Origin of the sequence: Pedobacter psychrophilus (assembly GCF_001652725.1) — a bacterium.
In the GTDB taxonomy this organism is placed as follows: domain Bacteria; phylum Bacteroidota; class Bacteroidia; order Sphingobacteriales; family Sphingobacteriaceae; genus Pseudopedobacter; species Pseudopedobacter psychrophilus.
Genome location: NZ_LWHJ01000011.1, coordinates 230,687 through 288,357, shown reverse-complemented (window position 1 = coordinate 288,357; position 57,671 = coordinate 230,687). Strand labels below are relative to the sequence as shown.

At 33.1% G+C, this 57,671-nt stretch carries 62 protein-coding genes and 1 pseudogene (2 of these 63 running past the window's edge); 9 read left to right on the top strand and 54 right to left on the bottom strand.

Going from position 1 to position 57,671, the window contains the following annotated elements; translation table 11 throughout:
* From A5893_RS01890 to A5893_RS01865, 6 genes are all read right to left on the bottom strand, one after another.
* Positions 1-1,052, bottom strand: partial view of a T9SS type A sorting domain-containing protein gene (locus A5893_RS01890; protein ID WP_068820845.1) — the 5' portion only. The gene continues 3,958 nt to the left of window position 1, outside the view; 1,052 of the gene's 5,010 nt are visible here — the first part of the coding sequence; the start codon lies at positions 1,050-1,052; its stop codon lies beyond the left edge, outside the window.
* A 206-nt stretch (positions 1,053-1,258) separates the two neighbouring features.
* Positions 1,259-2,023 (bottom strand): hypothetical protein, encoded by a 765-nt coding sequence (locus A5893_RS01885; protein WP_068820844.1) that lies wholly within the window; start codon positions 2,021-2,023, stop codon positions 1,259-1,261.
* A 40-nt stretch (positions 2,024-2,063) separates the two neighbouring features.
* Positions 2,064-3,050: a hypothetical protein gene (locus tag A5893_RS01880; protein ID WP_068820843.1), complete on the bottom strand. Its 987-nt coding sequence runs from the start codon at positions 3,048-3,050 to the stop codon at positions 2,064-2,066.
* A 289-nt stretch (positions 3,051-3,339) separates the two neighbouring features.
* Positions 3,340-4,005, bottom strand: a complete 666-nt coding sequence (locus tag A5893_RS01875; RefSeq protein ID WP_082911270.1) for a response regulator transcription factor — start codon at positions 4,003-4,005, stop codon at positions 3,340-3,342.
* Between the two features lie 40 nt (positions 4,006-4,045).
* On the bottom strand, positions 4,046-5,809 hold the full coding sequence (locus tag A5893_RS01870) for a tetratricopeptide repeat-containing sensor histidine kinase (protein ID WP_068820842.1): 1,764 nt from the start codon (positions 5,807-5,809) through the stop codon (positions 4,046-4,048).
* Positions 5,796-7,952 (bottom strand): tetratricopeptide repeat-containing sensor histidine kinase, encoded by a 2,157-nt coding sequence (locus A5893_RS01865; RefSeq protein WP_068820841.1) that lies wholly within the window; start codon positions 7,950-7,952, stop codon positions 5,796-5,798. The genes A5893_RS01870 and A5893_RS01865 overlap by 14 nt, the downstream gene beginning before the upstream one ends.
* A gap of 157 nt (positions 7,953-8,109) precedes the next feature.
* On the opposite strand from A5893_RS01865, the gene A5893_RS01860 reads away from it, so the two are divergent.
* Positions 8,110-10,626 carry a M1 family aminopeptidase gene (locus A5893_RS01860; protein ID WP_068820840.1) on the top strand — a complete coding sequence of 839 codons (2,517 nt, stop codon included), beginning with the start codon at positions 8,110-8,112 and terminating at the stop codon, positions 10,624-10,626.
* Positions 10,627-10,949: 323 nt separating this feature from the next.
* Here A5893_RS01860 and rplQ read toward each other — a convergent pair whose 3' ends face one another.
* The 34 genes and pseudogenes from rplQ to A5893_RS01695 form a co-directional block, all read right to left on the bottom strand.
* Complete coding sequence (gene rplQ, locus A5893_RS01855; RefSeq protein ID WP_068820839.1) at positions 10,950-11,549, bottom strand: 50S ribosomal protein L17; 600 nt, start codon at positions 11,547-11,549, stop codon at positions 10,950-10,952.
* Positions 11,550-11,656: 107 nt separating this feature from the next.
* Positions 11,657-12,649 carry a DNA-directed RNA polymerase subunit alpha gene (locus A5893_RS01850; protein WP_068820838.1) on the bottom strand — a complete coding sequence of 331 codons (993 nt, stop codon included), beginning with the start codon at positions 12,647-12,649 and terminating at the stop codon, positions 11,657-11,659.
* A gap of 73 nt (positions 12,650-12,722) precedes the next feature.
* Positions 12,723-13,331: a 30S ribosomal protein S4 gene (gene rpsD / locus A5893_RS01845; protein ID WP_068820837.1), complete on the bottom strand. Its 609-nt coding sequence runs from the start codon at positions 13,329-13,331 to the stop codon at positions 12,723-12,725.
* Positions 13,332-13,396: 65 nt separating this feature from the next.
* On the bottom strand, positions 13,397-13,786 hold the full coding sequence (gene rpsK / locus A5893_RS01840; protein WP_068820836.1) for a 30S ribosomal protein S11: 390 nt from the start codon (positions 13,784-13,786) through the stop codon (positions 13,397-13,399).
* A 16-nt stretch (positions 13,787-13,802) separates the two neighbouring features.
* Positions 13,803-14,180 (bottom strand): 30S ribosomal protein S13, encoded by a 378-nt coding sequence (gene rpsM, locus A5893_RS01835; protein ID WP_068820835.1) that lies wholly within the window; start codon positions 14,178-14,180, stop codon positions 13,803-13,805.
* 24 nt (positions 14,181-14,204) lie between these two features.
* Positions 14,205-14,321: a type B 50S ribosomal protein L36 gene (ykgO, locus tag A5893_RS17425; RefSeq protein WP_081701372.1), complete on the bottom strand. Its 117-nt coding sequence runs from the start codon at positions 14,319-14,321 to the stop codon at positions 14,205-14,207.
* 1 nt (position 14,322) lies between these two features.
* Entirely contained in the window at positions 14,323-14,541 is a 219-nt protein-coding gene (gene infA, locus A5893_RS01830; protein WP_017257530.1) for a translation initiation factor IF-1, read from the bottom strand.
* 71 nt (positions 14,542-14,612) lie between these two features.
* A complete protein-coding gene (map, locus tag A5893_RS01825) occupies positions 14,613-15,398 on the bottom strand; it encodes a type I methionyl aminopeptidase (RefSeq protein ID WP_068820834.1) in 786 nt (261 codons plus the stop codon).
* Positions 15,399-15,406: 8 nt separating this feature from the next.
* Positions 15,407-16,741, bottom strand: a complete 1,335-nt coding sequence (gene secY / locus A5893_RS01820; RefSeq protein ID WP_068820833.1) for a preprotein translocase subunit SecY — start codon at positions 16,739-16,741, stop codon at positions 15,407-15,409.
* Positions 16,742-16,744: 3 nt separating this feature from the next.
* Positions 16,745-17,191: a 50S ribosomal protein L15 gene (gene rplO / locus A5893_RS01815; protein ID WP_068820832.1), complete on the bottom strand. Its 447-nt coding sequence runs from the start codon at positions 17,189-17,191 to the stop codon at positions 16,745-16,747.
* Between the two features lie 5 nt (positions 17,192-17,196).
* A complete protein-coding gene (gene rpmD / locus A5893_RS01810; protein ID WP_068820831.1) occupies positions 17,197-17,376 on the bottom strand; it encodes a 50S ribosomal protein L30 in 180 nt (59 codons plus the stop codon).
* 4 nt (positions 17,377-17,380) lie between these two features.
* Entirely contained in the window at positions 17,381-17,899 is a 519-nt protein-coding gene (rpsE, locus tag A5893_RS01805; RefSeq protein WP_068820830.1) for a 30S ribosomal protein S5, read from the bottom strand.
* A gap of 12 nt (positions 17,900-17,911) precedes the next feature.
* Positions 17,912-18,268 (bottom strand): 50S ribosomal protein L18, encoded by a 357-nt coding sequence (gene rplR / locus A5893_RS01800; RefSeq protein WP_068820829.1) that lies wholly within the window; start codon positions 18,266-18,268, stop codon positions 17,912-17,914.
* Positions 18,269-18,273: 5 nt separating this feature from the next.
* A complete protein-coding gene (rplF, locus tag A5893_RS01795; RefSeq protein ID WP_068820828.1) occupies positions 18,274-18,831 on the bottom strand; it encodes a 50S ribosomal protein L6 in 558 nt (185 codons plus the stop codon).
* Between the two features lie 15 nt (positions 18,832-18,846).
* Complete coding sequence (gene rpsH, locus A5893_RS01790) at positions 18,847-19,245, bottom strand: 30S ribosomal protein S8 (protein WP_068820827.1); 399 nt, start codon at positions 19,243-19,245, stop codon at positions 18,847-18,849.
* 132 nt (positions 19,246-19,377) lie between these two features.
* The gene (gene rpsN, locus A5893_RS01785) at positions 19,378-19,647 is read right to left on the bottom strand and encodes a 30S ribosomal protein S14 (RefSeq protein WP_068820826.1); all 270 of its coding nucleotides are present in this window, start codon (positions 19,645-19,647) and stop codon (positions 19,378-19,380) included.
* The gene (gene rplE / locus A5893_RS01780) at positions 19,640-20,209 is read right to left on the bottom strand and encodes a 50S ribosomal protein L5 (RefSeq protein ID WP_068820825.1); all 570 of its coding nucleotides are present in this window, start codon (positions 20,207-20,209) and stop codon (positions 19,640-19,642) included. The genes rpsN and rplE overlap by 8 nt, the downstream gene beginning before the upstream one ends.
* Complete coding sequence (gene rplX / locus A5893_RS01775) at positions 20,209-20,544, bottom strand: 50S ribosomal protein L24 (protein WP_068820824.1); 336 nt, start codon at positions 20,542-20,544, stop codon at positions 20,209-20,211. The genes rplE and rplX overlap by 1 nt, the downstream gene beginning before the upstream one ends.
* Position 20,545: 1 nt before the next feature.
* Positions 20,546-20,914, bottom strand: a complete 369-nt coding sequence (rplN, locus tag A5893_RS01770; protein WP_068820823.1) for a 50S ribosomal protein L14 — start codon at positions 20,912-20,914, stop codon at positions 20,546-20,548.
* Position 20,915: 1 nt separating this feature from the next.
* Complete coding sequence (rpsQ, locus tag A5893_RS01765; protein ID WP_068820822.1) at positions 20,916-21,170, bottom strand: 30S ribosomal protein S17; 255 nt, start codon at positions 21,168-21,170, stop codon at positions 20,916-20,918.
* Between the two features lie 14 nt (positions 21,171-21,184).
* Positions 21,185-21,397: a 50S ribosomal protein L29 gene (gene rpmC, locus A5893_RS01760; RefSeq protein WP_068820821.1), complete on the bottom strand. Its 213-nt coding sequence runs from the start codon at positions 21,395-21,397 to the stop codon at positions 21,185-21,187.
* 11 nt (positions 21,398-21,408) lie between these two features.
* Positions 21,409-21,829 (bottom strand): annotated as a pseudogene (gene rplP, locus A5893_RS01755) (50S ribosomal protein L16).
* 37 nt (positions 21,830-21,866) lie between these two features.
* Positions 21,867-22,670, bottom strand: coding sequence for a 30S ribosomal protein S3 (gene rpsC / locus A5893_RS01750; protein ID WP_068820819.1), 804 nt, complete (start codon positions 22,668-22,670; stop codon positions 21,867-21,869).
* Positions 22,671-22,676: 6 nt separating this feature from the next.
* Positions 22,677-23,042, bottom strand: a complete 366-nt coding sequence (gene rplV, locus A5893_RS01745; protein ID WP_068820818.1) for a 50S ribosomal protein L22 — start codon at positions 23,040-23,042, stop codon at positions 22,677-22,679.
* 3 nt (positions 23,043-23,045) lie between these two features.
* On the bottom strand, positions 23,046-23,312 hold the full coding sequence (gene rpsS / locus A5893_RS01740; RefSeq protein WP_068820817.1) for a 30S ribosomal protein S19: 267 nt from the start codon (positions 23,310-23,312) through the stop codon (positions 23,046-23,048).
* Complete coding sequence (gene rplB / locus A5893_RS01735; protein WP_068820816.1) at positions 23,312-24,136, bottom strand: 50S ribosomal protein L2; 825 nt, start codon at positions 24,134-24,136, stop codon at positions 23,312-23,314. Before rplB ends, rpsS begins: the two co-directional genes overlap by 1 nt.
* A 7-nt stretch (positions 24,137-24,143) precedes the next feature.
* Positions 24,144-24,434, bottom strand: coding sequence for a 50S ribosomal protein L23 (gene rplW, locus A5893_RS01730; RefSeq protein ID WP_068820815.1), 291 nt, complete (start codon positions 24,432-24,434; stop codon positions 24,144-24,146).
* Position 24,435: 1 nt separating this feature from the next.
* Complete coding sequence (rplD, locus tag A5893_RS01725) at positions 24,436-25,065, bottom strand: 50S ribosomal protein L4 (protein ID WP_068820814.1); 630 nt, start codon at positions 25,063-25,065, stop codon at positions 24,436-24,438.
* The gene (gene rplC, locus A5893_RS01720; protein WP_068820813.1) at positions 25,065-25,682 is read right to left on the bottom strand and encodes a 50S ribosomal protein L3; all 618 of its coding nucleotides are present in this window, start codon (positions 25,680-25,682) and stop codon (positions 25,065-25,067) included. Before rplC ends, rplD begins: the two co-directional genes overlap by 1 nt.
* Before the next feature lie 537 nt (positions 25,683-26,219).
* Complete coding sequence (locus A5893_RS01715) at positions 26,220-26,657, bottom strand: VOC family protein (RefSeq protein WP_068820812.1); 438 nt, start codon at positions 26,655-26,657, stop codon at positions 26,220-26,222.
* An 827-nt stretch (positions 26,658-27,484) separates the two neighbouring features.
* On the bottom strand, positions 27,485-28,393 hold the full coding sequence (locus A5893_RS01710; RefSeq protein WP_068820811.1) for a helix-turn-helix domain-containing protein: 909 nt from the start codon (positions 28,391-28,393) through the stop codon (positions 27,485-27,487).
* Positions 28,394-28,448: 55 nt separating this feature from the next.
* Positions 28,449-29,486 (bottom strand): aldo/keto reductase, encoded by a 1,038-nt coding sequence (locus A5893_RS01705; protein WP_068820810.1) that lies wholly within the window; start codon positions 29,484-29,486, stop codon positions 28,449-28,451.
* A gap of 290 nt (positions 29,487-29,776) precedes the next feature.
* Complete coding sequence (locus tag A5893_RS01700; protein ID WP_068820809.1) at positions 29,777-30,562, bottom strand: sterol desaturase family protein; 786 nt, start codon at positions 30,560-30,562, stop codon at positions 29,777-29,779.
* Between the two features lie 64 nt (positions 30,563-30,626).
* Positions 30,627-31,115 carry a Crp/Fnr family transcriptional regulator gene (locus A5893_RS01695; protein WP_232456784.1) on the bottom strand — a complete coding sequence of 163 codons (489 nt, stop codon included), beginning with the start codon at positions 31,113-31,115 and terminating at the stop codon, positions 30,627-30,629.
* A 1,068-nt stretch (positions 31,116-32,183) separates the two neighbouring features.
* Here A5893_RS01695 and A5893_RS01690 point away from each other — a divergent pair.
* Positions 32,184-34,304 carry a hypothetical protein gene (locus tag A5893_RS01690; protein WP_068820807.1) on the top strand — a complete coding sequence of 707 codons (2,121 nt, stop codon included), beginning with the start codon at positions 32,184-32,186 and terminating at the stop codon, positions 34,302-34,304.
* A 24-nt stretch (positions 34,305-34,328) separates the two neighbouring features.
* Positions 34,329-34,997, top strand: a complete 669-nt coding sequence (locus A5893_RS01685; protein ID WP_068820806.1) for a hypothetical protein — start codon at positions 34,329-34,331, stop codon at positions 34,995-34,997.
* Between the two features lie 230 nt (positions 34,998-35,227).
* Here the strand turns inward: A5893_RS01685 and A5893_RS01680 are convergent, their stop codons facing one another.
* The 6 genes from A5893_RS01680 to A5893_RS01655 form a co-directional block, all read right to left on the bottom strand.
* Positions 35,228-36,085 carry a DUF5694 domain-containing protein gene (locus A5893_RS01680; RefSeq protein WP_157687355.1) on the bottom strand — a complete coding sequence of 286 codons (858 nt, stop codon included), beginning with the start codon at positions 36,083-36,085 and terminating at the stop codon, positions 35,228-35,230.
* Positions 36,086-36,588: 503 nt separating this feature from the next.
* Positions 36,589-37,758 (bottom strand): glycoside hydrolase family 16 protein, encoded by a 1,170-nt coding sequence (locus A5893_RS01675; RefSeq protein ID WP_198342238.1) that lies wholly within the window; start codon positions 37,756-37,758, stop codon positions 36,589-36,591.
* Positions 37,759-37,956: 198 nt separating this feature from the next.
* Positions 37,957-38,829, bottom strand: coding sequence for a hypothetical protein (locus tag A5893_RS01670; protein ID WP_068820803.1), 873 nt, complete (start codon positions 38,827-38,829; stop codon positions 37,957-37,959).
* Between the two features lie 430 nt (positions 38,830-39,259).
* Positions 39,260-40,378, bottom strand: a complete 1,119-nt coding sequence (locus A5893_RS01665; protein WP_068820802.1) for a glycoside hydrolase family 1 protein — start codon at positions 40,376-40,378, stop codon at positions 39,260-39,262.
* Complete coding sequence (gene glf, locus A5893_RS01660) at positions 40,362-41,504, bottom strand: UDP-galactopyranose mutase (protein WP_068820801.1); 1,143 nt, start codon at positions 41,502-41,504, stop codon at positions 40,362-40,364. The genes A5893_RS01665 and glf overlap by 17 nt, the downstream gene beginning before the upstream one ends.
* Positions 41,501-42,583, bottom strand: coding sequence for a glycosyltransferase (locus A5893_RS01655; RefSeq protein ID WP_068820800.1), 1,083 nt, complete (start codon positions 42,581-42,583; stop codon positions 41,501-41,503). Before A5893_RS01655 ends, glf begins: the two co-directional genes overlap by 4 nt.
* Positions 42,584-42,833: 250 nt before the next feature.
* Here A5893_RS01655 and A5893_RS01650 point away from each other — a divergent pair, with 250 nt between their 5' ends.
* Complete coding sequence (locus A5893_RS01650; RefSeq protein WP_068820799.1) at positions 42,834-43,364, top strand: YciE/YciF ferroxidase family protein; 531 nt, start codon at positions 42,834-42,836, stop codon at positions 43,362-43,364.
* 45 nt (positions 43,365-43,409) lie between these two features.
* Complete coding sequence (locus A5893_RS01645; protein WP_068820798.1) at positions 43,410-44,564, top strand: glycosyltransferase; 1,155 nt, start codon at positions 43,410-43,412, stop codon at positions 44,562-44,564.
* On the opposite strand, the gene A5893_RS01640 is transcribed toward A5893_RS01645, so the two are convergent.
* From A5893_RS01640 to A5893_RS01615, 6 genes are all read right to left on the bottom strand, one after another.
* Positions 44,548-45,144 carry a class I SAM-dependent DNA methyltransferase gene (locus tag A5893_RS01640; protein WP_068820797.1) on the bottom strand — a complete coding sequence of 199 codons (597 nt, stop codon included), beginning with the start codon at positions 45,142-45,144 and terminating at the stop codon, positions 44,548-44,550. The genes A5893_RS01645 and A5893_RS01640 overlap by 17 nt on opposite strands.
* A complete protein-coding gene (locus A5893_RS01635) occupies positions 45,144-45,869 on the bottom strand; it encodes a PIG-L deacetylase family protein (protein WP_068820796.1) in 726 nt (241 codons plus the stop codon). The genes A5893_RS01640 and A5893_RS01635 overlap by 1 nt, the downstream gene beginning before the upstream one ends.
* A gap of 17 nt (positions 45,870-45,886) precedes the next feature.
* Entirely contained in the window at positions 45,887-47,029 is a 1,143-nt protein-coding gene (locus A5893_RS01630; RefSeq protein ID WP_068820795.1) for an acyl-CoA dehydrogenase family protein, read from the bottom strand.
* A 148-nt stretch (positions 47,030-47,177) separates the two neighbouring features.
* A complete protein-coding gene (locus A5893_RS01625) occupies positions 47,178-48,197 on the bottom strand; it encodes a helix-turn-helix transcriptional regulator (protein ID WP_068820794.1) in 1,020 nt (339 codons plus the stop codon).
* Positions 48,198-48,470: 273 nt separating this feature from the next.
* On the bottom strand, positions 48,471-49,694 hold the full coding sequence (locus A5893_RS01620; protein WP_157687351.1) for a glycosyltransferase: 1,224 nt from the start codon (positions 49,692-49,694) through the stop codon (positions 48,471-48,473).
* A gap of 22 nt (positions 49,695-49,716) precedes the next feature.
* Positions 49,717-50,073: a lysozyme inhibitor LprI family protein gene (locus A5893_RS01615; RefSeq protein ID WP_068820792.1), complete on the bottom strand. Its 357-nt coding sequence runs from the start codon at positions 50,071-50,073 to the stop codon at positions 49,717-49,719.
* Between the two features lie 534 nt (positions 50,074-50,607).
* Here A5893_RS01615 and A5893_RS18230 point away from each other — a divergent pair.
* Both A5893_RS18230 and A5893_RS18225 read left to right on the top strand, forming a co-directional pair.
* Positions 50,608-51,765, top strand: a complete 1,158-nt coding sequence (locus tag A5893_RS18230; protein ID WP_068820791.1) for a DNA polymerase III subunit gamma/tau — start codon at positions 50,608-50,610, stop codon at positions 51,763-51,765.
* Positions 51,766-52,090: 325 nt separating this feature from the next.
* On the top strand, positions 52,091-52,402 hold the full coding sequence (locus tag A5893_RS18225; protein WP_157687348.1) for a hypothetical protein: 312 nt from the start codon (positions 52,091-52,093) through the stop codon (positions 52,400-52,402).
* A gap of 301 nt (positions 52,403-52,703) precedes the next feature.
* Here A5893_RS18225 and A5893_RS01590 read toward each other — a convergent pair whose 3' ends face one another.
* Complete coding sequence (locus tag A5893_RS01590; protein ID WP_068820787.1) at positions 52,704-53,102, bottom strand: hypothetical protein; 399 nt, start codon at positions 53,100-53,102, stop codon at positions 52,704-52,706.
* Positions 53,103-53,305: 203 nt separating this feature from the next.
* Complete coding sequence (locus A5893_RS01585; RefSeq protein ID WP_068820786.1) at positions 53,306-55,525, bottom strand: NADP-dependent isocitrate dehydrogenase; 2,220 nt, start codon at positions 55,523-55,525, stop codon at positions 53,306-53,308.
* A 255-nt stretch (positions 55,526-55,780) separates the two neighbouring features.
* On the opposite strand from A5893_RS01585, the gene A5893_RS01580 reads away from it, so the two are divergent.
* The gene (locus tag A5893_RS01580; protein ID WP_068820785.1) at positions 55,781-56,698 is read left to right on the top strand and encodes a mechanosensitive ion channel family protein; all 918 of its coding nucleotides are present in this window, start codon (positions 55,781-55,783) and stop codon (positions 56,696-56,698) included.
* A protein-coding gene (locus tag A5893_RS01575) for an APC family permease (protein ID WP_068820784.1) crosses the window boundary here: on the top strand, positions 56,695-57,671 show its 5' portion. 820 nt of this gene lie beyond the right edge of the window; 977 of the gene's 1,797 nt are visible here — the first part of the coding sequence; it begins with the start codon at positions 56,695-56,697; its stop codon lies beyond the right edge, outside the window. The genes A5893_RS01580 and A5893_RS01575 overlap by 4 nt, the downstream gene beginning before the upstream one ends.

Genomic DNA, 57,671 nt, shown 5'->3' with positions numbered 1-57,671 from the left:
CTATTGAAAGTTAATGTTCCGTTAAACAAATAATATCCAAAAGCATTTACTGGATATTGGTTTATTAAACTGGTATATGGTGCATTAATTGGTTTTACTCCAACATTTCCGTTGGTATAGCCAATATATAAATCACCTGTGGTTGGATTTACTCCTGTTAATACTGTTATTCCGGCAGCAGCTGGTATAATGAATTTTTTTGTTCCATCCGGTTTTAATGAAATAACTACGGTATACTGAGAATTTACATAATTAGACATTTTTGAAGAAATTTCCTCTCCGTCAAAATAGAACTGATTGCTAGTGTTGTTGATAGAAAAACTTACGCTTCCATCATTACTCACAAATTGATCTGGTTTTGAAAAACCAGTAAGTAAAGCTTTAGAAAAGAAATCATTATGCCATACTTCATTTCCGTTAGCATCAAATTTTATTATTCTATGAGGATAAACATAGCCAGGAGCTACAGCTGTGGTTTGATTATTAGCATCTATGGTTACAAATAAATTTCCATCTGGAGTAAATTGCATTCCTTGAATATTAGCTAAAGCAATTCCGCTATTACCATATTCAACATTAGAGCCTGTGTTTACTTTTTTAATAAACTGCCCAAGTCCCGCATTATTTAACTTAACTAAATAAGTACCCCAAGCATTGTTGGTAATTCCATTTCCGTAATCAGCTGTAAGATAATTACTACCAGTCATAAAGAAATATAACTCTCCATTTTGATTGATTGAAAAGCCAGTTCCTCCATTCACTATATCTCTTAAAATTGTTTGTGTTCCATCACTACTTACTTTACAAAAAATGGTTTTAATGTTTGGGAAGCTACCTAAAGCACCAGCATCAATTTGTTGTCCTGCAAAAAGCGCTCTCCCATAAATTGTTACTACAAAATAAGTATCTCCATTTGTAGTTTTAGTTAATGCTTTAACTTCTGCCCCTGCTCCACCAAAGTTAAAGGCGCTATCATAACCGCCACCAATTTGGGCTTTTGTACTTAATGCCATAACCACAGCAAACAAGAATAAGAGTAATAATTTTTTCATGATTTTTTCTTTTTGATTGATGAATCAAAAAGACATAAAATGAGCTTTTAAAAACATACGCAGAACTGCGTATTTTTCGACTATCCTAAATCTTTAATACAACTGATTAGGAACTTCTTTTTAAATTTAATATCATTGATTTTCAAAAAAAATGGGAAAACCTCCGGTAGAGATTTTCCCATATTAATTGTTTATTTAAGTTTTATTTATTTGTAATAATATTTAATCCCCTCTGCAGCCGTTTGTTTAGATGAGGTAGGATAACCAGCATCATTGTAGGTATAAGTGGTGGTTTGTGTGCCAAATGATGATTTTACAGTTAGGCGGTTGTTTTTAGAAATTGGATCGTAATTTCTGCTATAAATATAATCCATAAAAATACCTCCTTCATAGTATGGATTTTTCTTATCATCGTAAGTATATTCCTGACTACTTGCCACATTTCCGTTAAATAAATATTCTTTTTTAGATACGTTATCGCCTGTCCAAGTGTAGTTATAATTGTAAGTATCAGTTGGTCTAGAGCTATCTACAAAACTTAATTTAGAGATTTTTCCTGCTGTATTGTATTCGTAATTTTTTGTTAAGGTATTACTAACGGCACCTGTTTGTTGGTAAAATGTAGTTACAATTTTACTTACTTTATTGTTAGTGTAAGTGATTTCATGTAATTGAGAGTTTACTGGGTAATTTGCTGCTTTAACTAAAAATTTAGCAATTGTAGCGTTAGCGTTCAATTCTACAGTTGTGGTATTTCCTCCACTTTTAAAACTTTCAAAAGCACCTTTGCTATCATAAGTTACTTCTTCAAAGGTTGATTCTACACCCGATGTCGGATTCCAAAAGGTGGTTTTTATTAATAATTGTGCCGAAGTTCCACCACCGGTTGTAGTTGTATCTTCGTCTTTTGCACAGCCTATTGTAAATAATACTGCCGCAAATAGTAACATAGTTTTGAATTGATTTTTCATGATTATTTTGGTTAAGTTGAATAACTATTTTTCATTCTGATTAATTGGTAAACGGATTATAAATTTCGTCGCCCATAAATTTCCAAGTGTTGGTTACTTTTCCGCTAACAGCATCAATTAAATCACAATTTGTGTAATCATTTACCGAGCCTTTTGGTGAAGTAAATTTGCCGTAGCTTACCAAAATGTTTTTTGTCCCATTAACAAATTTTAGCGACAGTGTGAATTCACTTGCATCAGAAGGAATGTTTAGAGTGTATAATACAGTTGAAGTTGGTGCATCTTTTACTACATTTTTTATCCTTATTTCGTACTGACCAGCAGTTGCAGTCTTCTGTGCGAAGGTTAATTTAGAAGCATCGTTAGAAAGGCTTAATTGTTTGATTTTTGTTTGGTCTTTCTCTTCGTTTGTTAAAACATTGAAACTGTTGCGCTCGTCAAATGTACCGTTAACTATTACAGCGAAATAACCTCCGTTGAGTAAAACTCCTTTACCATCTGCGCTTATTAAATCAGGATCGGATGTGCTAGCATAAACTTGTTGGGTAATTTCTGTTTCTCCAGTACCATCTGCTTTTATAGAAAAGGTTTTTGAAGGCGTTTGGTTAGGAAATGGTTTTCCCGGGAGGGTATAAAAAATTTGTCCGTCGCTTGTTGCTTTTAATAAACCAATTTGTGTAAATGCCGGGAAGGTTTTGATTGTTTTTTTATCGCTACCGTCTAAATTACAAGTTTTTAAAAAGAAAGGTTGGTCATACTTTTCGGTATAAATATAAGCTAGCCTATTTGAGGTTGGTACATAAACCGTAGCAATAATATAGTTGTTGCTGGTGCTATTACTCGGCCCTTCGCTGGTTACTAATTTTCTACTTCCACCTTTTAAATCGGTGCTGTAAATGTTAAAAGTATCGGTGTAAAATACAGTCGTACTTTCTTCAGAAGAAACTGAGGGATTTGAATCGTCGCTTTTAGAACATGCTAAAAATGAAAGGCTGGCGATAGCTAAATAAAAAAATGTTTTTTTCATGATGTGTTTTTAAATTAATAGTGTAAAGTTGGGTGAAATACACAGGCTAAACCATACGAAGAACTTCGTATTTTTGAAAGAAATTGTTATTAACTATTGGGAAAAGGCAAGTTAGATTATCAGGAGTGTTAGTTCACTTCTTTATACTCTTTGTAAGACTGTTGCTATTATAAAATTTAGTAAGATTTGACTTTAATTATTAAATTAAATATCAACAACCCATTGTTAGGATAACACTATGAAATTACCCTTATTTAAAATATAGCTAATAACTTAAAGATTATCTCTACTAAATCAACCTGTTTTTAGTAGCAACATCAATTGCATTTACTTTATTATTTACTTGTAATTTGCGGTATATATTTTCTATGTGCTTTCTTACTGTGCCGTAACTTATGTATAGGTTAGTGGCAATCTGCTCATAACTTAAACCATTTTTAAGCTGGGTAAGTAGCTCAATTTCTCTTTTAGTTAAACCATAATCTTGCACATTTGATTGATGCTGAGATGGCGGATTTCTTAATAAATTCAAAACCCTTAATGCCACCCCTGCCGACATTGCTGCACCACCAGAAAGAGTTTCGAATATTGATTGGCGCAAGTTGTCCGAATTCTCTTCTTTTAACAAATATCCGTTTGCACCAGCCATAATCGCTTTAAAAATATTTTCATCATCATCAAAAGTAGTGAGCATTAAAATTTTTAAATGAGGATGATTTTGTTTGACTAATCGAGTAGCATCAATGCCATTCATACTAGGCATTTGTATATCCATTAAAATTAAATCGACAGGTTTTTTATTGATATTTTGAAGCAATTCTTCGCCGTTAAAGGCATTCATTACCACCTTAAACTCCGCATGTGGTGCAAGTTTATCTAAACAAGCTTTTAAAGCAAAGCTGTTGTCTTCGGCAATGGCAATGTTTACAGGCAATTTTATATTTTTATCAAACATGCTGCTTATTTTAATTTTATAAAATACGATGAACTGCGTATTATACCGGAATATTCAATTTCACTTGTGTTCCCTCACCTATTTTAGATTCTATTTGATGTTTGCCGTTAATGTTTTGAACTCTCGAATGGATATTTTTTAAGCCATAACCATTAGCTTTCGTATTCACATCAAAACCCTTCCCATTATCGGTAATCAATAATTCCAAATCTTCATAGTTGTTTCTGAATAAAATGTTTAATGCAGTAGCATCGGCATATTTTATGGCATTATTTACTACTTCTTGTATAATTCTAAATAAATTGGTGGCTATAATTGGCTGTAAAATCACATTTCCTTCAAATTCATCTTCAATTGTTATATGCGGCTTCCCAGTATGGTAAGGTTTAACATAGTCTCTTAATTTTATTACAAATTCATCTAAACTAAACTCTTGCCCATTAATTAACCAAACTGTACTTCGTAATTCTCTGATGGTATTTTGAGTAATAGTTTGGGTTTCTTTTAATTGGATGTTTTCTTTATCGATAGCGGATAATGTACTTATAGAACTATTGATGAAACTTAATTGTGCCCCAATATTATCATGTAATTCTTGAGAGATACGTAATTTTTCTTCTTGAACTTGATTTTTTGTTTCGGCTGTTGCAAGTTTCAGTTTACTTTCTTGATTTAATTTATACCTACTAAATATGAGAACACTGATAATTACAAATACAAAAAAAGCACCTATAATTAATCCTATTGTTGTGTTCCTTTTTACTAAAGTTAATTGCTGAATTTTCCCCTCTTTATTTAATATTTCAATTTGTTTTTGTTTTTTTACCGCTTCAAATTGCTCTTGCAAGAGAGCTACCTCTTTGGTGTTTTCTGTATTAATAAATTTATCTTTTTCGGTTATCATTAACTTCATATAGTCAAATGCCTTTTTAAAATTGCCTATTCTTGTTTCGTTATTGACTAAATTTTCTAAAGTTTCCGGAATTAATTCGCCTGCTTTAATTTCTTGTTCCAATTTTAAAGCAATTAACAAAGCCGCATCACCTTCTTTGTAACGCCCCATTTCGCTAAGCAAATTTCCTAAATTATTCCCTATCGCAGCGGTTAGCCATTTACTATCGGCTTTTGCCGCGTAATCAACAGATTTTTGGTAATAATTTGCAGATTGATTGAAATCTTTTTGAACCTTAGATAAAATTGCTAAGTTGTTATAGGTTAAACAAATCCTATCATTAATTCCATTATTCAGATAATATTTTAATGCTTTTTTATAATTGCTATTGGCTTTAACAAACTGAAATTTTTGCTCGTACACTGCACCTTTATTGTTAGCCAAATCGGCAATCATTCTTTCATCTTTTGCTTTAATGGCATAATCTTCGGCAATTAAATCATATTTTAAAGCATTATCTAGCTTTTTCCAGCTTAAGTAAAGTGCACCAATATTTTTGTTAATGGTTGCATTTAATAGATTATCGTTTTCTGGCACAAATTTCAAACCCTCTAAATACGATGTTAAAGATTTTAGATTCTCGCCCATATCTGCATATAAATTTCCAATCTCATTTAGTGTTTCAGCTTTCACTATTCCACTATCAGTAGCTAATTTTAAAATATTTTGATAAACAGAAATAGCTTCTACACTTTTGCCATCTTTAACTAGCTGAATAGCTACAGCATTTAATTTTTTTAAATCACCATTAACAGATTTCTTTTGCGCAAACACATAGCTATTAAGTAAGAGCAATATTGTAAATCCAATAAAAATATTTAAGCGCATATTTTTAACATTAAATTGTGACATTTAATTTAGTCTTTGTTCCTTCTCCAATTTTTGATGAATTTTGAATTGTTCCTTTAATATTTTGGATTCTCGCATTGATGTTTTTTAAGCCATAACCATTAGCTTTTTCATTAATATCAAAACCCTTCCCATTATCAGTAATCAGTAATTCTAAATCTTGATGATTGCTTTTAAAATCGATAGTTAGCAAACTAGCGTCAGCATGTTTTATGGCATTATTTACCACTTCTTGTATAATCCTAAATAAATTTGTGGCCAAATTTGGTTGTAAAATTATATTCCCGCTAGTTTCATCTGTTATGTTAATATGCGGTTTACCAGTATGGAAAGGCTTTACATAATCTCTAAGCTTAACCACAAACTCATCTAAACTAAACTCTTGCTGATTAATTAACCAAACTGTACTACGTAACTCTCTGATGGTGTTTTGGGTAATAACTTGGGTTTCTTTTAATTGGATATTTTCTTTATCGTTTGCCGAAAGTGTACCTATAGAGCTATTGATAAAACTTAGCTGTGCACCAATATTATCATGTAATTCTTGTGATATACGAAGCTTTTCTTCTTGCATCCTATTTATTTCATTCAGTTGCCGCTTTTTATAAAACTGATAGCCCGATACTCCTAAAACCAACATGGTAAAAAAAGTAGCTGCCAGATATATATTTTTTTTAGTAATTTCTAACTCCTTAATTTCCTTGTCTTTGGCTAACAATAATATTTGCTGACTTTGCTTAGCCGTTTTGAATTTTTGAGATTCTATTACTTTATTTTTTAAATTGATATTGATGCGGCTATTATCTAACTCTAAAGCTCTTTGGTTTAAGGTTAATTCTTGATTTTCTAAACCCAGTTTTTGCAGGCTATTCTCTTTGGCTAGTAACTTAATTTGTTGTTCTTTTTTCTCGGTTTCAAACTTGGTTAGCATTTCTGCAATGTTTTCACTGCTTTCGTTATTATTTAAAGAGTCTTTTAATTTCATGGCATTTTGCATATAAGGAAATGCCTCTTTCGATCTATTTAAACCATCCAAAACCTCGGCTAGGTTGTAGTTGAAAGCCATTTTCTCTTCAATACTACCCTCTTTTATACCGTAATCATAGGCTTTTTGTGCAAATGGTAAAGCTTTTTCGTATTGCTCTTCATTCATGTATAGTAATGCCAAATTTGTTTCTATAATTTTTATAGCGTTTGTTCTATTAAATTTATTGGCTATTACTAAGGCTTCTTCATATTTTTTAATGGCTAATGTATTTTTATTTTGCTTGTTATAAACCACCCCGATGTTAATCAATGGGTTTAAACCTAAAACAGGTCTATTCATTTGTGTGGCTAAATCATAAGCATTTTTATAACTTTCTAAAGCTAAATCGTACTGCTTCTGATTTTTATAAATGATGCCTAAATTATTATACACGTTAGACATCCCTAAAGAATCTTTAATTCCTTTTCTTATATCTAAAGCTTTTTTGTAATAAAATATAGATTTATCAAACTGTTTAGCGGTTTCTAAAACTAATGCGGTTTGATAGTTACCTGAACCAATTTTAGCAATATCACCAGAAGATTCGTATAATTTTAAAGCTTGTAAACTTAATGAGATAGCTTTTGGGTAATTACCCATTGCTTCTAATAATCTAGAGTAATTAATAAGTGCATTACCATACCTTATTTTATCGTTCTTTACGTAAGGAATTGATTTGTTAATTGCTGACTCTGCTTCTTTATATCGCTTTAAATCGGTTAAAACACCCACTAAATTAGAATAAGCAATTCCTGTATCCTCATTTGATTTATTGTACTCATAGACTTTAATTGCTTTGTAATAATAATTAACCGCTTTATCATCTTCATAGGTATCATAATATGCCAGCCTTGCCAATTGCTGATAATAGATACCTCTTTCTAACTGATTTGGTTTAAATGCATTGCTATCGATTTTTACTAAGATTGCTTTAGCTGCTGGGTAGTTTTTATTAGTTATTTCTAATGTTAGTTTATTTAAATAGCTAACATTAGTTTTATTTACTTGTGCATGTAAATCTAAATATGATAACGCAACTAATAAAAGACAACTAAATATAAAAATCGCTAAAAACTTAAAACGCATATAAGGTAATATAGGCTGTATTTTTTTCGCCATAAAGGTTTGATTATGTGCGATAAATATATCTTTAATTTCGTATTATTTCTTAATTAGAAAAAGATAAAGATTATAATGGATATTAAAACTTATCTCACAAATGATAGTTTGTTATATTTGTTACTCAAAAAAAAGTAAAGTTTAAATATTTATCCAAATGAAAATAACCCAAATTAGTAAAGCTTTTTCTATTATATTTTTATCATTAGCCACTTTAATAGGCAACGCTCAAAATAAATCTATAGACAGTACCCAAAACGAAGAAAAAATTTACAGGGCAACTCCAGATAAAATCAACGATTTAGTGCATACTAAACTTGATGTAAAATTTGACTACAAAAAATGCTATTTGTACGGCAAGGCATGGATAACCTTAAAGCCTCATTTTTATCCAACAAATTCTCTTACGCTTGATGCAAAAGGTATGGATATAAAAAATGTTTCCATCAATAACGGAAGCATTAACAGCCCTTTAAAATTTACATACGATAGTCTTCAACTAAAAATAAACTTAGGTAAAACATATAAATCTTCAGAAAATTATACCATTTACATTGCTTACACTGCTAAACCAAACGAGTATAAAGCAAAGGGAAGCCAGGCAATCACAGATGCAAAAGGTCTTTACTTCATAAATCCAGATAGTAGCGTAAAAGGTAAACCCGTTCAAATTTGGACCCAAGGAGAAACTGAAGGATCTTCCGTTTGGTTCCCCACTATAGATCATCCAAATCAAAAAACCACTGAAGAAATCATCATGACAGTTCCTTCAAAGTATGTTACTTTATCTAATGGGGCATTAATATCACAAAAGAAAAATAATGATGGTACACGTACTGATACCTGGAAAATGGATAAACCACATTCTCCATATCTTTTTATGATGGCTGTCGGCGACTTTAAAATCTATCATGATAAGTACAAAAATATTCCTGTCGACTATTATTTAGAACCCGCTTACGCTTCATATGCTAAAGATATATTCGGAAAAACGCCAGCAATGATTGATTTTTATTCTAAAAAATTAGGAATAGAATATCCTTGGAATAAATATGCACAAATAGTGGTAAGAGATTATGTAAGTGGCGCAATGGAAAACACCACAGCTACTTTACATGGCGAATATGTTCAACAAACTAAACGTGAGCTTTTGGATGGAAGCAATGGAGAAGAAACAATAGCACATGAGCTTTTTCACCAATGGTTTGGTGATTATGTAACTACAGAAAGCTGGAGCAATTTATCTGTAAATGAATCATTTGCCGATTTTAGTGAGACGTTATGGGCAGAACATTCAGAGGGAAAAGATGCTGGAGATGCGCATAATTATGAGTCGATGCAAGCTTATTTAGGTACCCCAGATGCAAAATTAAAAAATTTGATCCGCTTTAATTATAAGGATAAAGAAGATATGTTTGATGTAGTCACTTACCAAAAAGGTGGGCGTATTTTGAATATGTTAAGGAATTATTTAGGTGAAGATGCTTTTTTTAAAGGCCTAAATTTGTATTTAAAAACAAATGCTTATAGTAATGGAGAAGCTCAACAGCTACGTTTGGCATTAGAACAAGTAAGTGGAAAAGATTTGAATTGGTTCTTTAACCAGTGGTATTATGGTGCTGGTAATCCTGATTTAAACATTACTTATAAATGGGATGATAAAAATAAAACCCAAACTGTTTATCTAACTCAAAAACAAAAACTAGATGCTTTTATTTTACCCATGAAAATTGATGTTTATGCATCAGGTAAAAAAATAACGCTAGAACATTGGATGCTCTCTAAAACTGATTCTGTTTGTTTCCCATTAGAAGTAAAACCTGATTTGGTAAACGTTGATGCTGATAAAATACTCTTAATGAGTAAAAAAGACACTAAAACCGTTCAAGAATTTGCCTTTCAATATAAAAATGCTCCTTTATATGTAGATAGATTAGAGGCGGTTGAAGCTGCTATCAAAAAAATAAATACAAAAGAGGCACAGGAAATATTAATTGCGGCTTTAAAAGACCCATTTTATGGTTTGCGTATTGAGGCAATCAATAACTTGAAATTAGATAATGAAGAATTAAAGAAACAAATATTGCCAAGCATTATTAATATAGCTAAGAACGATGCCAATACATTAGTTAGGGCTGCAGCAATTGAATCAATAGGTAATTTACAAGACAAAACTTATTTGCCTGTATTTATAGAATCAATAAAAAATCCATCTTATGCAATTGAAGGGGCAGCCTTAAATTCAATCGCGGCAATTGATATGTCGCAGGCAAAAGCTCTTGCTAAAAATTTAGAAAAAGATAGCAAAGGTCCATTATCTTCTGCCATTGTAAATGTTTATAGTGTTGAGGGTAGCGATGCTGAATTTCCTTACGTGTACCAATCTTTTACCGAAGCAGGGATACAATCTAAATTTCAATTAATTCCTGGTTTTGCTAGTTTATTAATGAATGTTAATAATATAGACAATCTAAAAAAGGGTCTTGTCGAATTGAAATCTATGAGTAAACAGTATAAAAATTATGGGGCAGATAAATATATAAATGTGATGCTTAATAATGTGCTAAAAAGCAAGCAAAACGATTTAGATAAAGCTGCCGCAAATGATAAAGCAAATCTTCAAACTCAAATACAAGAAATCGAGAAAACTATTAATGATATAAATATGCTATAAAATATAATTCATTATTCTTAACCTAAAAATACAATTGGTTAAGAATATTAAATTGATTAGGAAAAGGAACTTTTATACTATTTAATTTCCGACAGTCTGGCTTTTTGTTCATACTGCACAGGCATTAGCCACAGGCCGGTATCCTCTTCAATCCAGTTTATTTAACACAGGTATTATTCATTTAATATTGTTTAAAGTTTTTATAAACTATTTATTCTATGGCATAAATTAGCCTATATCACATCCAATAAAGTGAACGTTGTTCCAATAAAAAAAGCCTCTAACAAATAAATGTTAGAGGCTTTTTTGTAATAAGTCAAATATTATTCAGCAGATTTTTCTTCTTCTGAATCAGCACCTTCTTCAGTTGCTGGAGTTTCTTCAACTTTAGCTTCTGGAGTTTCAATAACTTCTTCCTTTGTTTCAGGAGTAGCTTCAGCTACTACCTTTTCATTTTTATCTTCTGCTTTTGTTGGTTCAGTTTCATCAGCTTTTTTAGCTTTAGAACTAGCACCTCTTCTACGAGTAGTTTTCTTTTCTACTTTAGCGTCTTTATTGTAAATCTCATTAAAATCTACCAATTCAATTAATGCCATTTCAGCATTATCTCCTAAACGATTTGGTAACTTAACAATACGAGTGTAACCACCTGGGCGATCAGCAACTTTCTCTGCAACCTCACGGAACAAAGTTGTTACTACCTCTTTATTTTGTAAATAAGCAAAAACAGTACGACGAGAATGAGTAGTATCTTTTTTTGATTTTGTAATGATTGGTTCAACATAAACACGTAGTGCTTTAGCTTTTGCTAAAGTTGTAGTGATACGTTTGTGTTCAATAAGCGAAGAGGCCATATTTGCCAACATTGCTTTTCTGTGGGCGGTTTTACGACCTAAGTGATTAAATTTCTTTCCGTGTCTCATTATTTTATTGTTTGCGCATACCGTCAGCTCCAGCCAAAATGGCGAACCGGGAATTATGCGGCATTCTTCACTATTTTATTAGATTCCTTTAAAGGAATTTAAATATTTTATTCTTCGTCTAACTTAAATTTAGAAAGATTCATTCCAAAAGATAAACCTTTAGATTTAACCAATTCTTGAATTTCAGTTAAAGATTTTTTACCAAAATTTCTGAATTTTAACATGTCAGCAACATCGTAAGAAACTAGTTCAGCTAAAGATCTGATATCAGCTGCTTTTAAGCAATTTAATGCTCTAACAGAAAGATCTAAATCTACTAACTCAGTTTTTAAGATTTTACGCATATGTAAAACTTCCTCATCAACTTCCTTAGTCTCTTCTTTTGCCTGAGATTCTAACACTAAATTCTCATCAGAGAATAACATAAAATGTTGAATTAAAATCTTTGCAGCTTCTTTTAATGCTTCTTCTGGATGTATAGAACCATCAGTAGTGATATCTAAAACTAATTTTTCATAATCAGTTTTTTGTTCTACCCTAAAGTTTTCTATGGTGTACTTTACATTTTTTATCGGAGTATAAATAGAATCGATGGCAATTACACCAACTGGTGCATCCATGTTCTTATTTTCTTCTGCTGGTACGTAACCTCTTCCTTTGTTTATAGTTAATTCTATTTCTAAAGTAACAGAACTTTCCATATTACAAACAACAAAATCAGGATTTAAAACCTCAAAGTTGTTAGAGAATTTGGTAATATCTCCAGCTTTAAAAGACTCTTGATTGCTGATGATTACAAATATTTTTTCGTTATCGCCCGAATCGCCAGTTTTCTTAAAACGAACTTGTTTAAGATTTAAGATGATATCAACAACATCTTCTGCCACACCTTTAATGGTAGAAAACTCGTGAGATACACCTGAAAAACGAACTGAAGTAATTGCAAAACCTTCTAATGAAGAAAGTAAAATTCTTCTAAGAGAGTTTCCTATTGTAACGCCAAAACCTGGTTCTAATGGACGAAATTCAAACGTACCATCAAAATCCGTAGATTTTTGCATAATAACTTTATCGGGTCTCTGAAATGCTAAGATTGTCATTTATTTGCCTTTTGTTAATGTTAATTTTGGATAAATAAGAATTGCCGACTAAATCGGCAATTCAATAATATCATTATTTAGAATACAATTCGACGATTAGGTTTTCCTTAATGTTTTCAGGAATACTTTCACGTTCTGGATATTGTAAAAACTTACCAGATAGAGATTTTGCATCCCATTCTAACCAGTTATATTTATTAATCATACGGGCTGCAACAGAGTCAGAAATAGTTTCTAAAGCTTTAGATTTCTCTCTTACTTCTATTACATCTCCAGCTCTTAAAGTATAAGATGGAATGTTAACCAATTCACCATTTACTAAAATGTGTCTGTGAGAAACCAATTGACGAGCACCAGATCTTGTTGGAGCAATACCTAAACGGTAAACTGCATTATCCAATCTAGCTTCTAATAATTGCAATAAGTTAGTACCTGTGATACCTTCTTTAGCTGAAGCTTTCTTAAATAAATTAGAGAATTGCTTCTCTAAAACACCATAAGTGTATTTTACTTTTTGCTTCTCCATTAACTGTACTGAGTACTCAGACTGCTTTCCTCTTCTTTTTGAAGCACCATGCTGTCCGGGAGGATAGTTTTTTCTATCTAATGCCTTATCAGGACCAAAAATTGGTTCTCTGAATTTACGGGCGATTTTGGATTTTGGTCCTGTATATCTTGCCATTGTTTTTGTTTTTTAAAGTATCATCCCAACTTAATTGGGAGAATCTTATCTTTAAAATCGATTAATTAAACTCTTCTTCTTTTAGGAGGACGACAACCGTTGTGCGGAAGTGGAGTAATGTCCTTAATTAAAGTAACTTCTAAACCTGAGTTTTGCAAAGTACGGATTGCTGACTCACGACCAGAACCTGGACCTTTAACAAAAACCTCAACTTTACGTAAACCCAAATCATGAGCTGCTTTTCCGCAATCAATAGCTGCTTGTGAAGCTGCATATGGAGTGTTCTTTTTAGAACCTTTAAATCCTTGCTTACCAGCCGAAGACCACGAAATCGTTTGTCCTTGGTTATTGGTAAGGGTAATAATAATGTTATTAAATGTAGCGTTGATGTGTGCTTGCCCAATAGGCTCCACAATAACCAAACGCTTTTTAGTAACTTTTTTTGACTTAGCCATCTTTTAAATCAATTAGTTATTTAGTAGCTTTTTTCTTATTAGCAACAGTTTTTCTCTTTCCTTTACGGGTACGAGAATTGTTTTTGGTTCTTTGTCCACGTAGTGGTAAACCTTTCCTGTGACGTAGTCCTCGGTAACATCCAATATCCATTAAACGTTTGATGTTTAATTGAACTTCAGAGCGAAGTTGTCCTTCTACTTTGATAGATTCATTGATGATGTTACGGATTGCTGTTAATTCTTCATCGGTCCAATCTTGAACTTTTTTATCAACGTTGATTTCCGCTTGCTTCAAAATATTTTGAGCTGTGCTTCTTCCAATACCGAAGATATAAGTAAGGCCGATCTCTCCTCTTTTGTTTTTTGGTAAATCAATACCTGCTATCCTTGCCATTTAATATTTATTGATTTTTTAAAATTAACCTTGACGCTGCTTAAACTTTGGATTCTTTTTGTTGATCACGTACAATTTTCCTTTTCTACGGATCACCTTGCAATCAGCGCTGCGTTTTTTAATGGATGCTCTAACTTTCATTTTATTTATACCTATAAGTTATTCTACCTTTTGTAAGATCATAAGGAGACATTTCTAATTTAACCCTATCTCCTGGCAAAATTTTGATGTAGTGCATCCTCATTTTACCTGAAATGTGGGCGATAATCTCATGACCATTCTCTAATTCAACACGGAACATTGCATTGGATAATGCTTCTTTAATGATACCGTCTTGCTCAATAGAGGATTGTTTTGCCATATTTCTTTGATTTTTACTTGATTAGCACCGCCTAAAGCGGGACGCAAAATTAAGCAAATATTTTTAAAATCCTATTTTTTATTTAAAACTTGTTCTATCTCTTCAAATGAGGAAAGTATATCTGCTTTTCCTTTCTTTATTGCCACTGTATGTTCAAAATGTGCAGATGATTTTTTATCAACAGTAGAAACTGTCCAACCATCATCCCAAAATTTAACTCCAGCCCTTCCGGCATTTATCATCGGCTCTATAGCGATAACCATTCCTTCCTCTAACCTAGTTCCATTACCTCTTTTTCCGTAATTTGGTACTTCAGGTTTTTCATGTAATTTAACACCAACTCCATGCCCAACTAATTCTTTTACAACTCCAAATCCATGATTTTCTGCATGGTTTTGTATAGCGAAGCCAATATCTCCCAATCTATTTCCAACAATCGCTTGTTCTACACCTAATTGAAGACATTCTTTAGTGACTTTCAATAAAAGTTTATCCACGTCACTTATTTCTCCAATTCCATAAGTATATGCAGAATCTCCATAATAACCATTTTTAACAACTCCACAATCTACAGATAAGACATCGCCATCTTTTAATTGATAATTGCTGGGAAAACCGTGAACAACTTGATCATTCAAGCTGATACACAATGAAGCTGGAAATCCATTGTAGTTTAGGAAAGCCGGAACCCCTCCATTATCTCTAATAAATTCTTCTGCTATCTTATCCAGTAATTTAGTTGTAACACCAGGTTCAATTAATTTAGCAACTTCTGCATGGGTTTTACCCACTAATAAAGAACTATGCCTAATTAATTCAATTTGTTCAAGTGTTTTATAGATAATTTTATTGGACATTCTAATAATTAAATTACGGTTCCAGTACCTGCAACAGCAGCTGGTGTACGTCCTTTAATTCTACCTGTCTTCATTAAACCATCATAATGACGCATTAGTAAATGACCCTCCACTTGCTGTAAAGTATCCAATACAACAGCTACCAAAATCAATAGAGAAGTACCGCCAAAGAAATGAGCAAATTGTGAGTTTACACCTGCTATAATAGCGAAAGATGGTAAAATTGCAATGATAGCTAAAAACACAGAACCCGGTAATGTTATCCTAGAAATAATACCATCGATATAATTTGCAGTAGTAATACCTGGTTTAACACCAGGTACAAATCCATTATTCTTTTTCATATCATCAGACATTTGATTAGGATTAATCGTTATGGCCGTATAGAAAAATGTAAATAAGATAATTAATATAGCAAATGTTAAGTTATAAGTAAGTGATGTGTAATCACTAAAAGAAGCTAGCCATGAAGATTGTGCGTTCGGAAAAAACTGTCCAATTGTTGAAGGTACGAACATAATTGCCTGAGCAAAAATGATAGGCATAACACCCGCAGCATTCAATTTTAATGGTATATATTGTCTTACTCCACCGTATTGTTTATTTCCCACAATCTTTTTAGCATACTGTACCGGAACTTTCCTTGTGCCTTGTATCACTAAAACTGTAAAAATCACAACCCCAAATAAAGCTACAAACTCTATAAAGAAAGCGATAAGACCACCTTGTCCATTTTGTCTGCTGATAAATTCGGCTCCAATACCATAAGGTAATTGAGCAATAATACCAACCATAATTAATATAGAAATACCGTTTCCAATACCTTTATCAGTTATTTTTTCACCCATCCACATGACAAACATGGTACCTGCTGTTAAAATAAAAACAGAAGAAATTGTAAATAGTGGGTCGCCAAATAATCTAGCTTCTGGAGCAATTTGAGATTTTACATACCCTATCGCCTGTAAAGCTGTGATACCAATTGTAAGATAACGGGTAATCTGATCGATTTTTTTCCTTCCACTATCACCTTCCTTTTGCATTTTTTGGAAATAAGGAACTGCTATACCTAATAACTGAACAACGATGGATGCAGATATATAAGGCATAACCCCTAAAGCAAAAATAGATGCTCTTGAAAATGAACCTCCAGCAAACATGTTTAATAATCCTAACAAGCCTTCTTTAGCAGATTGACTTGATAAGGAGTTATGATCTACACCTGGTAAAACAATAAACGATCCTATTCTATACACTAAAAGAATTAAGAGTGTGTATAAAATACGCACCCTTAATTCTTCTATTTTCCAAATGTTGGATAAAGTTGTGAAAAGCTTCTTCATTAATTATATTTTTTCAACAGAACCACCTAATGCTTCAATAGCTTTTTGTGCAGCTGCGGTAAATGCGTGTGCTTTAACGTCTACTTTGACTTTTACCTCTCCTCTACCCATGATTTTAATTAAATCATTTTTAGAGATAAGACCATGTTCTTTCAATGTATCAAAAGATATAGCTTTCAAATCAAACTTTTCTATCAAACCTTGTATCACATCTAAGTTGATACCTACATATTCTATTCTGTTAGGATTTTTAAATCCAACTTTAGGAACACGACGTTGTAAAGGCATTTGACCACCTTCAAAACCAACTTTTGATTTGTAACCAGAACGAGAACCCGCCCCTTTATGACCACGAGTGGAAGTTCCACCACGTCCTGAACCGGTACCACGACCAATTCTTTTTCTATTTTTTGTTGAACCTTCTGCAGGTTTTAAATTACTTAAATCCATGGTAATTAAACTTTTTCTATGGCTACCAAATGAGTTACTTTCTTAACCATTCCGATAATAGCCGGATTAGCTTCTACTTCTACACTAGCATTGATTTTTCTCAAACCTAAAGCTTGCATAGTTCTTTTTTGGCGTTCACTTCTATCAATAACGCTCTTAATTTGGGTAATTTTTATTTTTGCCATGATCTTAACCGTTAAAAACTTTATTTAATGAAACACCTCTATGTTGTGCTACAGTTCTAGCATCTCTTAATTGAGACAATGCAGAGATAGTAGCTTTTACCACGTTGTGAGGGTTTGATGATCCTTTTGATTTTGCAAGTACGTTATGTATACCAGCAGACTCTAAAACAGCTCTCATCGCACCACCAGCAATAACTCCAGTACCATTTGCAGCAGGTTTTAAGAATACAAAACCACCTGAAAATTTACCAATTTGCTCATGAGGAATAGTATTGTTAATAATTGGAACTTTAACTAAGTTCTTTTTCGCATCATCAATACCTTTAGAAATTGCCTCAGTTACTTCTTTAGCTTTTCCTAATCCAAATCCTACTACACCATTTTCATCTCCTACAACTACAATAGCTGAAAAACTGAAGGTACGACCACCTTTGGTTACTTTTGCTACACGTTGTATGCTTACCAAACGATCTTTTAATTCAATTTCGTTTGCTTTTACTCTTTTTATATTTATAGTTGACATTTTCTATTTTAATTAAAAGATTAAACCACCTTCACGAGCACCTTCTGCTAAAGACTTAACACGACCGTGGTATAAATAACCATTTCTATCAAAAACAACTTCCGTAATTCCAGCAGCGATAGCTTTTTCAGCAACTTTTTTACCAACCTCTTTAGATTGATCAATTTTTGTTCCTGTAGTGCTAAAATCTTTTTCTGAAGAAGAAGCTGCAACTAAAGTTTTGCCATCTATATCATTGATGATTTGAGCATAAATTCCTTTGTTACTTCTGAAAACAGATAAACGTGGACGCTCGTTAGAACCAGTAATTCTTTTTCTGATTCCTTTTTTTATTCTTTCCCTACGGGATAATTTAATTTTTCCTGCCATGATCGTTATTTTTTAGATGCTGACTTACCTGCTTTTCTTCTCAACTGCTCTCCAACAAACTTGATACCTTTACCTTTGTAAGGTTCTGGTGCTCTTAAAGAGCGAATCTTTGCTGCCACTTGTCCCAATAATTGCTTATCAATAGATTCTAAGATAATAGTTGGATTCTTTCCTTTTTCTGCTGTAGTTGCCACCTTAATTTCTGGAGGAAGCGAGAAAACGATATGGTGAGAGTAACCTAAAACTAAATCTAAGGTATTACCTTGATTTGTAGCTCTATAACCAACACCAACAAGTTCTTGTTCTAATTTATAACCTTCTGTAACGCCAACAACCATGTTATTGATTAATGAACGATACAAACCATGTAAGGCTTTGTGTCTTTTTTGCTCGGTAGGACGAGAAACAATGATGTTTCCGTCTTCTTGTGCTATTGAAATATCAGAATCTACTTTCTGACTTAATTCTCCTTTTGGGCCTTTAACGGTTACCTCATTATTAGCCGAAACTGTTAATGTAACACCGTTAGGAATTAATATGGGCGCTTTACCTATTCTTGACATTGCTCTCTCCTCCTATTAATAAACGTAACATAAAACTTCACCACCAACATTCAGTTGTTTAGCTTCTTTGTCGGTCATTACACCTTTAGAAGTTGACATGATGGCGATGCCTAAACCATTTAATACCCTTGGCATATTGCCCATACCTGCATATTTTCTCAAACCAGGTTTACTAGCCCTATCAATATTGCGTATTGCAGGGATTTTAGTTATTGGGTGATATTTTAAAGCCACTTTAATTGTGCCTTGAACATCATTATCCTCAAACTTGTAGTTTGTGATGTAACCTTTTTCAAAAAGTACTTTTGTAATTTCCTTTTTGAGGTTTGATGCAGGAATTTCAACAACCCTGTGGTTGGCCTTAATGGCATTCCTTACTCTTGTAAGATAATCTGCGATTGGATCTGTATACATTCTATTGTTTTATGATGGTGGTTTCCTTTCCGATATTTTCAGAACGACCTTCCATCTGTTAAATTCTTATTATGGTCTAAGTAATTAATACAAGTATTAATCTTAATACTTGATACTAAAACTTATTTGATGTTACCAACTAGCTTTAGTAATTCCTGGGATTTTACCTGACAAAGCCATTTCACGGAAAGTTACCCTTGAAATACCAAATTGACGCATGTAACCTCTTGGACGACCGGTTAATTTACATCTGTTATGTAAACGAACAGGAGAAGAATTTTTAGGTAATTTATCTAAACCTTCAAAATCTCCAGCAGCTTTTAATGCTTGTCTCTTTTCGGCGTACTTTGCCACCATTCTCTCACGCTTTAATTCGCGAGCTTTTATTCCTTCTTTAGCCATTGTGAACTATGTTATGATTTTTAAATGGTAAACCAAATGCCTTTAATAACTCTAATGCTTCAACATCAGTATTAGCAGAAGTTACAAAAGTAATATCCATACCTTGTATTTTATTGATTTTATCGATGTTAATTTCTGGGAAGATGATTTGCTCAGAAACACCTAAAGTGTAATTTCCTTTACCATCAAAACCTTTATCATTAATACCTTTAAAATCACGGATACGTGGTAAAGCTACAGATATCAAACGGTCTAAAAATTCAAACATTTGATTATCACGTAAAGTTACACGAACACCAACAGGCATTCCTTTACGTAATTTAAAGTTTGATATATCTTTTTTAGACTTAGCAGAAACTGCTTGTTGACCTGTAATAGTAGTCAATTCAGTAATTGCCGATTCTACAATTTTTTTATCAGTTACACCTGCGCCAACACCTTGGTTGATCGCAATTTTTTGCAACTTAGGTACTTGCATAATGCTTTTGTATTGGAATTTCTCCTTTAAAGCACTAACAACTTCCTCTTTATATTTATTTTTTAATCTTGGTGCGTAAGCCATTACTTAATTTCCTCCCCAGATTTTTTAGCTATTCTAATTACTTTCCCGTCTTCATTTCTTTTTCTTCCGATTCTGGTTGGTGCTCCTGTTTTTGGATCAACCATCATTACATTAGAAATATGAATTGGAGCCTCCATTTTATTGATACCACCATTAGGATTAGCAGCATTTGGTTTAGTGTGTTTAGATACCATATTGGCTCCTTCTACAATCACTCTGCTAGTTTTGGTTATTACCTCCACTACTTTACCTTGCTGTCCTTTTGAATCTCCGGCAATTACTTTAACTAAATCTCCTTTACGGATATTTAATTTGATTTTTTTATTCTTTTCCATATTACAATACCTCCGGTGCTAATGATACAATTTTCATGAATTGTTTCTCACGCAGCTCTCTTGCAACAGGTCCGAATATACGGGTTCCTCTTGGCTCGTCTTGTGCGTTTAACAACACCGCTGCATTATCATCAAAGCGGATATAAGAACCGTCTTTTCTTCTGATTTCTTTTTTAGTTCTTACCACTACGGCCTTAGATACAGTACCTTTTTTGATGTTTCCAGATGGCATTGCGCTTTTTACAGTTACAACCACTTTGTCTCCAATAGATGCATATCTTTTACCGGTACCGCCTAACACTCTAATTACTAAAACTTGTTTAGCACCAGAATTGTCGGCAACATTCAATCTTGATTCCTGTTGTACCATTTTACTTAGCCCTTTCTAAAATTTCAACTAATCTCCAGTTTTTGTTCTTACTCAGCGGACGTGTCTCCATGATCAGAACAGTATCACCGATACCGCAATCATTTTTCTCGTCATGAGCCATAAATTTGGTAGTTGTTTTCACAAACTTACCATAAATTGGGTGTTTTACCTTTCTCTCAATCGCTACAACAATAGATTTGTCCATCTTATTGCTAGTCACTAACCCAGTTCTTGTTTTTCTTAATTTTCTTTCCATTTCAACTGTAAAAATTATGAATTACTTTCAGAGGCTGCCTTAGCTGTACGCTGAGTTAATTCAGTATTTAAGCGGGATACTACTTTCCTCGCCTTGTTAATTCTTGTAGGGTTTTCTATAGCAGAAACTGCGTGGGCAAACTTCAATTTTGTTAAAGTTGCTTTCTCCTCTTGAATTCTGGTAACGATTTCCTCGTTAGACAGTTCTTTTATTTCTGAGTATTTCATCGTTGTTATTATTATGCTTCTACGTAATCTCTACGCACTACAAATTTTGTTTGAACAGGTAATTTTTGGGCAGCTAAACGCATAGCTTCTTTTGCTACCTCATAAGGCACACCTTCTGCTTCAAAGATGATTCTTCCTGGTCTAACAACGGCAACCCAATATTCTGGAGCTCCCTTACCTTTACCCATACGTACTTCAGCTGGTTTTTTGGTAACTGGTTTATCAGGAAATATACGGATCCATACTTGACCCTCACTTCATGAAACGAGTTACGGCAATACGAGCAGCTTCTATCTGGCGGCTGGTGATCCAGCTTTCTTCTAATGATTTTATTCCGAATGAACCGAAAGACAATTCTGCACCACGAGAGGCTAAACCTTTCATCCTGCCCTTTTGCATCTTTCTGAACTTCGTTCTTTTTGGCTGTAACATTACTTAATCTTTAATTCGTTTAAACGATTTTTCTAAATTATCTTTTTCCTCTAGGGGCACCCGCACCTGCTCCACCTCTGTTGTTTCCACCATTACGGTTTCCTGGTTTTCTATCTCCACCACGATCATTACGATCGCCACGAGGAGCGAAATTTCCACCGCCTGGTTTATCACCTTTACCAGTGTTTGCACCTATATTAGGAGAAAGATCTCTCTTACCGTAAACTTCGCCTTTACAAATCCAAACCTTAATCCCTATTTTACCATAAGTAGTTAAAGCCTCGCCTAAAGCATAGTCTATATCAGCTCTTAAAGTATGTAATGGAGTTCTTCCATCTTTGTATTGCTCACTACGAGCCATCTCTGCTCCACCTAATCTTCCAGAACACATGATCTTGATACCTTCTGCACCCATTCTCATGGTTGCAGCGATAGAAGTTTTCATTGCTCTTCTGAAAGAAATCCTTGCTTCTAATTGTTTAGCAACACCATCTGCAACTAATTGTGCATCAAGCTCAGGACGTTTAATCTCAAAAATATTGATTTGAACATCTTTCTTAGTCAATTTCTTTAACTCTTCTTTGATCTTATCAACTTCTGAGCCTCCCTTTCCTATCACAATACCCGGACGGGCAGTATGAATAGTTACAGTTATGCGTTTTAAAGTTCTTTCTATAACAACTTTAGAAACCCCACCTTTTGCTATACGAGCAGATAGGTATTTACGAATTTTTTCATCCTCAACTAATTTATCAGCGTATTTGTTACCGCCATACCAGTTAGAATCCCATCCTCTGATGATCCCTAACCTTAGTCCTATTGGATTAGCTTTTTGTCCCATTTCTACTTAATTAGTTTGAGGTTCTTTATTCACACTACTATCTACTACTAAAGTTACATGGTTAGAACGCTTACGAATTCTATAACCACGACCTTGCGGAGCAGGTCTTAAACGCTTTAATTGGCGGCCGCCATCAACCATAATGGTTTTAACGAATAATCCCGATTCTTCTGGGCGTTCACCCTCATTTTTTGATTCCCAATTTTTTATAGCAGATAACAAAAGTTTTTCAACTCTTATTGCTGCTTCTTTATTTGTGAATTTTAATATCGATAGTGCCTTTTCTACACGTTCACCTCTGATTAAATCAACAACCAGTCTCATTTTACGAGGCGAAGTAGGGCAATTATTTAATTTTGCTATTGCTTCCATTGCTTATTTTCTTTTATCAGCGTGTCCTCTAAATGTTCTGGTTGGAGCAAACTCTCCTAATTTGTGACCAACCATGTTTTCAGTTACGTAAACAGGAATAAATTTATTTCCGTTGTGTACTGCAAACGTATGACCTACGAAATCCGGAGATATCATTGATCTTCTTGACCATGTCTTAATTACGGTCTTTTTACCTGCATCATTCATTGTAGAAACTTTCTTTTCTACATTGTGATCTATATAAGGTCCTTTTTTAATCGAACGAGCCATTATTTCTTCCTCCTAGCTATGATTAAACGATTTGAGTTCTTCTTTTTATCACGGGTTTTGAAACCTTTAGATAACAAGCCATTTCTTGAGCGTGGGTGACCACCTGATGATCTACCTTCACCACCACCCATTGGGTGATCGACTGGATTCATTGCAACACCCCTTACTCTTGGACGGCGACCTAACCAACGCTTTCTACCAGCTTTACCTAACACTTCGTTAGCATGTTCTGAGTTAGAAACCGTTCCGATAGTTGCGGTACAAGTAGTTAAGATCAAACGAGTTTCGCCAGAAGGCATCTTAATAGTTGCATATTTACCGTCTCTTGCCGCTAATTGTGCATAAGAACCAGCACTTCTTGCTATTTGAGCACCTCTACCAGGATTCAATTCTATGTTATGAATAATAGAACCTAAAGGAATATTTGCCAAAGAGATGTTGTTACCCACTTCTGGAGCAACTGTATCACCGGCTATCACTTTAGCACCTACCTGAATTCCTTCTGGAGCGATGATGTATCTTTTCTCTCCATCGGCATAATGTAACAGCGCAATACGGGCAGTACGATTTGGATCGTATTCTATTGTTGCTACTGTTGCGGGGATATCTTTTTTATCGCGTTTAAAATCTATTAGTCGGTACAATTGCTTGTGACCCCCACCGACATAACGCATAGTCATTTTACCAGTATTGTTTCTACCGCCAGACTTGCCTTGTTTCACAACAAGTGACTTTTCAGGAATGTTAGTAGTGATTTCTGTAAAATCATTACCAACTCTGAAACGAGTTCCTGGGGTTACTGGTTTAAATTTTCTTAAGCCCATAATCTAATTAAATATTGCTATAAAAGTCAATAACTTCACCTTCTTTTAAAGTAACCACTGCTTTTTTGTATTTAGCAGCCCTACCTGATACCATACCGGCTTTGGTAGATCTGGTTTTTAATTTACCAACTACTACCATTGTATTTACCGATAAAATACTTACGCCATACATGGCCTCAATTGCAGATCTTATCTGTAATTTGTTTGCTCTTTGATCGCACTGAAAAGTATAACGGTTATGTTTCTCAGTTTGCAGCGTAGCTTTTTCTGTTAATACAGGTTTTCTTAAAATGTCCATATTACTTGGCTAATGCCTCCTCCAATGTTTTAACCGAACCGGTTGTAAATACTAATTTTCCTGCGTTTAATACATCATATGTATTAAGATCGGCAGCAATAACCACTTTAGTACCTTGTATGTTTCTGCTTGCCAGGTATACATTCTGATTTGCATCAGGCAATACCAACAAAGTTTTTTGACCTGTGATATTTAATGCTCCTAAAAGCCCTACAAAGTTTTTTGTTTTGGCGTTATCGAAGTTAAAATCTTCTAATATTACTACGTTGTTGTCTTTAGCTTTATAAGATAAAGCTGATTTACGAGCTAATTCTTTAAGCTTCTTATTTAATTTGAAGCTGTAATCGCGAGGTTGAGGACCAAAAATTCTACCACCACCATTAAATAATGGAGATTTAATACTTCCTGCTCTTGCACCACCGGTACCTTTTTGCTTGTATAATTTACGAGTAGACCCTGCGATCTCATTACGTTGTTTAGACTTGTGCGTACCTTGACGTTGATTAGCCAGATATTGTTTTACGTCTAAATAGATGGCATGGTCATTTGGTTCGATACCGAAGATATCTTTAGAAAGCTGCACCTTGGCACCTGTTTCTTTACCTGATATGTTTAATACTTTAACTTCCATTACTTCTCTATTAACACATAAGAACCTTTAGCACCCGGGATTGAACCGCTTACTACTAATAAGTTTTGTTCTGCAAAAATCTTAACGACTTGAAGGTTTTGGATTTTCACCCTATCACCACCCATTCTACCGGCCATTCTCATTCCTTTAAAAACTCTTGAAGGATATGAAGAAGCACCCAAAGAACCTGGAGCTCTTAAACGGTTATGCTGACCGTGAGTTTGCATACCCACACCGCTAAAACCGTGGCGTTTTACAACACCCTGAAAACCTTTTCCTTTAGAAGTACCCACTACATCAACGTAGTCTCCTTCTACAAAAAGATTAACATCTACTGTTTGTCCTAAAGTTTTGTCTTCTGTAAAATACTTAAACTCCACCACTTTACGCTTTGGAGTTGTACCAGCTTTTTCAAAATGACCTTTAAGGGGATTAGTAGTGTTTTTTTCTTTTTTCTCATCGTAAGCTAACTGCACCGCAGCATAGCCATCACTCTCGATGGTTTTTACCTGTGTTACCACACAAGGTCCAGCTTCTATAACAGTACAAGGTATGTTTTTACCGTCTGCGTCGAATATGCTGGTCATTCCTACTTTTTTTCCAATAATTCCTGACATTTCTTAATTTAATTAACACCCATCGAAGCAGTAGGGCTTCGTTCAAGGTGGATACAATATCCGCTCATTAGCGGACGGCAAAGATAGGAAACTGTTATTAATTATCAAATACTTACGCACTTATTTTTCTATTTTTTTTTGAAAGTGGTTTTAGAGGGAGAAAAAGGCATTACGTCCTTAAAATAAGTATATGAACTTGTCCATGGTATTTATGTTTTAGCCCAAAATTAGAATCCTATTCAATTGTTAAAATATTCAATTGAGGTGTTTTATCCAAATGCAAAAACATCATATCTTATGGTTATCCTATGGTTGTCTTATCTTTATCCTATAGTCACCTATTAAATTATGTTATTTATAAACGGTTAGTTTTTAGGTTAAAGTTGGTTTTATGAAGCGGATAGGGTTTTTTAAATGGTATAGTTGCGGAGGCCTAACCCTAAATCCCTCTCCAAAGGAGAGGGAATTTACTCATCTTTAATTATATGAGCGTTTACATCAATCTACTGGTTTATGTTCTTATCCTGGATAAGGCGTTTACATTTGTCCTTTAAACTTGGGGTCAAAATCTATCATCCATTCAATTCCATATTTGTCTCTAAACATTGCAAAATAGGATCCCAAAGGACTATCGCCAATAGGCATTTCAACATTACCCCCTGCAGATAGTCCGTTAAATAATTTATCGGCTTCTTCCTTGCTTTCTGCACTGATCGCAATTTTAGACCTGTTTTCATTCTCGTTTACCCGGCCCATTGATTCTGGAACATCGTTAGCCATTAAAATATTTTTACCGATAGGCAATGCAATGTGCATTATTTTATCCGCCTCATTTTCTGGTACAGGATTTTGGGGACTTGCCATATCTTTGAAACGCATGATGTTTGCGAACTCTCCGCCAAATACTGATTTATAAAAATGGAATGCTTCTTCGGCATTGCCGTTGAAGTTGATGTAAGGATTGATAAGTGCCATAATTTTAATTTAGATTTTAGGTTGAGAAATATTTTTTGATTATAAATTTAAGAACTCATGTAATGCGCAATAAATACCCTGGCCAATAATGAAAACTGTAACCCATTTGAAATGAATTGATCATTCATTAACCTATCATTTTAAACGATAAAAAAGTATCGCATGGCTTGCTATTTTAATTATACAAATATTGGCTAATAAATTAAATTGTTAGCGGTTAATAAAAGACAAAAAAAGGGTGATTTGCGACAAATATTTTATCCTCATTTCAATATAAGACACCTACGTTTAAAAAGAACAATATCTAACATGGGTAAAAAGGTATTAAATGGTTTTGTGATCCTACCCTTGTCTATTTTTTAATGTTATAAATTAACCGTTAATTTAGGTTAAGATAATTTTTAATATGAAATATTAAGAAGAACAGGCTAGATATTAATTAGTTAGTATCGGTTCGGCTGTTTTTGCAAGCCCAATTGTGTTACCAGTTATCCTGACCAATTTAGCGGGTTATATGGTTACAGCAGGATTGGTTGCGGCAGCTGTAGCTGTGGGTACGATGAAAGAGAAACCTGTAAAGTAGGAAGACGTTTTATTTACTAAATTTTAGATCTGCCCCAAAAAGGAGGCTTTTTTATAGAATAGCATTGTTCAAATTCGTATAAAGTATTCATATTATGTGTTAAACTGATGGTTTCTCTGCTTGGTGATGTGGCGGGTAAAGAAGCCTAAACTTCAATAATCGCCAAATTTTTAAAAAGTACTAACCTTCGATTTAACTACTGAGCCGCCAATTTAATTAAGGGGATGTTAGCAGTGATTTTCTATCAGTTAAATGAATTTCTAAATTCTATTGGTGTTAACTTTGTTTTTGTTTTAAAAAGTTTGCTAAACGATTGTGGGTATTCAAATCCAAATTGGTAGGCTATTTCACTCACACTTAAATCGGTTGTTGTCAAAATTTCTTTTGCTTTTTCTATGAGTTTGTTATGAATGTGTTGTTGTGTATTTTGTCCTGTTACACTTCTTAACATATCACTCAAATAAGAAGAAGAAACATTGAGTTCATTTGCTAATTTCTCGACTGTTGGTAGTATTATATCAGATTTTTCTGAAAAATAATGGTGTAATAAATTTTCAAAGTTTGAAAGCAAGTCGTTTGTTGCCATTTTTCTGGTTAGAAATTGCCTACAATAAAAACGGTTGCAATAACTCAAAAGCAATTCAATGTTTGATATAATTATGTCCTGACTAAAATTGTCTAATCTGGAATTAATTTCATTTTGAATATTTTTTACAATTGTCTCAATCGTTTTTTCTTCTTCGTTAGACAGGTGCAATGCTTCATTTATTTCGTAAGAAAAAAAGCCATAATTTTTAATTGTTTTTGTTAATGAATATTGTCTAATCAAATCAGGGTGAAACAATAATGACCAACCATCATTATTTCTATTTTCTTCTGCATCAACAGTTATAATTTGATTTGGTGCAATAAATGACATTGTGCCTTCGTCAAAATCATATTTGTTTTTACCATATTTTAGCTGTCCTTTAAAACTACGTTTTATTGAAATATTGTAAAATTCTAAAAGTAGTTTTTGGTTTTTAGAATTGTTTGTGGTTATAGAATGGTCAATAATTGTTATTAAAGGATTTAATGGGCTTGGCAAACCCATTAGAGTATGTAATTCTTTTACTGAATTTATTTTGATAAAATTTTGCTGTAAACTATTCATATTTTTAAAACTTGCAGGCAGCCAAAAACTGTGTGTGCATTTTTAGTTTATAAATTTAAGCATTTTGAAAATCAACCCCTGAATTTCTATCCATTGTCATTATCTCGAGAACATTTCCGGGATATTCAATCGGTAATTTACTAACATTATCTAATTGTGCTAATTCATCATTCGTAAAAGTAATTTCTACCGCTTTTAAATTATCTTCTATCTGATATATTTTTGTAGCACCAATTATTGCACTCGTCACGACTGGTTGATGTAACAGCCAAGCCAAGGCTATTTGGGCAATTGATGCGTTTTTCTGTTTAGCCATTGGTCTCAATATATCCAAAACATCATAAGCTCTTTCTTCGTGAAATGGCGGAAAAGGAAAAGTATTTAATCGTCCTTCTTCTTTATGTCCGTCTCTTTTATATTTTCCTGTCAATAAACCACCACTTAAAGGGCTCCAAATTATCATTCCAACTTTTTGGTCTAATAGTAAAGGCACCAATTCTCTTTCGGCATCTCTCACGTCTAACGAATAATTAGCTTGTAAAGAAGCAAAACTGTCTAAATGATTGTATTTAGAATATGATAATGCTTTCATTAATTGCCAACCTGCAAGATTACTTGCACCAAAGTATCTAATTTTTCCACTTCGTACTAAATCGTCTAATGTTTTAATCGTTTCTTCAAAAGGTGTTAAGGGGTCGGCAGTGTGAATTTGGTAAAGGTCAATATAATCCGTTCCAAGTCTTTTTAAACTTGCTTCAACTTGTTGAATGATGTGTTTTTTTGAAAGTCCAAGGTCGTTTTGACTTTTGCCCATTGTACCTCTAACCTTTGTGGCCAAAACTAAATCATCTCTGTTGATCCTAAGATTTTTTATCGCTTGCCCTATCATCACTTCCGAAAGTCCTTCAGAATAGATATTTGCTGTGTCAATAAAATTAACACCTGCTTCGGTTACAGTTTTAATTTGTTCATCTACTGCATTTTGGTCAAGGTTTCCCATATAACCAAAAAAACCTTTTCCTCCATAGTTCATTGTTCCTAAACAAAGTGTTGAAACTTTTAAACCTGTACTTCCTAAAATTTTGTACTTCATTTTATATTTTTTTAGTAATGAAGTGTAAAGGTCAGAAGTTTGGAAAGTTTGCCCGTGTTCAAATTGAGGTTATTTGTGTTCAAAATGAGGTAGGGTTTGTAGTTGCAGGGTTGCTTGTAGTATAATAGCTAACGGTTTGGGTATTGGCGTAGTGGCGGATTTTTTGTACAAAAGTTCAATCGAAGCACAAAAGCTGAACATTGTACAAATGTTCGATCTAAGTACGTCACCTACTATTAAGCCAATACACTATTATCGGATGCCCTTTTGTCTATCAGAAGTTGTTGGCTCTAAATGTGATTGTCTAATTTTTTCCTTTCTTGTATTTTGTCATACTCACTTTCGTAGTCTTTGAATTCAGTCCCTAAAAGTTTGTCCCAAATACGAAAGTGAACACCATAATTTCCGTTGAATTTACTATGGTGCATATTATGATGTGTACTTGATGTTAAAAAACGAAGCCAACTTTTATTAAGTTTTGCCGAATACAATTCATAGCCTAAATGAGCTTTTACATTGTCTAATAACCCCCAAATTTGTACAAACATTAATACAGGGGCATAAATAGGAAAGAAATAGGCAACTGGAAAAATCCAAAATGAAAGCAGAAAAGGCTCAATAAAATGAAATGACATTGAAGTAAACGGATTTACATCTACACTTTTATGATGTTCTAGATGAACATACTTAAAAAGTTTTGGTTGGTGTAACAGTCTATGACACCAATAGAACCACGTGTCGTCAAGTAATAGTAAAAAGAAGAAACCGCCAAAAGCAAAAAATATATTATGGTCTGAAATGTTAATGTAAATTTTGGTATATCCTTTTGTGCTCAAATAAATTACGATGCTACTAAAAGTTGCCCCCACCAATAATGTGAAAAGTGAGTTTTTAAGTTCTCGTTTTATTTGGTTGCCATCTACTCGTTCTTTGAGTTGTATTCTCCAATTCTGTAATCGGTTTTTAAATTTTTTCCAAACCAAAAAATATGCTGATAGAATGAAAGTTCCATTAAGCATAAGTCCAGAAATAAAGCCTTGCGGTAGGATCAATAAAATTTGTTTTAATGCGTCCATTTTCTTTTGCGTTTAATTTAGTTGCAAAAGTCGTTAGGATAAATGCGCATTCACTTAACAATTGTTAGGAAATGATTTGCCGTCTAATTCTGCTCAAACTTTCGGGTTTCATTCCTAAAAATGAAGCAATGTATTGAATAGGTATGTTTTGGATTAGCTGGGGTTGATTGTCTATTAGTTTCTTGTAGCGTTGTTCTGCGTTTAGTGTGGCTAAGTCGTTTGCTCTGTTTGCAGTTGAAAAAATTGCTTGCTCAAAAATGATAAGACTAAATTTTTTAAAGTTTTCGCTTTCATCAATTAGCTTTTTAAGGTTGGCATTTGTTATTCTTAATATTTCGCAGTCTGTTACGCACTCCACATTTTCTGTTGCTTTTATTTGGTTTATAAAACAAAGAAATGAAGCAATAAACCCATTGATAGAACAAAGATAAGTGGTCTGTTCATCACCGTTTTCGTCATAATAAAATAGTCGCATAAACCCCGATGAAACAAAATAGAGATATTGAGGAGTTTTACCTTGCTCTTCTAAAACAGTATTTCTTGAAATTTTCACTTGTTCAAAATATGTTCTACAAAGTTCAATGTCTTCCAATGAAGGTTTTACAGTCTTGGAAATAATGTCAATTAAGTTGTCAAGCATTTGTATTTCATTGTCGATTTATGTTTTCGTTGTGTCGTTTTTTGGGGTTGCCGATAACTTATATATGTGTTATAAACCCCTCTGTATATCACTATTTTTGTTTAATTATGGGTTTATGAACATCATAAAGTTAATTAAATAATCTATGTGAGAAGGCAATTTTTAAGTCTTAATGTGAGCGGTTGGATAATCTTTTTAAAAAATTATAGTGACTGTTAGAAGTGCGACTTAACCTGCGAGACATGGTACGCTTAGATAACATCACTATCTGCCTAGGTTTATTAATCACCCCCTTACCCCCGCCGGCGGGGGGACACCTTGCAAACGGTTCAATAAAAGTTTGAGTTTTGAGTTATTCAAGCTTTGAGTTTTTTTATTTTGGTTTTTTCTTTTGTAAATAAATCTGCGGTCCATTTAGTATGGCATTATTATAAGGCTAACTATTTTTTTTAAATATCCCTAAATTTTATGGGATATGTAAGTTGATTACTCAATTTAAAGCTTACGGGGTTTTTTTTGTTATTATTTAGCTTTGGCGAGTTTTAAATAGATTTTTGGAAACGGATTAAAAATCCTTAATTATTTTTTTTATATGATGTGCTTTTCTAACATCTCGAACAGCTTAAGGCAGAAGGCTTAAAGCAGAATGCGAATGCAGAAAGCTTAAAGCCAAAAATTTATACTACATGATTTTTAGCTATTATTTGAGAATTCAGTTAGTAGATTTTAAGTAAATATTATTGAAAAGCCCTGACGAAATTTAGGGCTTTTTATTAGAGCAATCTTTTTTAAAACGGAGGCAATTCACCATGGGAGTTCATGATTAAAATTATCTTTTAAGTAAAGTAAGTATGCCTGTAAAGTATGTTGTGTAATTTTAATAAATTCAAACCGACTTACTATTTCTTTAAATGAAAAATACCTGATTTTGGGGATTGCTACTGTATGGTTTAACTTTTAAATTAGAAGAAAAAAAACAGCATGAAGAAGTTAACTATTTTTCTGACGCTCTTATTTAATTTGTTATTTGCTTATGGACAAATCAAACCCATAAAATTTGACAAAAATGGTAGGGTAATTGAAGTGTCTCCTATCATAAAAGGTCAAACTGAGTATGATAAATTAAAAAATAGTTTTAACACAACTACGACAGCTATTGATGCTACTTTAGAGGAAGCTAAAGTTGATTTGATAAAAGACATTATAGAAAGATTGGAGGCTAGTATCAAATCTTTAGAAGGGGGGAAAGAACAATATAGTTTACTATTTGAAAAAGTAGCTGAAATTAGAGACCATTATTGTGAAGCAAGAGGAGACTTACAAAGGCTGATTAACACTAAACCTTTATCAGACGCTGATAATATAAATATTAGGGGCTTACCCCTTATTACTGATGCGTTAAAAGAAGTATGGGATAAAAAAACTGATAGCGCTACCAGTTTAAATTTAAACAAAACTTTTGCAACCTTTAAAATCTACAAGCCTTCTTTAGCCAATCTTTTTTATGCGGCACATTATAACCTTGTTTATGCAGATACAAAGAATCCCATTTATAAAAGTTTAGGCGATAGAGATTTATTTGCAGCACTGAATACATTTAGTGACCTTTTAAAAAGTTTAGAGGAAAAACTGAAGGATCCTTCAGGCTATAGGGAAGCCCATAAATTGGCTACTATTATTAGCAAGTCGGAGCTTTTTTTAATGTTTAAAGAACCCTGGTTAGCACAGCTTTTGTGGTTGAATAAAGCAGAACCCAGAGTCAACCCATTTGATCATACCAGCGAAATATTATTACTGAACAACCCAGGTTGGACTTTATCTGAAGATCATGCCTACCAAGCTTATTTAGATGCATTGATCAAACGAAAAGTGAGTTTTGATAGTAGTGGGAATTACACTCTATTTAAACAGATTTTAGCTGAGAAAAATCTGTTGAAAAGTCGAAGTACTTTTAATACCATAAGAGATTCTTTGAAGAAGGTATCAGACCAAGATTTTACCAAGCTGAAAATTGGGTTTACCTATCTTAATCTTTTAAAGATACCCTATAATGAAACTTCAATTAATGAGCGATATTATAGAAGTATTATGGCTGACAATGAATTAATAGAAGGGGATGATGAAGATTTGAAATTTTTGAATGCAGCAGAAACAATTACTTGGGCCGTACATAACAAAGTTGAAGGGCAAACCATTAAATTAAACGCACCCAATAAGGTGGCGTTAAACGCAACTGGGAAAACAGAACAGGAAATTAATCGGTTTTTTAGCGAAGCGGCTAGTTTGTTTGCAGTTTTAAATCCTAATATTTTGCAGTTCAATAAGTTTGTCAACCAAATTACAACTCCAAGATATATCCAAGATCCAAAAAAAGCATTTGGAGAAAAACCACTTTTTGATGTAAATGAACTTAAATTTGATGGAGATGTAGAAACCTTGAAAAAAGGAAATTTATACCTAAAATTGCTGGAAACAAGTACTTTACCACCTGCACCTTGGACGCCAAACCAAAGTAAAATCCCAATTTTTGAAACCAAGCTATTAAAATCGGAAGCACTGGATACGTTAAATACGTATAAATATACGATACAATCCATCCTCAAAAAAGATACAACGTTGATTGATGCCGTAAAATTTAAGGTAGGTAAATACGTGAGATTTAATTTAAGTGGAGGATTAGCTTATACATTTAATGCACAATCACAGAACGAACTGAATCAAGATAGCCAAGATAATATTAGTTTCAAAAGTAGCTCACAATCTTACCGGGGAATTGCATTATTTAATTTGTATTTCGTTGGAAAAGGGATGTTAAAACCAGATGACAATATATTGCCCAAAAGAGATGGGTGCGGAAGATTGTTTTGGCAGTTGGGTGTAGGCATACCAGAGCCATTGACCAATTTTTACAGCGGTGTTGGATATAATATAGGGCCAGGGCTGTTATTTTCTACAGGAATACATCTATCCGGAAAAAACAGATACGATGTGGTTAACAATGAAGTGATTGAAGAAAAGAAAATTTATCAGCCTAGAGGATATGTATCTATTAGTGTTGAGCCTGGTAACCTATTGAAAGCTTTAGGTTTGTTTGGTAAATAATAGTCGATAATTTAAATTTAAGTCATGAAAAAATCAATCCTATATATTATCCTCTCATTTGCTTTGTTAGGCTGTGGTAAAAATGTAAATACCATTGGAGAGCAAGCCTATTTGTATGGCATACTCACTGCTGAGAATCAATATTTAACATTAGAAGCACAGGCCAGTCCCATTAAGAATCGCATAGTTTATATCTCCAGTTCACCAAGTGATAGCGTAAATTATATCTATCGTGTAAGTACGGATAGTGTAGGGCAATATCATTTTAAAGGATTAAGGAATGATAAAGATTACCTGATTTTTTTTAGAGATACCATTAAAGGGAATTTTTATTCGATTTATCAAACTTTAAAACCATCTGAAAATCCACAAATGCTTAAGGCTACTATAGCTACAAAAGATGCAACAGGAGCAATTTTTAAGGTGGCAGATAGTCTTGGTTTTCCGGTGAATGATGCAGAAATTTACCTATTCAGAAGCAAGGTATTGGCTGAAGCGAAAACTAGTAAAGGGAGTGTGTATCAGCTTAAAAGTGATGCTAACGGAGAAGCCTTAAAAACAGGAATGAGTTTAGGAGAATGGTTTACTTATGTCACTTTTAAAATAGATACTTCAAATCATTTACAGGCTATCCAAAATCTTGTGGTCAATAAAGGTCAACCTACAAATATAACAGTTGTTTTAAGGAAATGAGTTGAATTGGTGAGGAGGATTTGGTTAGGTAGTCAATGAGAAAATTAGCTAATCCTAGATCATAGTATTATGATAATAAATTAAATACACCACATCACCAAATATTAAGCTAAACATTACCAAGGAGAAAATATAGGAATTAAAATATCAATTATCGGCAAATTTTTAAATGTACTAATCTTCGATTTAGTACAAAACCCGATCTATTGCCCCACCGATGAAGCATGTAGTTATTTATCCAGATAACGATGCCCATCAATAAGATTGAATTCTTCGTCATCCCGAATTATATTCTTCAGAGAACCAATATGCGCTACACCAATAATTAATAAAGTCTTTTTAGAATTTTGCTGATTTACGGTAGTCACGATATTTGAATAAATTTTGTAATCTCTATTTTTAAAAACAGATGTAAGTTCTGCACCTATATATTTAGGATTTACAAATGCCGTATCAACCATAGCATCAGGATTTTTAAACGTACCATTTATTACTCTAGAGGGTGTAATATATCGTAAATGATAAATCTTATTAATTATTTCAGGTTGATTTAAAAAAGTTAAGAAATCTTTAAATGATAAGCTTCCTTCTTGTAGCGCCTTATATTTTTCACTGGCAAAAGTTCTAAGTTCCAAATTTTCTTTTTTATAAATCTCAATGTTTTCTCCATTTTCTAAAATACTTTGAGAAGTAGCACCTGGCGCATTTACACATAATATTTTCGGCAAATTAAGTTTCTTGCCCATACGAAATGCTAATTGATACACTTCACTACGCCCATCAGGTAAATCTTCTATTTTTAATTTATCCTGTAAAAAGAGCCCATATAAACTGTCAATTTTTGTTTGATCTTCAGGTAACAATTCAACCATAATCATATCTGGTTTATAGGGTAATACTAATGCGGAAAAATCTGCAATTTCCTTTTGCCTTTTTGCAAGCAAAACATCAGTATTAGGATTATCACTTTTGTAGATTTGTGCCAGATGATCTGAACCTAATATAAATATATCAGTCTTTTGAGCTTGTGCATGAGCCTTAGACCATACTCCTATTAAAAGGATAGGTAAAATAAGTTGTAATTTCATTCTATATATTTTGATTGTTTTGGCTAACTGCATACAACTTATTTATGTGCAATGAAGCCTCTTATTTATCTATTCTTGCTTAAATGTGGGTAAGATCATCATAAAGTTAATTAAATAATCTTTGTGAAAAAGCAACTATTTAAGTATTATCGTGAGTAAATGGTTAAACTTTTTTAGTGGATTATTGAAACTGTTTGTAAAGATATGTGACATAACCTGCAGGGCATATTACGCTTTGCTTACATCACTATCATTAACCACCCCCCTACCCCCGCCGGTGGTGGATACCTTGCAAATGGTATAAATAAGAATTTTAGTTTTCTTTTATTTCAGCTTTGGATTAAACGGCTTAATCGTTAAAATTAAAATATAGGCTGTATAGCAGAAGTGATCAATTAAAATACCTATTAAACCTAAGTATTTATTTAACAGCGTTAAAATTAAAAAAGACGGACTTATTAGGCCCGCCTCTTTAATATTTTAATAGGATATTTTGAATTTTGTTATTGAAAAACCCTTACATAATCTACCACCATTCGCTGCGGAAATACTGTAGTAGTATCTGGGTTTCCTGGCCAGTCTCCACCAACCGCTACATTAAATGTGAAGAAGAAATCTTTTCTAAAAGCATCCATACCGGTTGGGCTGGTATTAAATCTTTTATATTCGATATCATCTAAGTATAAAATAATTGTGGTTGCATTCCATTCCATGCTAAATACATGAAATTGATCTGCAAATTTACCTGTAGGGAGAGTATAAGAGCCTTGAGACTGCTGGTGGGTTACATCATTCCAATGGATAGTAGCATAAGTTTTAGAATCGCTTTTAGGACTTACTGACCCGCCAATTAATTCCATTAGATCTATTTCGCCACAAGTTGGCCAACTTACTGCACTTTTATTGTTGCCCAACATCCATAACGCTGGCCAAATCCCCTGACCTTTTGGTACCAATGCCCTGACATCTACTCGTCCATATTTAAAAAACTTTTTATCCTGAGTTTTTATTCTTGATGATGAATATTGCCTTCCATTTACTGCTTCTTTTTTTGCAGTAATCACAAGGTAACCATCTTTTACTTCCGTATTGCTGGCTTGGTAGTTTTGCTGTTCGTTATTTGCCCAAGCATTACCAGTTTCTTGTGTCCAAAAAGCGGTATTTAAAGAAGTTCCTGAAAATTCATCCGCCCAAATAAGTGTTTTGCCTGGATAGGTAAGCGGTGTGGTATAACCTAAAGTAGGAATAGTAAAAGGTATATCTACGGCTATAGCCTTATCGCCAAAAATGAAATTATCATTAGCAGAATATGCAATCACATGAACTGTATAATTACCTGTAGATGAATATCTAATAGTTGCTTGTCCGTCTGGAGAATTAATTGCAGTCTCCCCGTAAGAAATACCGAATGTGTAACTATATCGTACTGCATTTTTTGCTGTAGCAGTAAAATTTACATTGCCAGAACCATCTGAACTTATTTCTGCGTTGATTACTAAGTCGGTAGGTTTAGTATTTGGTACCGTATCTGGAGTTTTTGTTTTACTGCAGCTGCTAAAAGTTACTATTGCAAGCAATAGAATTAAAATATTTTTGGTCTTCATTAAAGTAATATTATAATTGGTATATAATCTATCAAAGATAGATGTATGTGGTGATATTGTAAGTGACATTTGTACCAAATGTAAGACTCAAATGTATTATTTAAAGGTTATTAGCCTTTTCATTAAAATTGATTAAATGTGGATTTTATGATTTTTTTTTTAAAATCCGAGGGTTCTATTAGCTAATTATTTAAAAACGATTTTGTCTAATATTTATGGGTGTGCTTAACATGATATTAATCCACTATCAAAATTGATCTCGTTATTTTAAAAATACAATTTTAACCCTAAACCTAAATTATTACTGTTACGTTCTACCTGGTTTAATTTAGTAAACGCAATATCTCCATTATCATAAAATAGTTCGTCAATCCCTGCTCCTGTATTCCAAAAACTTTTTTGGACATCTATAAAAAAGGCTGAACTTTTATAAAAAGTATAGACCACTGTTATCTTACCATTCAATGCAAATCCATTTGCAGTATGCTTAAAACTGACAGGATGCGCAAAATTATCGATTAGATTCCAATCGGCTTTTGCGTGGTAACCTAATTGGTGATAAGCAAAATCTGTTTCTAAATGCAGGTTTGTTTTTAATTGTGCATCAAATATAAAACCTACAAAAGGACCAGACCAATTGGCCTTGTAGGAGGTATTTAATTCTTCTATATTTTCATCGAGCAAAAACATTGATTGAGTAGATTTTCCGTAACCTAAATATGGGGAAATTGAAAGTTTTTTATTTTTGTATTTATAGCCTACAGTAATTAAATAATCAGCAGTATATCCTTTGTCGCTTTGTAAATTAGCTTCAAATACTGGATTAACACGATTATCATCAGCATAATCAGTATCGTTGGCGCTACCCCCTATTATAGCAGAATAATTTACAGACCCTTGTATAAATAATCCTTTCCATAATTTTGTTTTTAATGAGGTTTGAAACGCAGGACCTCTAAGATTTTTCCAAATAAGTTCCGAATATACATTAGGATTTGTACCATTAGCACTGCCAGCTATAGACCATTTAAAATCACTTTGCTGATAAGCCGTTGAGATGGAAAACTCAAATCTATCCTGTGCTTTAACAAAATCGACAAATAAAAACAGATTTATTAAACAGCATATGTAATTTTTCATAGGATAAAAAGGTGCAATTTATAGGTTAGTTTGAGTATTTATATTTAGATAAATTTAATGTTTTAAAGTTGGAAGTATGTGTCTGTATAGTTTTGTTAATATTTCTCTATTTACTTAAATCTGCTATTTATGCGATTTTTAGATATGGCGGGCAACCCGGTTTTAATTATTTCAAGTTTGCATATATGTGCAAAATAATCCCTTTAACAAAACTGTTTTAGACAGCTTGTGGCGGAATAAGCATCATAAAGTTAATTAAATAATTTGTGTCTGATAAGAAACTTGCTTTAGCTCGTTTTAAACAATTGGTTAATTTTTGATTAGGATTACAACTCCTATTTTTTAGGAATTACGACATGCTCTGCTGAACATAACGAATAGTGGGATATATGGGAATTTATTAAATTTTAAATTGTAATTGGGCAGGAATTCAAATCTCTATATCTTTAAATTTAATCTGTTGCACTTTTAGCGATTCAATATATTCTATATGAGGAATTCTATTTCCGATAGCATCCAAATCAAAAATACCACAATTACTATAATCTAAAAGATTGTCCCAATCCGGGCGATCTGTAACAGGATAAATGCAAATGCCAAAAAAAGGAATTCCGGCTTGTTTTATAGCTAAGCATTCTTCTGAAATTTCTTCTAGCCATTCAACCCTACCTTGTCCAAAATGCCCTGTTTCAGAAATGAAAATGGGTTTATTATATCGTAAATAAGATTCTTTTAGCAATTGTCTCAGAGGAACCCTAACTTTCAAAATATCTGGCCAATATACTGTTTCGCCACCTTCAACCCATTGGCAATTCCAATAATAATTAATGCCTAATATATCAAAAAGCATGTTATTTCCACCCAATTCTGGGCATAGTCTGCCTTTAATAATATCTACTGCTTCAAATTGGTATTCATTAATTTTTTGCAACTCTTCTGCTGATAATATGCCGTTTTGATGAACTTTAACAAGAGGTTCTACTAAAATTATCTTAGCTAACGGACTCTCTTCTCTAATAGCTTTGATTGCAAGTATCGCTGCTTTGCAAAGATGATACTTCATATCCCAACCGCTCTTCTCTAAAAACGGAACGGTACCCCTTACATCTCCAGAAAACCAAGATAAAAAGCTGATTTCATTGATAGGGATAATAAGAAGTGGTTGCAAGGAATGTTGATTATAAAACCTAACAAATTCAATACACAAGTTAGTGAAACGGGAGCAAAATTTAGGGTGCGTTGGAAACAAGTCATCTGGATAGCCAAAATGAATCATGTCCCAAATTTGTTGAATTCCCAATTTCTCGCCAATTTTAATTCGGTTCAATACCTCATTAAAATCAAATAATCCCGGGCTAGTTTCTATTGAACTCCAGCAAATTCCTTCTCGCACTGAGGTTATTCCAATATCTAATAAAAGCTGATAATCCTCTTCTACCCTTAAATGATGCTGTGTAATTTCTAATAAGTTAACCCGTTCTCCTGAACGATTAATTTGATCCGCACACTCGAAACCACCTAAGAAAAATGAACTAAACGGATTTTGCATATTCTTGTTCTACAACATCTACTTCTAAACTTTTGAAAAGATTTAAGGCATTTCTAAATGCCTGATCCATATTAAAATATTTATAATTTGCCAATCTTCCAACAAAATACACGTTTAGTAATTTATCTGCTTCGGTTTTATATTTAGCGTAAATTTCTTGATTTTGTTCGTTAGGAACTGGATAATATGGTTCTCCCTCGTCAATTGTGTATTCTTTAACAATGCTGGTTGTGGCTGATTGTTGGTTTCCGAAATGCTTATATTCAACAATCCGTGTAAACTCAACTTCATTTCCAGGATAATTCACTACCGAATTTTGCTGGAAAAATTCCTGATCAATTTCTTCTCTAACAAAGTTGATGGATCGGTATTCTAGTTTTTCTGTCAGGTTTGCATTAAAAGTAAAGAAACGATCAATAGGGCCTGTGTAAAATAGCTTTTCATATCCGCCAATTTCACCTTCAACTTCGAAATAGTCTGTATTTAGCAGTACAGTAATATTTGGGTGATTTAATATGTTCTTGAACATCTTTGTATATCCGCCTTTTGGCAATGCTTGATGAACATCAGAAAAGTAGCGGTCATCGTAATTGTCCCTTACTGGGATGCGTTCCAAAACTGAAGCATGTAATTCTGAAGGATATTTGTCCCATTGCTTTTTTGTATAATGCTTAAACATTTTATCGTATAAAACTTTACCCACACGATTTAAAACTGCCTCTTCTCCATTTTTTGGTGAATTGTAAGATATCCTATTATTAGAAAGCCATTCTCTCATTTCTAATTCTGAAGATAAGTTCTCGTTAAACAAAGTGTTAACAGTAGTAATATTTACTGGTATTGGAACTAAATGGTTATCTACTTTTGCTACTACTTTATGTTCCCAAGTGTACCAATCTGCAAATTGATTTACATAATTCCACACCCCTTCATCATTGGTATGGAAAAGATGGGCACCGTATTTAGAGGTTAGTATTTCGTTTTCATCATAAAAATCAAAACAGTTTCCTGCAATGTGGTTTCGTTTTTCGATAATCAAAACCCGTTTCCCTGCAGATGCATATTGTTCGGCAAGCACAGCCCCAGAAATTCCGGCGCCAATAATTAAAATATCATAATCGGTCATGCTAATTCTTTTATTCCATTAATTATTTGAGACATTTTTGCAGCAGTTCTATCCCATGAGGTATTTTGTAAAATTTCCAGATAAGCATCTTTAAAATCAGCTTTGGTTTGGTGGATTGCATTAAAGAAATCATTCTCATCATCTATAAGTTGAATACAATGACTATAATCCCTTTCAACGTCTTTAATTTTAGTTGAAATGATAGGTTTCATGGCGCACATGTATTCCAAGGTTTTTGTAGGGCTGATAAATTTAGTGGCGTCGTTTAATGCAAAAGGCATCATTGCATAATCAAATTCATTTAAATAAACTGGAAGCTCTTCGTAAGTTTTCATTCCGAGATAAAAAATATTTGCTGCCCATGGTAAATCTTGTTCTTCAATTTTACAGATTGGTCCAATCATCACAAAAGAAATATCCGGCATTTTTTGAGCACTCATTTGCAATAAATTCAGATTAATTCTTTCATCGATAACTCCATAGTAACCAACAATTGGTTTTGGTATTGAGTCGATATCTGATGGCAATTCTAAACTTTTATTACCCAGATTGAAATGTTCTTGATCTACCGAACTAGGAAAACAAAAAACATTGCTATGCTTTTCTTTTTTCGCTTCATAAAGCGATTTTCCTCCTGTAAAAACGATATCTGCTGCGGATAATAAGTTCTTTTCTTGTTCTATTAGTTTTTGAGAAGCGCCTTTAAAAAGCGAAAGTTCATCCATACAATCATAAACTATAGCAGAGAAATTTAAATAATTTAACACATTCACAAATGCTGGCGAATAGAACCAACCTACCGGAAATACTTTTGTTTCTAATATATCCTTTAAAAAACTTCCAAGGTCTTCAATATTGTCAATGGTGGGTTGTAAAACATGTATATTATCTGATATTTTAAAACCTCTTTCTGATCCATCTCCCTTTCCCACGGGTTCTTCAATAACCAAAATTTTAAAATCATTTGATAATCTGGTAATTAGATGTTGAGGTCGCTGGTAAACAAAATCCCAACGTAAGTGGCAAAAAACAATCACATCGTAAGAAGAGTGAAAATCTTTTTTAGCTAATATGTTCATAGTGTAGATGCTTTTTTAATCGTGTAAAATTAGCCGTTTAAAGAAAGTAAAAATGCCCTTAAAAAAATTATTAAAGATGCAAATGGATTAATCTTCCTTGCGATATATAATTGAAAATGAAAAAGGCTTTACTTTATAAAATGGCGAGATTTTATAGACCATAATAAATTGAACCGCTTTAGAAAAGAGAAATTATGAAAATGTTTCTTCTTAAAAAAAAAAATTAATTAAAATTAAAAACATTAAAACTATGGCAAAGCAAACAGAAACAGGGAAAATTAAACCAAAAAAAGATGCTGCAGAAGATTTAAGAGATTTTCTGGTAGATGGTCTTAAGGATTTATACTGGGCAGAAAAAGCGTTGGTAAAAAATTTACCTAAAATGGCTAAAAACGCAACTTCTTCAAAATTGCAAGAGGCAATTAAGAAACATTTGGATGAAACGCAAAATCAGATTATCAGATTAGAAGATGCATTTAAAGCGATGGATGAAAAACCAAAAGCTGAAAAATGCGATGCAATGGATGGATTGCTGAAGGAAGCAGAAAGCATTATGGAAGAAACCGAACCGGGAGCAATTAGAGATGCAGCAATAATTGCAGCGGCGCAAAAAATAGAGCATTACGAAATTGCTTCATATGGTACTATGGCTACCTATGCCAAACTCTTAGGTGAAAACGAAGTTCATAAATTATTAGGAGCGACACTTGATGAAGAAAAAAAATGTGATATAGATCTCACAAAACTTGCCAATACGGAAATTAATTTAAAGGCTAAATAATATTAAAAGCGGCTTTATAGCCGCTTTTTTATAAATGCTCCGTCAATGAAAAAATACCTCCCAACAGACCCTTCAATTCTATTCTCGCAAGTTCCAATCCTATCAGAGGTAAAAGTTTCTATTGTAATCCCAGTGAAAAATGAAGAAAGGTATATTAAGGATTGTTTAGCTGCTTTTCTTAACCAAATAAATGATGAGGGCCTTGAACTAAATAAGAAAATTTTCGAAATCTTGATTATTGCTAATAATTGTACTGATCATAGTGTTTGTATCATTCAGCAGTTTAAAGAAGAAAATTCATCTTTAAATATACATGTGGAAGATATCATACTTGAAGAGGAGCATGCTAATATTGGTTTCGTTCGAAAAACTTTGATGGATATCGCCTATTCCAGGTTGTGTAAAAACGGTGGAGGAATTATAATGACAACCGATAGTGATACTGTTGTTTCAAGGGATTGGATTTACCAGAATATTTGCGAAATTAATAACGGAGCAGATGCTGTTGGAGGACGGATTTTATTTAATGAGGAAGAGTCAGTGGTGCTAGATTCCTCCATATCTTTATTCCATAAAAAAGATGAAGAATATCAACTTCTAGCCGCCGAGTTAGCTTCGATGATTTTAAAAAATTTCGATTTCGGAAAACCATGCCATCATCAGCACTTTAATGGGAGTTTTGCAGTAACATCTATCTGCTATCAAACAGCAGGTGGAGTACCTCATGTAAAGCATCTGGAAGATTGTGCTTTCTATGAAAAATTAGAATCTGTTGATGCTAAAATCAGACATAGTAACCGGGTAAAAGTACATACTTCTGCGAGGTACTGCGGTAGAGCAGATGTGGGACTTGCTAATCAACTGCTTGTTTGGAAAAATATGGAAATGATAGAAAGTAATTTTTTGGTCGAATCTTGTGAATCATTAGTAAATAGGCTTATCATAAAGAGGAAAATAAGAGATTTATGGAATAAAAAAGAAAATAATTATCTACTTGTGATATCAGAACTTGAAAAGATTGATAAGCATATTATTTTTGACGATAGCATTTTAAAAAATTATGCAGTCAGTTATTATGGCGAATGGTTCAATGAAATTAAGATTTTGAACGAAATACATTGGAATGAAATGTATGCATCAAGCCCAATAAATACAGCAATATTAAAATTAAAAGAAAGTATTTCTAATTATTCCGATTAACTTTTTCCCAGATATCAATTCTGTATTTTTCTGCTCGGCTATTAAATACATTTACCATTTTTTCACTAATTTCATCAGCAAATAAATAATGAACTTCATCCCCGGTTTGAGGATAGTCATGAACTTCTGGCAACCAGTGTATCAAAGCGATTTGCCCTTTTTCCATCAACATATTATACATTTTATCAATTGCCAAAGCCCAATCTGCTGAAGATAAATAATATGCAACTTCTGAAACTACAATTAAATCATATTTTTCCTCCGGGAGTTGATCAGGGAAGCTAATGTTCTTAAATTGGATATTTTCTAAATCATTACATCTTTTCTTAGCGATTTCTAAAGCCTTTTCTGAAACATCAGTAGCCAATAGATGATTGCATTTTTTGGCTAATAGTTTTGTTAATACGCCAATTGAACATCCAATTTCCAATATTTCTCCATAATTTTCTTTAGGTAATGAAGCTATTGTGGAAGCATATTTCTCCGCCTCATACACACTTGTTTCAAAGTTCCAAGGATCATCATTTGCAGCATATACTTTTGCAAAGTAGTCGGCATTAAGTGTTTCTTTATAGGACATTATTTAGAGATATAAAATATTTCGTAAGGTTTATTAAACTCTTCCAACATCACTTGTGAGATTCTGAAACCTTCTGGATCATCATCAATTAAGTTAGAAATTTGCGATTGATGTGCAGAAATTGCTTCCTGCTTAATAGATAAGATACTGGAAATATCTAACTTGAACGGCCTAACGGCGTTTATTTCAGGAAAATCCTCCGCTTTGCCCAAAGCATCAAGCCAAATAGGATATTCGTAAATTTTTGCATGGTAAGTTTCTGCATGATTTACTAATTGATAAGCAGCAACATGATCAGGATGAGGGTCTTTACGCCAAGGAACAAAAATACTCTGTGGATTAATTATATTTATTATTTTGTTAATATCAGCTAATGCGCTTTCAAAATTTGTACTTCCTAAACCTGGAACATTACGGTCATTATATCGACAAAAAATAACATTCTTGGCAGGCACATCTAAAACTTTTGCAGCATTTAAAATTTCGTTTTCTCGCAAGTTTCGCAATTTTTCCTTCGGATATAATAAGCTATTTGGATGTGATAATGTTCCATCGCTCAACAATAGAATATAGACTGCCTGATTATATTTTCTTAATAAGGCGATAACCCCTCCACAGCCTAAGCTTTCATCATCTGCATGCGGTGCCACAATTAAAGTTTTTCCTAAATCCTTCACACAGTGTTCTGGTGACATTGGAAGCTTTTCTATATCGATTTTATCCATTTTTAGAATATATCTTTTTAGTGCTCATTTTCTGAATTTGCATTATCAAATGCAAACCGACCCACTTCCATTAACATATAATCGGGGGCAGGCTGGCGCAAATAAGTATTCAAATCCCGAATGATTCGCTCAAAATGAAAGGGTTTATTTAGCCCTCTTGCTCCAATACATTTTTGGCATAGCGACATAATTTTTGTACAAATCTCATCAATTGCCGTACGTACCATATTGGTCTGATTTAAAAAAAGGTTGGCATTTTCGCTAGAAGATTCGCTCATGTAATTGTCCAGATATACAGCGGCCGAGTTTATCCATTGATTTCCCGATGCAATAAGTATCGCCATTTCACCAATGCGCATTTTTTGAAATTGGTCTTCTGTTCTTTTTAAGTTTTTTAGGTAATTGACAGTCTCTTTGAATATCATTTCAGCGCCGCCCAGTTGAACTGCGGAAAAACGAACTGAACCACCACTAAAACTTGGTTGCTGATAATAATTTCCAGCATTTCCCAACAAGTTATCTTTAGCAATTACTATATTATTGAAGTTCATTTTATAACTTCTTGTCGCTCTCATTCCCATCGGGTTCCACCATTTATCATCTACAATTGCAGTAACTTGGTCAAGAGGAACAATGCACATTTGCCACGAACCATCGTTGTCTGTTGCCGTTACTATAGGTCTTGCGACATAGCCTGTTCCTGTAGCAAAAGTTTTTGAGCCATGTAAAACATAAGTTTCATTTTGATCCTGTATGAAAACACCATCATCAGCTTGGGTATTCCAAACGCCAAATAATCTTCCTTCAAAAGCATCTTTAGAAAACCTCTCTTTTTGTTCTGATGTCGCAAATTGGTTAATGAGTAGTTGTGCGTTAAAATGTCCTTCCAAAACGCGACCCAAAACCAAATTTCCAGAACCAATTAGTTGTAAAATTTCCAGCAGAGCGCTATTAGAACCAGCTTGTAAACCCAAATTTCGTCCGCCAAAATCAGAAGTAATACATGCTGTTAGAAAGTCTGAATCTTTGATTGCCAATAATGATTTTTCTGGAAACAAATTGGGAGCATCAGTTTCTGAAGCTTCTTCTAATAATAATGGAATAAAGTCTTTGGCAGAAGCTATTAAATCAGAAAATTGTGTGCTTAAATTATTATTCAAGAATTAACAAGTTTTATGTAAAGTTTAAATCTACAAAAACCGTAAAGTTAATCCGTGTATATAATTGATTGCGCTAAAAATTAATGCGATTAAGCTGTTTCTTTAATTGAATAAGATGCCTGATGTAGAAAGAACTTTGAAAAAAGCTCTAATTATATTCATGTAATTTCTTAAATTTTTTGGGGGTTATACCAAACTTTTTCTTAAATATTTTAGAAAAGTAACTGCTACTCTCTAATCCAACGGCTAATACAACCGCACTAACGTTGTATTCATTGTTTTGCAGCAATACTTTGGCCTGTTCCAATCTAATATTAGTAATATATTCATTCATGGTGGTAGTGAACAAATATTTAAATCCGTTTTGTAGCTTATTAGGATTTAAACCCGTTTTGCGTGAAATATTTTTCACAGAGAGGTCTGCGTTTATATTCTCTCTTATATAAATACTAGCTTCTTCTATTCTCCTTAATTCCTGAATTCTAAGAATTGTTCTCTGATCGGAATTTAAGGCATCATCGTCAAACTGCACAATCTGATTAATAAACATTTCTAAAGTCACAGATTGTAAATGGAGCTTATGCGCAATGACTACTTTCTTATATTCATCTACGTTTTGTAAAATATTCTTATAGTAGATTCCGCAATTGTCTACATGATAAAATTGCTTTTTACCGTCAATATCAGTGAGCACATTTTTAAGTTCTGAACTCCATAACATAAGTTCACATCGCTCTTTTACACTAAAAGTTTCCCGATCAATTTCTACACTTACTACTTCATGAAGTACATCTTTTTCAAATTCTATAATGTGACCGTTTTTTCTCTCACTAGCTACAATTGCACACCTATATTCTTCAATCGAATGTTTTATTTTTTCATTTGCAAATTGATGAGAAAGGGCACCATGAAGAGAATAAATAAACTTTACTGGATGTACTTCATCTAAAGTGAATTCTAATTTTATGTTTTGGTTAAAAACAGCTTTGTAAATGATGAGTCCCAATCCGTTATCGAAATTGATTCCTCTAATCTGTCCATGTCCAATATGTGCAGGAATATTTAAAAAATATTCCTCGCATCTATGATGATACTCAACCTCAAATGATTTTGCTAAACCAATGATAACATCTTTTAACGGAATAGAATTAACCTGGAAAGAAAACATAATTGTAATAAAATTAAGTAATTATTTAATTAGTATAGCAAATGCAAGTGGGGAAATGTTTTAATTAAAATAAAATTTTATTATAAATCAATTTTGTGATCTGAGAACTTACAGCTACTGTCCTATTTACCTAATGGTTAGTTAGCTAAGGTATTAGCAAAAAAATTTTAGTTGATAAGACGATTAAAAATCCTCAACCGAACCTAATTAAATAAATAACTGTTAATGGTTAAGAAATAAACAATAAGAGCTAATGAAAAATTAGATAAATTTTCATTCATCAATTGCATTACTTATTAAGTTGTACCATTTAGCTTTTAGTACCTCATTATCTAATGTTTTAATTACAATTTGTTTTGCCTGCTTCGCTTTCTCTTTGTATAACGGGTAGTTGTTTTGTACTTCCAATAAAGCGTTCGCAACTGTTTCTGGATTCAAATCCTTTATAACTATCGTTTCGTTTGATAAAAAATCCTTAGCATAACCATTATTAGATGTAATTACAGGTATTTCTGCTAATGAAGCTTCAACTGTAGGAAGCCCGAACGATTCATATTCGCTAATTAGAATTAATGCCAAAGTTTTTTCAAATAGCTCCTTAATTTTAGAATCATTTGCAGAATCTATAAAACTTACTGGAATATTTTTAGCATTCATTTCTTCAATTTTCGATAGCACCTTAAGAGCATAGTTATTATATCCTTTGTCTCCAGCTATTACTAATTCAACAGGATTAATTGCTTTTTTATAGTATATTTCATACGCTTCCAAAAGCAATAAGATGTTTTTCCTTTTTTCTAGCTTAGCTAAACACAAGAAAATATCTTGTGTTTTTGACTGAACATTTTCAAAAAAATGATTGTACCCATTAGATATAACTGTAGAATTAATTTTTTTCTTAAAAACCCGTTCAAAATCTTGTTTTACATCTTCAGTAATAAAAACAATAGAATTTGAAAAAAATGAAAAAACACTCAGTTGAGACCATATCAAATCTAGTACATCATTTTTTAATTCCTTCTCTTGCTTGTATTTTATTAGTCCATTAGTTGTCATTAATGCTTCCGCATTTTTTTCGGTTAACCAATTGTTAATCACATTAAAGTAGTTGCCTTCCTTTAAGTCAAGGCGAATACTAACGTCATCAATAGTTGGAAGGGCTTTCTCGCTCTTTAAGTACCAAAAATCATGTAATATGGTTATCGTTTTTGTTGTAATAAATGGGGAAATATTAAATTGAGGGTTTAGATATATATCGAAGTTGTATTTGAGAATTAACTCTGGTGTTTCGTGAACTTCTTCGATTGAAAGAGGTTTAGCTTTGGTGACTATGCATCTACTTTCAGTTAGATTATACTTAATTATGTTTTCTTCGAAAGTAAAATAATAGAATTCAATCAGGTTAGTATCGGTTAAGTTGTCAACAATCCATTGCGTAACTCTACCAATACCACTATTAAGCTTTCTTCTTACATCAATTAAAACTTTTTTTTTCATGGAGGATTCTAGTTTTAATGTATCAAACATTGGTTTGAAGATTAGCGCAGAAAGACGGGTTTACTAACCATTTCTTACTGATTTTATTGAAAGTGAATAAACAGGTATTGATATTGGGATCTACCGTTGAGATATATCTTTTTGAGTTATTGTCAGAATTATAAATAAGCATACGCACCCAATATGAAGTAGCACCTTTTAACGAATCTGTCTCTTTAAAGGTTAGTGAATTATCCTTTGATATTTGATTTAAGCTATAACCTTTATCAGGTAACATTTCAGTCTGAACAATTGCGGTATCAATAATACAGTTTGCTGATTTTGCAAAAATTGGCAAAACAAACAGTAAAAATAAAATCTGAAGAATTGTCTTTTTCAATGCCTATTTCACAAGTATGGGTAGCCTATAAAGATACAAAAAAGGATAATTGGTATATTAATTTATATTGCTTTAAAGAAATTTAAAGCCTTTTTATAATTCTACTTTTGCCCAATTTATAAACTTGGTAGTTGATTAATTACCAGATAATCCAATTTAATGACATACTAAAATTTATATCACCTTTTTTCGAATATTTTAATATTAAATAAAAAAGCGGTTAAGGTTTGGGAAACCCACCGCTTTTAACACACCTATTTGAAAATATAAAGACTAATTGTCTTTGGGAGAGCAAATGTTATTTTAACCGAACGATATCGTTTTTTAAATAGAAAATGAATCCTATAATTAGCTTTATAAATATTTTTATCTGCATTGTTTGGTTTTTGTTTCTATAAAGATGACAAATATTACTCGGGTATAAATACGTATTAGTACGTATTTTTGAAAAATACCAGAAAAGGTGTAGTGTGTTTTATCCACATAAAGTTTAAATAATTGCTTTAACGCTAACATCTTTATAATTTAGCGGCGATGGAAAATTTTATTGTTTCTGCAAGGAAGTATAGACCAGTTTTGTTTGATAGCGTTGTTGGGCAACAGCATATAACCAATACGTTAAAGAACGCCATCAAGAATAACCAATTGGCACAAGCTTTTCTTTTTTGCGGACCAAGGGGAGTTGGAAAAACTACGTGTGCAAGGATATTGGCAAAAACCATCAATTGTACAAATTTAACAGAACATAATGAGGCTTGTGGGATTTGTGATAGCTGTAAATCTTTCCAAAACGGTAATTCTTTTAACGTACATGAATTAGACGCAGCCTCTAATAATTCTGTTGATGACATTAGAAGTTTAATTGATCAGGTTCGGATACCGCCACAAGCTGGAAAGTATAAAGTATATATTATTGATGAGGTACATATGCTTTCGCAAAGTGCCTTCAATGCTTTTTTAAAAACTTTAGAAGAACCACCTAGTTATGCCATTTTTATTTTGGCCACTACCGAGAAACATAAAATTTTACCAACTATCTTATCAAGGTGCCAGATTTTTGATTTTAATAGGATTAGGGTTGAAGATATGGCCAATCATTTGGCTAGCATTGCTTTTAAAGAAGATGTAAAGTTTGATGCTGACGGTTTACATTTAATTGCGCAAAAGGCGGATGGTGGTTTGCGTGATGCATTATCAATGTTTGACCAGATTGTTAGTTTTAGTAACCGAGAACTTAGCTACCAAGCGGTTATTGACAACCTAAATATTTTAGATTACGATTATTATTTTAAGCTTACCGATCAACTGCTGAATCAAGATACTGCTGGTACTCTACTACTATTTGATGAGATTTTAAATAATGGTTTTGATGGCAACCATTTTATAACTGGTTTGGCAAGTCATTTAAGAAATGTATTGATTTGTAAGGATGCTGCTACGGTAAAATTATTGGAAGTTAGTGAAACCATTAAACAGAAATATTTGGAGCAAGCAAAGAAATCTCCAGCTTCGTTTTTGATCAGTGGTTTAAATATTGCCAATCAATGCGACCTTAATTATAGGATTAGTAAAAACCAAAGGTTACAAGTAGAGCTTACGCTGATAAAAATAAGTCATTTGTCGCAGGCTTTACAATTGAGCCAATCTGGAAATGTTCAGCAAATGGCTGAGCAATTAAAAAAAAAAACCTGAAAATTTAATAGCTACAGAAAACATTAAACTTCCAGAAATTTTAAGTGAGGCTTCAATACCAAAGGTAGATAATGTTGAAATTGAACCTAAAAACCATCAAATTTCTCCTATAATTGAAGATAAACCAATTATTGAATCAAAGCCGATAAATCCGAAATCTTTAATCTCTAAACTGGGGAGCACCTTAATTCCCAATTTAAAGGATCCAAACAGCATCAAATCTGAAGAGGAAAAACTGGAAGAAAAAGTAGAATTAACTGGCAACGAAAAAAATCCTTTTACTAAAGAAGAATTTTTAGAAGTGTGGTCTACATATTCCAGCCAAATGAAAGGGCAAAATAAGATGAAGCTATCTGCTTTAATGGACAACTATACTCCTATTTTAAAAGACGATTTTCATATAGAGCTACAAGTAGAAAGCAAGATTTTGGTTGATGAACTTTTACATGAAAAAGTTGATTTGATGAACCATTTAAGGACTACGCTAAAAAACTTTCAGATTACTTTAGAGACTATTATTGTAGATAAACCACAAGAAAAAAAGCTTTATACTTCTAAAGATAAATACCAACATTTATTAGCGAAAAACCCAAAACTGGATGATTTTAGGAAAGTTTTTAATTTAGACTTGGACTAGGATTTTGATTTGAAAATGGTTTATTAAAACCGCAAAGGGCGCAGAGCTCACAAATTTGGATGATGTAAGCTAAAAGCAAAATGCACAAAGCTTAAAGCTAAATACATCAACCCAAAAAAATCTTTTATCTTAAGAATTAATATTCTGACGGTTTTTAATGAAAAAAGCATCTTAAAATAAGATGCTTTTTTTTTAACGATTGAAGCGGCATTAATGCCTTTTTTTGATGTAGCCTTTTGCCTTTTTATGGAAAAAATATAACGCAAAGCGTAGGTTAATTTTTCATTAACAATCCCAAATTCTATTTATTAATTGGGTAACCTTCTTCGTCTAAATCGTCTCTATCATCTTCCGGTACGTGACTATTTTTTTCATCACGTTTGCTCATCTTCAGATGATCCGAGTCTGTTTTGTGCATTCCTAAGTTGTTTAAATCATCTTTTAAAGAATGATCTTTTTCATATTCATCGCCTACGTAAGGATTCGCTTCATCCCAATCCGAATCCATATCTTCCCCATCATCAGCTGCAGTGTCGTAAGGATCTGGATGTTGATAATCAGGATCATCTGATTCTACATCTAACTCGTAGCTGTTCTCTTCTTCGTTGTATTTTAAATTCTTTGCTTCATTATCAGCAAGGTTAGATTCACCGTTTCTCTTAAAACTATCATTATAATTATTTTTTTGATCGTTTTCCATGATTTCTAATTTATTTTATTTGATAAAAGTATCGCTATAAATATGCCAATTCTAGTAATTTCATCTAATTATAATAATTAACGACTGATTTATTCTTTAAAATTATAAAGCAAAAAAGCAGTTTAAACTTTCGCTTAAACTGCCTCTTAACTATTCATAAATTTTTGAGCTTATGCCGATAAAAATCTTACAACTTTTATAAATTATAAATTAGCCAATGCTTGGTTAAATGTGGTACTTGGTCTCATCGCTTTTGACGCTAAATCGTCATTAGGATGGTAGTAACCACCAATATTTTGAGCTTTACCTTGAGATTCGATCAATTCAGTTTTGATTTTTGTTTCATTTTCTAATAATGCTTTTGCTAATGGCGTAAATCTAGATTTTAAATCCGCATCCTTTGATTGTGCCGCCAAAGCCTCGGCCCAATATAAAGCTAAATAAAAATGAGAACCACGATTATCAATAGTTCCTAACTTACGGCCCGGAGATTTATCTTCAGCCAGGAATTTTGCATTAGCTTCATCCAATGCATCTGCTAAAACCTGAGCTTTACTATTATTTTGAGTTTGTGCCAAATGCTCTAAAGAAGCTTGTAAAGCCAAAAACTCACCTAAAGAATCCCAACGTAAATAACCTTCTGAAATAAATTGCTCTATGTGTTTAGGAGCAGAACCACCAGCACCAGTTTCAAACAAACCACCGCCATTCATTAAAGGGACGATAGATAACATTTTTGAAGAAGTCCCTAATTCTAAGATTGGGAATAAATCGGTTAAGTAATCACGTAAGACATTTCCAGTTACCGAAATAGTGTCCTCCCCTTTACGGATACGCTCTAAAGTAAATTTAGTAGCTTCAATTGGAGAAAGGATACGAATATCCAATCCTTTAGTATCGTAATTTGGCAAATATTTATTTACTTTTTTAATGATTTCTCTATCGTGAGCTCGGTTTTCATCTAACCAGAAGACTGCAGGAGTATTTGATAAACGGGCTCTGTTTACAGCAAGTTTAATCCAATCTTGGATTGGGGCATCTTTAGCCTGGCACATGCGGAAAATATCTCCTTTTTCTACAGGCTGATCAAAAAACACTTTTCCTGATTCATCACTTACACAGATAATTCCGTTAGCTGTAGCCTGAAAAGTTTTATCATGAGAACCATATTCTTCTGCTTTTTGAGCCATTAAACCCACGTTTGGTACAGAACCCATAGTGGTTGGATCGAATGCTCCATTTTTCTTACAATCATCAATGGTTGCAGTATAAATACCTGCATAACATCTATCAGGAATAATAGCTAAATTATCTTGCGCTTTACCATCTTTATTCCACATTTGTCCAGAAGTACGGATCATTGCTGGCATAGAAGCATCTACAATTACATCTGAGGGAACGTGTAAATTGGTGATGCCTTTATCAGAATTTACCATTGCTAAGGCTGGCCCGTTTGCAATCGCTGCATCAATTGCTGCTTTAACTTCTGCTTCTTGTTCGTTACCGGCAATTTTTACGTAAACATCACCCAAACCGTTACTGGTATCAACTCCTAAAGTTTTGAAAAGCTCTGCATATTTAGTAAAAACATCTGCAAAGTAAACTTCTACTATTGCACCAAAAATGATAGGATCTGAAACCTTCATCATGGTAGCCTTTAAATGTGCAGAAAGCAAAATTCCTGAATCTTTGGCTTCTTTGATGGTTTGGGCAACAAAAGTTTTCAATTTTGAAATGCTCAATACAGAACTATCAATCACTTCGCCGGCTTTTAAATTCGCTAGGCCTTTTAGTTCTGTAACCTCTCCGGTAGCATTTACAAATTCGATTTTAAATTTTGAGTCACTATCTAAAGTGACAGATTTTTCAGAACCGTAAAAGTCACCGTCGCTCATGCTAGCAACCTTTGTTTTTGAATCTGAAGACCAGGCACCCATTGAATGTGGGTTAGCTTTTACGTAGTTCTTTACTGCTTTTGGTGCTCTACGGTCAGAGTTACCTTCTCGTAAAACTGGATTTACTGCCGAACCTAATACTTTTGAATATTTTGTTTTGATCGTTTTTTCTTCTTCTGTTTTTGCCTCTTCGGGATAATTTGGTAATGCAAAGCCTTGAGATTGTAACTCTGCAATTGCTTCCTTTAACTGTGGAATTGAAGCAGAAACGTTTGGTAATTTGATAATATTAGCTTCTGGGGTTGTTGCCAAAGCTCCTAGCTCTGCCAATGCATCTCCAATTTTTTGATCATCTTTTAAAAACTCCAGGAAGTTTGCTAAAATTCTCCCTGCTAAAGAGATGTCTCTCGTTTCTACATCAATATCTGCTGCAGCTGTAAAAGCTTTTACAATAGGTAAAAATGAATATGTAGCTAATAAAGGAGCTTCGTCTGTCTTGGTATATATAATTTTCGATGAATTTGACATGTGTTTTATTTTATGATGTTTGAAATGAGATTCCAAAAAAGGAGTGATTTAATAAATCGCATAAAGATAAAGAAAGCATTGAGTTTTATCCCAATTTTAATGTTTTTTTAGTGCCTAAATGGATATTTAATGGCATAAATTGATTGGAATTGAAAAGGAAATTTGGGTTAATTATTTTTTTTGGACGAATATTTGAAAGCAATAATCTAAACTATTAGGGCTTTTAAATATCTTTAGCTTGCTATAAATTCTTACATGAATAATTTTGTTACAGAATTCTCTAATGCTACACAGCATTATTGGGATTCTTTCATTCTCGCATTACCAAAACTGATTACTGCAATTATCATCATTGTAATTGGTATTCTAATTAGCAACCTTATTTCTGGTTTTATACAAAAACGATTGGTAAGAACATCAAAAGATCCCTTAACTGCAAAATTCCTGACTAAAGCTTTAAAAATGATTTTTATCATTTTGGTAATTATGATGGCTTTATATGCTGGAGGTTTTGGCGGGATTGCAGCGGGTATTTTAGCCGCAGCTGGAGCTAGTGCTATTGTTTTAGGTTTTGCCTTTAAAGATATTGGAGAGAATTTTATTGCTGGGTTTATACTAGCTTTCAGCAGACCATTTAACGTAAATGACACCATTATGGTGAACGAAATTTTTGGAAAGGTTAAAGCTTTAGAACTTCGATATACAAAAATAAAAACTTTTGATGGGAAAGACGTTTACATTCCCAATGCAGATGTGCTAACTATGCCAGTTACCAATTATACAGAAGATGGGTTTTTTAGACTTGAGTTTATTGTTGGTATTGCTTATGAAGATGATATAGATGGTGCAAAAAAAGAAATCCTTCAAATTTTAAATAGTCACCCGGATTTAGTTAGCGATACTGAACATGAGAATTTTGTAGTAGAAAGTGAGTTGGCTACCAGCACAGTTAATTTAAAAGTGTTGTTTTGGGCAGATACCAAAGATTTTAGGAAGGCAGCATTAGTTACCAGAGGGCTAGTAATTAATAACGTTAAGAAAGAATTAATATTAAAAGGTTACAGCTTACCATCTGATATTCAAGAACTAAAACTATATGGAAGTCAGCAAGAGATTCCTGTAATCATCAAAACATCAAAAGAAGTTCAAACAGAAAAAAATATCCAAATATGAAGGAAGAAAAAAAACTTGGAGAATTAGCATCAACAGCAATTTGCGGAAACGACATTAGTTCTTCAGTTCTTTATGTGTCGGCTTTAGCTATCGGCTTTGCCGGACAATATGCCTGGATTACATTGCTAATTGTTGCGGTAGTATTATTTAGTTTTAGAAAAATTTATGGTGAGGTAGTTGGAGCGCTACCATTAAACGGAGGTGCATATAATGCCTTATTGAATACTACAAGTAAATCAATGGCGTCCTTAGCTGCTTGTTTAACCATATTATCATATATGGCTACGGCTGTAATATCCGCTAATGAAGCAATGCATTATCTGGCACATCTAATTCCATCCTTACCAATAATTATAGCCACAATTGTAATCCTGGCAATTTTTGCTTTCTTAACCATATCTGGAATTACCGAATCTGCTAAAGTAGCAATTGGAATTTTCTTATTCCATTTAGTAACTATGGTTGTACTTATCGGCTCAATTATATTATATATTTTTAATATCGGCATTGAGAACCTTCTTGCTAATTGGCATCGCCCGCTAACTTTTGGAAGTATAGGAATGGCTATATTCTTTGGTTTTGCGGCTTCCATGTTAGGTATATCTGGATTTGAAAGCTCGGCAAATTTTGTTGAAGAACAGAAAAAAGGTGTTTTCCCTAAAACATTGAGAAACATGTGGATAGTGGTAAGTGTTTTAAATCCGTTAATCGCATTTTTAGCTATTTGTGTTTTACCTATCCCTGAAATTAAATTATACAGCAATGCCTTATTAAGCCAAATTGGACTGATAAGTACAGGAGAATGGCTAGCTTTTATAATTTCTATTGATGCTGTTTTAGTTTTAAGTGGTGCTGTATTAACATCATTTATTGGTGTATCTGGTTTATTAGAAAGGATAACATTAGATCGTATTATGCCTAACTTCTTTCTAAAAAAGAATAAAAAAGGAAGCTCATATCGTATTATCATTTT

What these genes read in the sequence shown, in the direction of transcription:
- rplW (WP_068820815.1), bottom strand. Translation starts at nt 24,434, where the DNA reads ATGGACATTTTAAGAAAACCTGTATTAACAGAAAAAGCTACGCTGCAA.
- A5893_RS01850 (WP_068820838.1), bottom strand. Translation starts at nt 12,649, where the DNA reads ATGACAATCTTAGCATTTCAGAGACCCGATAAAGTTATTATGCAAAAA.
- rpsK (WP_068820836.1), bottom strand. Translation starts at nt 13,786, where the DNA reads ATGGCTAAGTCAAAAAAAGTTACTAAAAAGCGTTTGGTTATTGTGGAG.
- rplO (WP_068820832.1), bottom strand. Translation starts at nt 17,191, where the DNA reads ATGGATTTAAGTAATTTAAAACCTGCAGAAGGTTCAACAAAAAATAGA.
- rplV (WP_068820818.1), bottom strand. Translation starts at nt 23,042, where the DNA reads ATGGAAGCAATAGCAAAATTAAATAATTGCCCTACTTCGCCTCGTAAA.
- rplD (WP_068820814.1), bottom strand. Translation starts at nt 25,065, where the DNA reads ATGGAAGTTAAAGTATTAAACATATCAGGTAAAGAAACAGGTGCCAAG.
- A5893_RS01700 (WP_068820809.1), bottom strand. Translation starts at nt 30,562, where the DNA reads ATGGACGCATTAAAACAAATTTTATTGATCCTACCGCAAGGCTTTATT.
- rpmD (WP_068820831.1), bottom strand. Translation starts at nt 17,376, where the DNA reads ATGGCAAAAATAAAAATTACCCAAATTAAGAGCGTTATTGATAGAAGT.
- rplF (WP_068820828.1), bottom strand. Translation starts at nt 18,831, where the DNA reads ATGTCAAGAATAGGTAAAGCGCCCATATTAATTCCTAACGGTGTTACA.
- A5893_RS18230 (WP_068820791.1), top strand. Translation starts at nt 50,608, where the DNA reads ATGGAAAATTTTATTGTTTCTGCAAGGAAGTATAGACCAGTTTTGTTT.
- A5893_RS01625 (WP_068820794.1), bottom strand. Translation starts at nt 48,197, where the DNA reads ATGTTTTCTTTCCAGGTTAATTCTATTCCGTTAAAAGATGTTATCATT.
- A5893_RS01675 (WP_198342238.1), bottom strand. Translation starts at nt 37,758, where the DNA reads ATGTCACTTACAATATCACCACATACATCTATCTTTGATAGATTATAT.
- A5893_RS01705 (WP_068820810.1), bottom strand. Translation starts at nt 29,486, where the DNA reads ATGAAGTACAAAATTTTAGGAAGTACAGGTTTAAAAGTTTCAACACTT.
- rplE (WP_068820825.1), bottom strand. Translation starts at nt 20,209, where the DNA reads ATGGCTTACGCACCAAGATTAAAAAATAAATATAAAGAGGAAGTTGTT.
- A5893_RS18225 (WP_157687348.1), top strand. Translation starts at nt 52,091, where the DNA reads ATGAAAGGGCAAAATAAGATGAAGCTATCTGCTTTAATGGACAACTAT.
- rplB (WP_068820816.1), bottom strand. Translation starts at nt 24,136, where the DNA reads ATGGGCTTAAGAAAATTTAAACCAGTAACCCCAGGAACTCGTTTCAGA.
- A5893_RS01585 (WP_068820786.1), bottom strand. Translation starts at nt 55,525, where the DNA reads ATGTCAAATTCATCGAAAATTATATATACCAAGACAGACGAAGCTCCT.
- rplC (WP_068820813.1), bottom strand. Translation starts at nt 25,682, where the DNA reads ATGTCAGGAATTATTGGAAAAAAAGTAGGAATGACCAGCATATTCGAC.
- A5893_RS01580 (WP_068820785.1), top strand. Translation starts at nt 55,781, where the DNA reads ATGAATAATTTTGTTACAGAATTCTCTAATGCTACACAGCATTATTGG.
- A5893_RS01645 (WP_068820798.1), top strand. Translation starts at nt 43,410, where the DNA reads ATGAAAAAATACCTCCCAACAGACCCTTCAATTCTATTCTCGCAAGTT.
- rpsN (WP_068820826.1), bottom strand. Translation starts at nt 19,647, where the DNA reads ATGGCTAAAGAAGGAATAAAAGCTCGCGAATTAAAGCGTGAGAGAATG.
- rplX (WP_068820824.1), bottom strand. Translation starts at nt 20,544, where the DNA reads ATGGAAAAGAATAAAAAAATCAAATTAAATATCCGTAAAGGAGATTTA.
- A5893_RS01865 (WP_068820841.1), bottom strand. Translation starts at nt 7,952, where the DNA reads ATGGCGAAAAAAATACAGCCTATATTACCTTATATGCGTTTTAAGTTT.
- A5893_RS01870 (WP_068820842.1), bottom strand. Translation starts at nt 5,809, where the DNA reads ATGTCACAATTTAATGTTAAAAATATGCGCTTAAATATTTTTATTGGA.
- A5893_RS01665 (WP_068820802.1), bottom strand. Translation starts at nt 40,378, where the DNA reads ATGCAAAATCCGTTTAGTTCATTTTTCTTAGGTGGTTTCGAGTGTGCG.
- rpmC (WP_068820821.1), bottom strand. Translation starts at nt 21,397, where the DNA reads ATGAAATACTCAGAAATAAAAGAACTGTCTAACGAGGAAATCGTTACC.
- A5893_RS01690 (WP_068820807.1), top strand. Translation starts at nt 32,184, where the DNA reads ATGAAGAAGTTAACTATTTTTCTGACGCTCTTATTTAATTTGTTATTT.
- rpsM (WP_068820835.1), bottom strand. Translation starts at nt 14,180, where the DNA reads ATGGCAAGGATAGCAGGTATTGATTTACCAAAAAACAAAAGAGGAGAG.
- rpsS (WP_068820817.1), bottom strand. Translation starts at nt 23,312, where the DNA reads ATGGCTCGTTCGATTAAAAAAGGACCTTATATAGATCACAATGTAGAA.
- rplR (WP_068820829.1), bottom strand. Translation starts at nt 18,268, where the DNA reads ATGGCAGGAAAAATTAAATTATCCCGTAGGGAAAGAATAAAAAAAGGA.
- A5893_RS01680 (WP_157687355.1), bottom strand. Translation starts at nt 36,085, where the DNA reads ATGAAATTACAACTTATTTTACCTATCCTTTTAATAGGAGTATGGTCT.
- A5893_RS01885 (WP_068820844.1), bottom strand. Translation starts at nt 2,023, where the DNA reads ATGAAAAATCAATTCAAAACTATGTTACTATTTGCGGCAGTATTATTT.
- secY (WP_068820833.1), bottom strand. Translation starts at nt 16,741, where the DNA reads ATGAAGAAGCTTTTCACAACTTTATCCAACATTTGGAAAATAGAAGAA.
- map (WP_068820834.1), bottom strand. Translation starts at nt 15,398, where the DNA reads ATGTCCAATAAAATTATCTATAAAACACTTGAACAAATTGAATTAATT.
- rplN (WP_068820823.1), bottom strand. Translation starts at nt 20,914, where the DNA reads ATGGTACAACAGGAATCAAGATTGAATGTTGCCGACAATTCTGGTGCT.
- A5893_RS01650 (WP_068820799.1), top strand. Translation starts at nt 42,834, where the DNA reads ATGGCAAAGCAAACAGAAACAGGGAAAATTAAACCAAAAAAAGATGCT.
- ykgO (WP_081701372.1), bottom strand. Translation starts at nt 14,321, where the DNA reads ATGAAAGTTAGAGCATCCATTAAAAAACGCAGCGCTGATTGCAAGGTG.
- A5893_RS01710 (WP_068820811.1), bottom strand. Translation starts at nt 28,393, where the DNA reads ATGAATAGTTTACAGCAAAATTTTATCAAAATAAATTCAGTAAAAGAA.
- rpsH (WP_068820827.1), bottom strand. Translation starts at nt 19,245, where the DNA reads ATGTATACAGATCCAATCGCAGATTATCTTACAAGAGTAAGGAATGCC.
- A5893_RS01875 (WP_082911270.1), bottom strand. Translation starts at nt 4,005, where the DNA reads ATGTTTGATAAAAATATAAAATTGCCTGTAAACATTGCCATTGCCGAA.
- A5893_RS01635 (WP_068820796.1), bottom strand. Translation starts at nt 45,869, where the DNA reads ATGGATAAAATCGATATAGAAAAGCTTCCAATGTCACCAGAACACTGT.
- A5893_RS01715 (WP_068820812.1), bottom strand. Translation starts at nt 26,657, where the DNA reads ATGGCACTTATCAATCCTTACATCAACTTCAACGGCAATGCCGAAGAA.
- rplQ (WP_068820839.1), bottom strand. Translation starts at nt 11,549, where the DNA reads ATGAGACACGGAAAGAAATTTAATCACTTAGGTCGTAAAACCGCCCAC.
- rpsE (WP_068820830.1), bottom strand. Translation starts at nt 17,899, where the DNA reads ATGTCAACTATAAATATAAAAAGAGTAAAAGCAAACGAAATTGAATTA.
- A5893_RS01655 (WP_068820800.1), bottom strand. Translation starts at nt 42,583, where the DNA reads ATGAACATATTAGCTAAAAAAGATTTTCACTCTTCTTACGATGTGATT.
- rpsQ (WP_068820822.1), bottom strand. Translation starts at nt 21,170, where the DNA reads ATGGAAAGAAAATTAAGAAAAACAAGAACTGGGTTAGTGACTAGCAAT.
- A5893_RS01860 (WP_068820840.1), top strand. Translation starts at nt 8,110, where the DNA reads ATGAAAATAACCCAAATTAGTAAAGCTTTTTCTATTATATTTTTATCA.
- rpsC (WP_068820819.1), bottom strand. Translation starts at nt 22,670, where the DNA reads ATGGGACAAAAAGCTAATCCAATAGGACTAAGGTTAGGGATCATCAGA.
- A5893_RS01670 (WP_068820803.1), bottom strand. Translation starts at nt 38,829, where the DNA reads ATGAAAAATTACATATGCTGTTTAATAAATCTGTTTTTATTTGTCGAT.
- A5893_RS01880 (WP_068820843.1), bottom strand. Translation starts at nt 3,050, where the DNA reads ATGAAAAAAACATTTTTTTATTTAGCTATCGCCAGCCTTTCATTTTTA.
- glf (WP_068820801.1), bottom strand. Translation starts at nt 41,504, where the DNA reads ATGACCGATTATGATATTTTAATTATTGGCGCCGGAATTTCTGGGGCT.
- rpsD (WP_068820837.1), bottom strand. Translation starts at nt 13,331, where the DNA reads ATGGCAAGATATACAGGACCAAAATCCAAAATCGCCCGTAAATTCAGA.
- A5893_RS01640 (WP_068820797.1), bottom strand. Translation starts at nt 45,144, where the DNA reads ATGTCCTATAAAGAAACACTTAATGCCGACTACTTTGCAAAAGTATAT.
- infA (WP_017257530.1), bottom strand. Translation starts at nt 14,541, where the DNA reads ATGGCAAAACAATCCTCTATTGAGCAAGACGGTATCATTAAAGAAGCA.
- A5893_RS01685 (WP_068820806.1), top strand. Translation starts at nt 34,329, where the DNA reads ATGAAAAAATCAATCCTATATATTATCCTCTCATTTGCTTTGTTAGGC.
- A5893_RS01620 (WP_157687351.1), bottom strand. Translation starts at nt 49,694, where the DNA reads ATGAAAAAAAAAGTTTTAATTGATGTAAGAAGAAAGCTTAATAGTGGT.
- A5893_RS01590 (WP_068820787.1), bottom strand. Translation starts at nt 53,102, where the DNA reads ATGGAAAACGATCAAAAAAATAATTATAATGATAGTTTTAAGAGAAAC.